We start from the raw sequence: 57,671 nt of genomic DNA on the forward strand, positions 1-57,671 counted from the left end.
AAATAGGAAATTGAGAAATAGATCTCAATTTCCTATTCAATTATTTAACTATCTCTTTTTCTTTCGGGAATAAAACTAGACAGGAAAATGGCAACAATTAATGCCAGACTGAAGTTTTCAGTAGTATCAACCTCTAAACCATTTTTCCATTGATATATAAAGGATATCAATAATATAAGTATAGCAATCCCCCCCGTATATCTTACTATTTCTCGCTTAGTTCCCGTTTCGTTTCGTTTCATATGTATCCCTCTTTCTTATTTATTAAGTAAGGTCTGCTGCATTGTATCTTCAGTGCCATCAATTTTTTTGTTCATATCATCTGAATTTGCTTAAATACTGTCTTTTTCATCCATTGTAAGACGTTTAAAGACATCATTATTTTCTTGAAATTAAATGATAACTTAATTTGTTCTTCTAACTCTCCATGTATATGCAATTTCTTTTGTAAGCCTAACTTACATTCTGTAGTTTGCTTCTTTTAATCTTTGGTACATAAATCGGATACTTTCGTTTCGATTTATCATATATCCGATAGCTAATGGCCCTAATGGTTCACCTATTCCTGCCTTCAAGTCTTGAATATTTATATCTTTTAAACGAACAAAATAATCATTATCAAAATCAATTGAATAAGTACCTCCTTACTGTTTGAATTTCTGTACTTAAAATATACATGTTCATTTATGTTAATAACAATTAGTAAAATTCCATTAAATTTTTAGCTAATTATCAATTGTTTTAAACTTGGTATTTTACTTATTTTGAAATATAGGAAAGTTGTACTCCCCTAACTAGATATTTGACGAAAGTAATGTACTTGAATGGAAGCGTTATAAACATATTAGTTTTACTGGCGTTAATTTCCTATTAGATCAATACATAAGAAAGCCCACTTAAGCGTAGCTTAAGTGGGGAGTTGACTGGATATTTTCAAGTACTTTGCTGACATTTTATAGGCACGATTATCATAAAAATAGTTTCCTAGTTCAGTAGCGAGTTCACGAACTAAAGGGTATTGCTTTTTTTCTAGGCCCATTTCAATAGCTTTTTGCATATTTTTCTCATATCCATGATTATCGCCCCTTAATTTGGATATTTTCCCCTTCAGTCCATATATTTCAACATATGCGTGTGGCATATCAGAAATTGATAACATTTCTAATGCATCATCCATCAGTTTATTAACAATTTTCCAGTCTTTAGATTCTATATAAATTTCTATTAAGTTTCTTACTGCGTATATTTTTTGAGCTTGATCTGGATAGAGATTGCTAGTCTGTAAACTTTTTTCATAGTATTTAATAGAATTGGTGTAATCTTTTAATCCTTGATATATTTTCCCATAATTATATGCAATCAAAGGTAAATACATGGGATTAGCACTAACCTCTGCTTTAATTTCTGCTTGTTTTAAAGATTCAAGAGCTTTCTCGGGTAGATTATCTTTTTGATATTGTAGTGCAATGATTATAAGAATGTTTATTACTTGATTTTCTACATTTAATTTTTCATACAATCTGTAGGCTTTTTTAGCATACAAACGACTAATCGTTTGATCTTTATAAAGACTTTGATTTGTTAGACTTAGATTATAATATATATCAGCGTGTAGCCTAGTTTCATCTAGACCAAGTAAACTCTCTGTCTGCATATAAATTTCATTTGCAGTCATATAGTCTTGTTTATTAGAAAAATAATAACCTCGAGCCATTAAATAATATATAAAGTCTTGAGTATACAGGGAGGCTACTTGATTTGGAAGTACTTGCGAAGCCTCATTTACAATCGTTGCTACATGTAATAAGTTATTATTTCGAGAATGGTAGTATATTAGAACACCATAGGCCTTTAATAATAAGAGAATAGAGTCTGTATCGCGAACATATAACTCTAAAGATGATAAGTCTTTAGAGTTTATAACATTATCATTTTTATACCTATTACATATTTCAAGAATCTTAGCTTCAATATCCTCATAATCTGCACCTACAAGAAAGTTGTAATCAATATCTAGATTTTTAGCGATTTTTTTTAAAACAGAATTTGAAGGTTTAATTTGTCCATTTTCAATTCTACTTAAATAAGTTATAGAACATACCCCTGATACTACTTCCCCTTGCGTGAATTCTTTATGTATACGTATTTGTCGAATCCGTTCACCAATGTTCATATCCCCATTCCTTTCTTCAAATAAACTGGTTTGATTATTTTAGAGCAATATAATAAGAATAACGCCTATATTATCTAGCATAATATGTGTATAGTTTTATGTTCAGAGAGAGAAATGTTGTTAATACTTATCTGGATGCATATCAAATTTGTATGCTCAATTTACTAATATCAGCTTTTCCACCTTCCACCCATATTACTACATTATACCAATAATCTGAGGCTCAAGCTTACAAATTCAACCTCAGGTAACCCCAAAATATAGAATAATATTTGTTTGTTTTATAGTTACTAAGAGCGGATATTAACTCATATATTGAACTAATTATCCCCTATTAATCATAGTACAGTTAATACCTCGCTAGTCTTCTACTTTCTCAAATAATAAAGCAAGCCCTATTCCGCCCCCTATTCCTAATGTCGTGATTCCATATTTTATACGCTCTCGTTTCGCCTGATAAAACAAACGTGTTACAAGCATAGCCCCAGATGCACCGTACGGATGGCCGAGTGCAATTGCACCACCATTTACATTTAATTTTTCATATGGAATTTGTAACTCCTTTGCACAAGCTACAACTTTTGAAGCAAATGCTTCATTTATTTCAAAATAATCGATGTCCTCTACTTTCATATTCCTTTCGTTTAGTAATTTGTTCACCGCAAATATTGGACCGGTCCCCGGAAGGTTGGGTTCCACTCCAACTACAGCACTACAAACGAAACGAAGAATAGGCTTGTATCCTAATTTTCGAGCTTGCCGCTCTTCCATTACAAGAACTGCACACGCCCCGTCGTTTACACCACATGAATTCCCTGCCGTTACTGTACCATTTTGTAGAAATGCGGGTTTAGTTCTTTTAATGATTCGTTCATAATTCATTTCTGGCTTTATAGACTCATCTAACAATCCATTAAAAGACAATATTTCATCATGTATATATCCTTTTTCTAACGCTTGCAGTGTTCGTTTGTAGCTGAGGCAAGCATACTCGTCTTGCATTTCTCTCGTGATGTTATAACGTTCTGCAACATATTCAGCCGCTACTCCCATATCAGGATCGCCTATTGTTTCTGGTGAAAATCGTGCTCTATTTTGAAAAGGTGACGTACTTGTACTCTCTACTCCTCCTGCAATATAACAATTACCTGCTCCGCCTTGAATAAAATGACATGCGGTGCGAATCGCTTCCAATCCGGCACCACATTGTCGGTCAATCGTTACACCCGGAATATGATGACTAAGCCCTGCTTCTAAAGCAGATAATCTCGCAACATTCCCTCCTGGCCCAACAACATTCCCTAATATGACATCGTCTATCGCTCTCTCCATTCCTTTACTTAAAAATGTAAGAAGCGGTGCTGCTAATTGCTGAACTTCATAGTCTTTTAACATCCCATTCTCCTTACCAATAGGTGTCCTTTTCGCTTCTACAATAACTGCTCTATTCATATATTTTCTCCTGATTTTCAATGATACTTTTTGCTTCCATACGAGCGATTTTTCCGCTATTTGTATACGGTATTTCATCTACAAAATGCCACTCTTTCGGTATTTTAAATGAGGATAATCGTTGTAAGCAAAAACTTTTTAATTGTTGCTTCGTAGCACTTCCTTTTACGATGGCGACAGGTTTTTCACCCCAGTAACTATCTTTCACACCAATTACAACTATTTCATCAACAGCTGGATGTTCATGTAATACACTTTCTATTTCTTCTGGGAAAATATTAATTCCTCCAAATAAAATCATATTCTTCTCTCTACCGACAATATAAATAAAGCCTTCTTCATCTTCATAACCTACATCTCGCACTGTCATCCAGCCATCTGCAGTCAACTCTGGAACTAAAACCCCATCTAATATGTATCCCATAAAAAACTGATCACTTTTCACATAAACAGTTCCTATCTCACCTTTCTGTACTTCTTCTCCTGCTTCATTACATATTCGCACTTGCACATTGTGGCAAGATTTCCCTACTGAATTTGGCCTTCTATTACTCTCTTCATCAACTAGCGCTGTTACAAAGCTTAACTCCGATGCACCGTAAAATTCGTATTTTTTCGCATTAGGGAATATACTCTTTATTTTTTCTTTCGCTTCAGCTTCCCATTTGGCTCCTGACGAAATAATTTTCATTTCATTTTCTATTACTCTGTTTTCTTTATATAAAGATTCAAGCATTGTAGGAACTGTATACATGACCGAAATACGTTCCGTTTCTAACTTATCCAGTACTTGATCTGGAATAAACTTTCTCATAATGTGTACCGTTTCTCCTACATATAATGCACTTATTGCACCATATAAAAAAAGAGAATGAACGAGCGTCCCAGCTATTAAAATAGAATCTTCTTCTTTCATATGAAAGTCATGTATATTACAATCGAAACTATGAACCCACGATTGTTGCGCACGTAAAAATGCTTTTGCCTTCCCAGTTGATCCTGACGTAAATCCCATATAAAAAGGAGCATGTTGTACATTTTCTACAGGATGATACGTAGGGAGATAGTCTCCTATCATTCTTTTCCATTCATCAATTTCAATTACCCTTTCTTCTTCATCCAATAGATCATTTAACTTATATTGCTCTGTCACAATCATATCCGGATTACTGATTGCTAGTCTTTCCTTTAGCTCATCCTTTTTCCATTTTATATCTAATGGCACACAAACCCATCCGGCCATAGCAGCACCAGCAAATAGTTGTAAAAACTCTATACTATTTTCTAATACAATCGCTATCGTTTTATTCTTTGACTCTTTTTCATTCAACCAATTTGCTACTTTACACACTGACTCAAACCACTCTTTATATGTTAAAACTCGATCATTTTCCTTTATTGCTATTTTATTAGCTTGTGAAGAGACATGCTGTTTATATTCTTTTGTAATCCCCATTTGAGACGTCCTTTCTTTACAAAATAACAAAAAGAAACACGTAATTAACGTGTTTCTTCTCTTTCTTATCCTGCATTTGTATATTTCCCACTCTTTAGAGCAGGCGTAATAATATGTTTCAATGAACGATGTAATTTCGTTACAAGAATTGCTGCTATAATCGCTTTTATACAATCACCTGGTAAAAATACGACACTTACTTTCATCGTTTCCCATACAGAAATATCCATTACGAAAGCTTGTACAATAATACCAAATACATAAACTACGAAAATACCACCAATTATATTAATACATAATACCTTTATTATAGAAACTTCACGTAAACGCTCAATTAAATAACCAATGACAAACGCTCCAACGATATAACCAAGTAAATATCCTGCACTTGGCCCAACAAATACACTAAGGCCACCGCGTCCACCAGCAAGTAATGGTGCTCCTACTCCTACAATAAGTAAGAAAATAAGCTGACTTAATGCACCTAGACGTGATCCTAACAACCCACCAGCAAGCATAACACCGAGTGATTGCAATGTAATTGGAACTGGTGTAATAGAAAGAGCAATTGGAGGTATTAACCCTAACACTCCCATAATAGAACTAAATAAAGCGACGAAAACTAAGTTTTTTGTATTCATATTTGCTTCTCCCATTTGTAAACTTAAAATTGTTTTTAGATAACATATCACAAAAATTATATTATCTTTCCGCCTTTCTTTTGTCAACCGTCAATTCATTTAAGTTTACAAATAAAAATTCACTTATTTCTCTCTATGCAAATGCTCAAGTTCTTTCCGAAGCGCTTGTTTTAAAAACTTCCCAACAGATGTTTTCGGTATTTCTTCCATAAATACAATATCGTCTGGTAACCACCACTTCGCAAACTGTGGTTTTAAAAACTCATATATTTCCTCTTTCGTAACTGTACTATTTTTCTTTTGAACGACGCAGGCAACAGGGCGCTCTTGCCACTGCGGATGAGGAACAGCAACGACAGCTGCTTCAAATATAGCATCATGTGCCATTAAAGCATTTTCAAGGTCTACTGAAGAAATCCACTCGCCTCCACTTTTAATCACATCTTTCGTACGGTCCACAATTTTCACGCAGCCTTCCTCGTCCACTGTGACAACATCACCAGTATATAACCACCCATCGCGAAAACCTTCGACAGTACGCTCATCGTTATAATAGCTTGCAGTGATCCACGGCGCTCGTAAACATAGTTCTCCCATCTCCGTACCATCCCACTTCACTTCACCATTTGTACCGACTACTTTCATCTCTACACCAGGGACAAGATACCCTTGCTTTGATCTAATTTCTAATTGCTCTTCATACGATAATTCTGTTTCATAACTTTTTAAACGTGCAAGTGTTACGAGTGGGCTTGTTTCGGTCATACCATATGCATGGATGAACGGAACATTATGTTTCTGTTCAAATGCTTTAATAACACTCTTCGGTGCAGCTGCACCACCACATAGTATTCTCGTCATACTAGATAAATCGTAACTATTATTTTCTAACTCTTGTAATACACCAAGCCAAATTGTCGGCACACCAGCAGCTAACGTCACTTTTTCAGCTTGAATCATTTCTAATAAAATTTTTGGCGTAAACATCGGTCCTGGAAGCACTTGTTTTGATCCAAACCAAGTAGCTGCGAAAGGTAGTCCCCAAGCATTCACATGGAACATCGGTACAATAGCCATCGCCGCATCACTTTCCGATAAAGCAGCTGTATCTGCTAAACCGAGTGCCATACAATGCAGTACAGTACTACGATGCGTATATACAACACCTTTTGGATTTCCTGTAGTCGCTGACGTATAACACATACCAGCAGGTGTATTTTCATCAATATCTTTTACAAATTGGAAATTTGGATCGCCTTCTTCTAATAGTTTTTCATAATGATATACAGGTTCTAGCGTAGTATTTGGAATTTCATCTTTATCAGTCATAATAATGTAAGCTTGTACAGTTGATAATTGTGATTGAATATTTTCAATGAGCGGTACGAGATCTTCATCAATAAGTAGAATTCGATCTTCTGCATGCTGAATAATGTATGAAATATGTTGAGGAGATAAACGAATATTAATTGTGTGCAAAACGGAAGCAATACCAGGAATAGCAAAATACGCTTCCACATGTCGATGATGATTCCACGCTAACGTTCCTATACGCTCGCCTTCTTTAATTCCTAATTTTTTTAACGCACTGGAAAGCCTTCTCGTTCTTTCACCTAACTGCTTATACGTTAATGTCGTAACTGTGTCATGTGTCCGTGAAACAATTTCTTTCTTCGAAAACAGTTTTTCTGCTCTTTCCATCATAGAACTAATTGTTAGCGGTACATTCATCATCATATTGGTTATATCCCCCTTTAAAGCGTTTTCATTTTTCGTTTATTATAACAGACTTCTACAAATAATCACGACATTTTTCTGTATTTTCTGAATTATTTCTTTGGAAATAATTCAGAAAATACTAAGAGAAGATATGCTAAAATTCCTTCTTACGATATATAAATACCGAAATAACAAAAGAAAAGATATATATGATAACGCCAAATATTGTATATAGAATGGAAGCATATAAAGATGAATTTAAATTTGATATTGGAAATTGTTCTATTAGATAGCCAATTACACTTTGTAATCCAAAATAAGTAACAAGTCCCCCGCATGCGCCTCCAATTGTAATAGCATCAGATTTTTCTGCTCCAAAAACATAGAGAAGTGGGTAGGCTATTGCTCCGGCATTAAGGATGATGAACGTCCCTAAAGAAACACTCTTAAATATCCCATCATCAATTGGTGTATCTGAAACGAAACTATGTATATAAAATATGCCATACGACAATAAAGTACCAATAATTACAACTAAAAAATAGAAAAGGTAATGACTTTGTACAATGTTATTTCTAGTAATCGGTAAAGTAAGTACATATTTTTCATAACCTGACTTACTCTCATATTTAATAACTTCAAGTGCAGGAATTGCAGCAAAAAAGATAATAAACGTAGCAATTAAACGGTACATTGAAGCATTACCAAAATAAAAAACGCATCCAGCTCCCAATATCGCTATTCCCATGAACATAAAGAAAGTTCGATACACTAGATAATAGTTTGTCAATAATAAACCTCTCATTTATTTTTCACTCCTCGTTAATAAGACACTTATTTCTTCTATCGAGATGGTTCTATGAGCAATACCACTTGGTAATTTATATATATCTGATACGAGTACATTGAAATATGAACCAAGTCTCCTTCTAGCCACAACTATATCTTTGTTAATTAAAGCTAATTGTTCTTCATCAACGTCTACAATGGAGTAACTTTTCAAAACTTTATCCTTTTCTTCGTTCAATAAAATTTCTCCATCTTTTATAATGATAAGATGGCTAGCTATTTTTTCTACATCACTCATAATATGAGAAGAAAGTAGTATACCACCATTACTTTTACTCACAAAACTTTTTAATTCCTCTAACACCTCTTCTCTAGATGAAGGATCGAGACCACCCGTCGCTTCATCTAGAATTAATAATTTTGCATTATGCGATAACGCAACAGCTATAGTTAGTTTCATGGACATTCCACGCGAGAATTTACCTACTTTCTCATTAGTAGGTAAAGAAAAAGTATGAACTAATCGATAAAAATTATCTTGATCCCAAGATTCAAACATCTTTTCAAAAACTTTGTTTAGTTGCTTTATCGTAAGATGAGCCGGTAGATTCATAGCATCAAATACGACTCCTATCTTTTCCTTAATCTTGGCATCTTTATTTATATTTTCTTCACCAAATATTTTTACTGTACCACTATCTTTAGAAATTAATTCTAGTACTGTTTTAAAGGTTGTTGATTTCCCTGCTCCATTGTCACCAATGAATCCAACAATTGATCCAGACGGCACATTGAAGGAAACATCTCTTAAAACAACTTTGTTTCCAAATGATTTACTTAAATTTTCAATTTCTAGAAGATTTGACATCATTACACTCCTATCTTAACTTTTCATAAAAGTATGTTTTCATTTATTAAAAATTATCCACTTTTTCTCTCACTTTCTTTTTCAGTTTAAAAATAAGACGATTACTATATTCTTTATTTTCTACTAAAATTCGATACGCCTCTAATACTCCTAACACACGAACAAAAAGATAAACTCCAATAGCAATAAGTACAACACAATAAGGGTGATACTGGACTAATTCTCCTGAAGTGATATGCTTTTTCTCAAATAAAAAAGGTAGCGCTCCTGCTGCTATAAAACAAAATCCAACAATCATTACTGCAGCATACTTTTTCTTAATAATCGCATATCTTTTTGTGAATTCTTTTAGAAAGTTTTGATCAAATAATAGTTCTTCCTTTTTCAATACATTGTATCGACTCTCTTCTATCGTTACAGGTACCATCATCGCTCCAATTCCAAGAACAGCAACAATAATGACAAGGAATGTCGACATTGTTGCATTTTCTTTAAATAATAAATACGGTATTGTAGATAAAATGAGTAAACTAAATCCTAGCGCTATATATTTAGAAATTTTTTGTCCATACGCTACATACCCTTCTGCCATTTCCTTGCTTACGTAATAACCATTTTCCTTTTCGTTACTTTGTTCAGCATTTTCTTTTAATAAGTAATCAAGAGATACTTCGAATACATTTCCAATCATTATTAATTTTTCAGTTTCAGGAAACCCTTGACCATTTTCCCATTTACTAACTGCTTGCCTTGTTGTGTTTAATTTCTCAGCTAATGCTTCTTGAGAAAGGCCCTTTTCCTTTCTTAATTTAAAAAGCTTTTCACCAAATCCCATATGTGTGTGTCCCCCTTTGTTTTCTTACCTAAATTGTATGTAAACATTGCCTTTATCTCTATCTTCCTGCGGTTGCACTTTGTCAACTTACGGTTGCGATTGTGTTATATAGCGGTTTTTCATACGATTTAGCTAGTTTTCTTCTACGATTATGACATTAATAAAACATTTCATTCCAATAACAAATTATAACAATTAAAGGTAATTATTGTTACAAAAAAATAAAAACTCCCTTATTCATTTAAAGGAGTTTTCGATATGAAATATTCCAAGAAGGGCTAATTTTCTTTCTCATATTAATTCACAATTTCTTCTATATATTTTTGTATGTTGTGCAACGATTAATAAGCATCCCACACAGTATATGTTGTCATCTCTTTATATAAGGCATATTCATATATATGTAAAATATTACTCCTATTAGCTTCTTTAATAAAAACACTTTTCAATAATCATAACGGCTTCTGCTTAAACTTTTCATAATGTCGTACTTTTAATAAAAGGACATTCCCGCAATCTGTACAAATATAAGCATCTACTGGTGAAGATGTGAACATCGTCTCCTTTTTCCGTATTTGTGCATAACCGACAAACTCCCCTTCTCCTATATTTTGAGAACCACAATGAGAGCATGTCTGCACGTCTTTCTGTTTCATGAGAGCACCACCTTTAATCTGTTTCTACTCCCTTCGACAGTTCACTTCCATTTCCCTTCCAAAAAACCTCTTATTCTCTTACATTTCAACAGGAATCTCAGAACAAACATCGTATATGTACTATGAAATATATTTATTGACGGGGGAATCTCATGAGTACAATTATGACAATCAATACCGCACAAGAAATTGAAAACGCAGAAATACATATGCTTTCTTCTAGATTAGCACTATTACAAGCAATGGACGGAAATCCAATGCAGGTACAAGTGAAAAAGTTCGGTAGTGCCACTGCCTTTTCATCAAAAGTAATTGCTGGTCCTGCTTTTAATACAGTAAAAGGCGTTACCTTTACAAATACAGATGAGATAGATGCGATTCTCTCTTATTATCAATCACTACAAATTCCTTGCCGTTTTGAAATTACACCAGCGCAAGGTACAGCTGAACTATTTCAATACTTATCTCAAAAAGGTTTTTATCAATCTAGCTTCCATACCGCTTTATATAGTACACCGCGAGAAGATCCGTCCCTTCTTCCTTCTAACATTTCAGTACGCAAACTAAAAGAAAATGAGTTTGATGTTTTTGCAGACATATATGTACGTGGATTTAACATGCCATCCTTTACAAAAGATGGCGTGCGCCAAAATAACGAAATTCTCCACAATAAACCAGGATGGCATTTTTTCATAGCTGAAGTTCAAAACATTCCTGCGGGCATTGGTGTCCTGTATATAAATAAGGGTGTCGCATCATTAGCTGCTTCTGCTACTTTGCCAGAATTTCAGCGTAAAGGTTGTCACACTGCATTAATTCAAAAACGAATTGAGACAGCTATTGAATCCAATTGTCATTTAATAGTCGGACAAGCAAGATTCGGTAGCAGCAGTCAAAATAATATGGAACGTGCCCATATGAAGATCGCTTATACAAAATCAATCTGGACCGCCAAAAACATATAATTAACATCCTTTCTCTTCTCATTACAACTTTATACACTTTATGACAATTCCTTTTCAACTCTATTAATCATTTGAATATTCAAACTAAATCTGTTACGCTATTGCTAGATACATCATTCAACTTGCAATATGAAAAGAGAATTCTAATCAAACTACAAGGAGGAGAAATGTATGACTAAACATGATCATGGTTTAAAAGAAAAAGTAGAAGGTGCTATTGATAAAGTAAAAGGCGAAGTAAAAGAAGTTGTCGGGAAAGTAACTGACAATAAGAAATTACAAGCTGAAGGAAAATGGGATAAGGTAAAAGGCACTGCTAAAGATACGGTTGGTAATGTGAAAGAAAAAGTACATGAATACAAAGAGCATAAAGAAAATAAATAAAAAAGAACAAAGATGTATGATTGTTTGCCCATAAAATCATTTTAAAACGACAAAAAGATGCCTGAAGGCATCTTTTTGTCTATAAACAACTCTTTTACATCTTACTTTGTGAAATTTGGTTTTAGGCCACCTGTATACGGTTCGTGCTCAACAAAGATTTTTATATCTTTTCCATTCGCATCTTTCCCCATTCTTGTATACGTAAATTTCTCTTTATTTAATTCTGTAAGTTCAAGAACTGCACCGTATTTATTATTTCCTAACGAAACGTGAGCTCTTATTTTATTACCATGTACAACATCAAAGAAACCGTAATCTCCACGACTTTCTCCTGTATTCACATTGAAAAACTCGTATTTATTTGTATTTTTATCGTATTTTGCTAGACTGATTAAGTTTGAGTTATATTTTGTTACATCATTACCTTGTTCGTCTAATACCACAGTTCCGTTCCATAGTGTACTAGATAAAATTTCATCTCCATCAACATCTTTAACTATTTTACCTGTCGAGCTTTCTAAATTTTTATCAGGCCACGTGAAAGAAAGTTCTTTTTCATGGTACGGAATATGTTCAACAAACACCTCTACATCGTTCCCTTTTACATCTTTCCCCATTCTTTTATATGTAAATTTCTCCTTATCTAATTGCGTTAATTCAACAACTGCTTGATAATTTTGCGTTTCAGAAATTAACACTCTTTTCTTTCCATCATTCGTTATAAAAAAGGTACCGCTATCATTACGACTCTCTCCTGTATTTGCATTAAAAAATTCATACCTTGCCGTTTTAGCATCATATTTTGCAAGCCCGATGAAATTTTGATTTTCTTTCGTTACATCATTATGATCTTTGTCATAGACTTTTGTCCCTTGCCAATTTGTTTCACCAAGTATGCTAGCTAGTAGTTGCCCTTTCGTTTGTTTAGTTTGATTAGTTTCTTGTATTGCATTATATAAAAATTGTGCGTACTGTTCACGCGTCACATCCATACTTGGAGCAAATTTCCCTCCTCCTACTCCTTTTGCAATATTATTTGTTTGAACAGCACTAATTGCATTTCTTGCCCATGAGTTCGTTGAAACGTCATTAAAAGTATGATCACTCTTTGCCTTTAAATGAAAAGCATTTGTAAGAACTTGTGCCATTTCTGCACGCGTTAAGGAAGCCTTCGGTCTAAAGTTCCCATGCTCGTCACCCTTAAAAACGCCCATTTCTGTTAAAGACAAAATCTCCTTTATATAACTTGTCGAATCTTCACTTACGTCTCCATATGGGTTCTGATAATTTTTGTCTTCTGCCAAATTAAAATAACGATATAGTAAAGCTGCAACTTGTTCGCGTGTCACGTTATCTCCAAAACCAAATCTTCCATCATCATAGCCGAAAATGATTTTCTCGTCTGTTAATTGCTGAATCGCCTCATATGCCCAGTGCCCCTTTGGAACATCTTTAAATACACCAGTATGATTCGTTTTTGGTGTAATCTCTTCTGCTTTCACCACTCCAGTCGTTTCACTTAATAGACTTCCACCTAAAACTGCTGATATGATACATGTTTTTAAAATTGTTTTATTCATAGCTTCCCAAACCCTTCCTTCATTTAACAAAGAATTACACCACTTTTCTTTCAAAAGAAGATTCTATGTGCGCAATTTATGTTATAAATTTTGATTACAGCTAATGGAATACAAAGTGTTACACATTCAAATTTCTTATTTATAGTATCAATAGCTGCTATATATAGGAATTATAAATAACAACTATAAATTGCCCATAAACAAATTATTAAAAAAAGATAAAATTAAGATAATATATTTTTAATCTCAACTTTTTTATAAAAAAACGTTCCTTTTGGCAAAAAAGATGGCTTGAAATTAAAAGTTCATTCTATTTTTTTGTTTATGTTATCATGATAAAAGAAAGAATATTTCGAAATAAAAAAACTTGAATTTGGGCAGAAATGAGGAAAAGAAATTGAATATTGAGCAACAATTATATGATGTGGTGAAACAGTTAATTGAACAAAGATATCCAAACGATTGGGGTGGAGCCGCAGCAATTCGTGTAGAAGATGGAACAATTTATACAAGCGTTGCTCCGGATGTAATAAATGCTTCAACTGAACTTTGTATGGAAACAGGTGCAATTTTAGAAGCTCATAAATTTCAAAAGAAAGTTACACATTCTATTTGTCTTGCGAGAGAAAATGAGCATTCTGAATTAAAGGTACTCTCGCCTTGTGGTGTATGCCAAGAACGTTTATTTTATTGGGGACCAGAAGTACAGTGTGCGATTACAAATGCTAAACAAGATATTATTTTTAAACCTTTAAAAGAGTTGCAACCATATCATTGGACAGAAGCATATCATGATGAAATGGCAAAAGAATGGAGTACGAGATAGAGGAATAAGTTTCATTATTTTCCTGATGACAATAAAAAAATGTCACGGCCTTTTCCAAATAAAACATCGGAAAAGGCCGTGACATAACACTTATTTTATAATTAGAGAAAGTTTACTTCCCTTCACTTTTTTCTAACACATACAAATCTTCTTCAATATTAGATAGTTTCTCTGTTACAAGCTTTCTAGCATCTCCAATTGCTTGATTGTATGCAAAAGGTCCTACTAATTTAATCATTTCTTCTATTAAACGTTCTGCTTGAAAACGCCCAATTTCATCTAAATCTTCTTCAACGAAAAATTGCTGAATTTGTGCTACAAGCTCTTCTTTTTTATCATTTGGTATTTTTATATTCATCATCATTTATTACTCCTCTATATGTAAGATAGTATGTTTCTTAACTCTACCATAGAAAAACGCTTTCCAGGACAACTTTTTGTAACGCCTTCTAGCTCCCTATGACCGAGTATATTTTCTTTCTTTATAGCAAACCGATTCATAAACATTTTACATAAAGAATATAATGCATTCATTTGTGCGGTAGTTGGATCATATTTATCAAAATTACCCGTCATACATATTCCAATTGTATCTCTATTATGATCTTTCGCATGTGCTCCAATATGTAAACCACGTCCTTCGACTACAGTTCCATCTTCTTCAATAAAATAATTGTAACCGATCCCGCTCCACCCTCTTACTTTTTGATGAAATTCATGTGTTTTATACACATCCCATCCATCTTCGGATGTATGGTGAATAATCAGTTTGTTTACTTTTTCTAAAGGAACTAATTCATCTTGAAATGCTAAATTTACACATTTAATTTCCATTTGAATATCCCCCTTAAAAATCAATCATCATAATTGTTTTATCATCTGGTCGTATTCTCTTTTCCCCTTCTAACTCTTCAATAATTGCTACATATTCATTTATACTATTCTTTCTTATATATGCAACAGTTTGTTCGAGTGGCCAATCTGGGTGGAATAATCCGTCTGAACAAATAAAAATCCCACTCACTTCATCTACATGTAATTCCCCATGCTGCAAATAATGAATTGCTTCTTTCATTCCATTCGCAACGGAATATCCCCCCTTCACATTTGCAAGATAACGATTGTATTTTAACTGTTCTCGCACATCTTGAAAAACATGTTCTTCTGGTACAGATAACCCTTTTTTACGATCTTCTTCTCTTTTCTTTTTTGCTCGTTTACTAATTCCTTCAACCGTATCTTTCGTTAATACTTGCATCGTTCCTTTTCGAAATATTGCGACAATCATACAGTCCCCTAACTGTGCGTATTCAATTTTCTCACCAACTATTTGGACTGCCGCGATACATGTGCACCACAAATGCTCTTTCTTTCTCGTATCTACTCCATATGCTAACATTTTTCTTTGCAATGCTTCATTTGCTTTTGCAACTGCAACTTGTAAACTATGATTTTCGCGGAATGAATTAAAATAACTTGCAAATAAATGTGAAGCGATGTATGCTCCATTATGTCCCTTTTCATCACGAAACGGGACAAGTGGTGTTGCACCGTCACATACACCATAAATCTTTTTTTCTTCATTACAAAAATAAGAATCCTCACATTCTTGCTTCAACGGGCTTTTCTGTTGATATGTTTTTATCTTCACAACTGTATCCCCTTTCAAATGGTAAAATACTCAAATTCTTTTGATTAATCTAATTTTCCGAAATAAACTGTTTTTACCCAAAACTTTCAATATCATATATAATCTTGAAATAATATGAATTTTTCAGTGAAGGACGGGAAAGAGATGGTCAGATTTCTTGGTGTTATTATTGGTTCTATTATTATTGCGATTGCCTTTAATCTTTTCCTTATCCCCCACAAAATTTTAAGTAGTGGAATTGGCGGAATTGCTATTATTTTAGGGATTGTAACTCCTGTAAACACAGGTATTATTAACTTTGTATTAAACTTACCTATCCTTATTTTAGGATACATAGGTCTTGGAAAAAAAGTCATTTTTAACACGATTGTCTCTGTTATTGTATTATCTGTTGCATTATACTATGTTCCAGTGAAAGTCGTAGCAACAGATCCACTTTTATCATCTATCTTTGGTGGTGTTATTGCCGGAGCTGGTATCGGTCTTGTTTTTAACTGTAATGGATCAACTGGTGGATTTGATATTATCGGTATGTTGTTATCTCGCAAAAGAGATATTAAACTTGGCGGATTCCTTATTGTTTTAAATGCAGTCGTTGTAATCATTGCAGGATTCTTCTTCACTTGGGATGTTGCTCTTACAAGCTTACTTTCGATTTATGTAACTGGTAAAGTTATTGATGCTATTCATACGAAACATCGGAAGGTTACACTTATGATTGTAACAAATGAAGCAGAAAAAATGAAAAAACAACTTCTTTCAACTGTTGTACGTGGCATTACATTACTTGATGGCGAAGGTGCTTATTCTAGCGAAAAGAAACGTGTACTTATGACAGTCGTTTCTCGTGAAGAATTAGCAAGTATGAAATTAACAATTTCTGAAATTGACCCTCATGCATTCGTTAACATTACAGAAACAGTTGAAGTATTAGGATTGTTTAGAAAAGGTTAAAAAACTAGGTGGATTTCCACCTAGTTTTTATTTTCCATAAATTCAATTCGATTTCCGAACGGATCTGACACATAAAATCGAATTACATCTGGTCGTGCATGATCATCTATTACTTCAATACCTTGCTTTATTAACTCTTGTTTAAATTCATCTATTTTTAAAACATAAAAAGCTGGATGCGCCTTTTTAGCTGGATTGAAGTTTTGCTCAACTCCGATATGAATCTCTTGATTTCCACACTTAAACCAGCACCCACCGCGCTTCTTTAATTCCTCTGGCTTTGGGATTTCCTCCATACCAATTTTATTACTATAAAACTCTCGCGCTTCTTCTTCACACCCTACAGGCGCAGCTACTTGTACATGATCGATCCCTTGAATATAAGTTCTCATTTTCTCTCCCCCTCTTCTACCCTAATGTTATAAGGAAAACCTACTCCTGTAACTTACAAATGATTTATAAAACAATATAAGCTCCCCTTATTACCACCCTATACGTACTTTTCCAAAATAAAGAAAACAAAATTTATTATATAACTTCCATTTTTTATAGAAATACACATTACATCTATATTATAGTTATGAATAGACAAATCTTTTTAGATGCTATTTGTACGGAGGAACTATTATGAGTCGTAAAAAATATTCATCAACTCAAAGAAAACGTCATCCGAACATTTCTAGACGTTTACGCAACCATATACAAGATCGTTCATTAGCAGAAATGTACGCATCTCTGTTCGAACACAACCCTGATGGTATTATTTCATTAAATTTAGAGGGAATTATTATACACACTAATCCTTCTGCTGAAAGAATACTAGGTTACACTTCTTCAGCATTAGAGCGAAAAAGCATTACCTCGATTTTAGAAGCTCATATTTCTGAGCAAGTATTACAAAATATAAAGAATACGGAAGCGGATAATCAACAAGAGTATATTTTATCTATTTATCATAAAGATGGATTCTTATTAGATGTCGTGACAAAACTAGTTCCTATTTTTGTCCAAAATCGTCTAACTGGCGTATATGCCATTATGAAGCCTCTTGAAAAATCAGAAAGAATTGAGAAAAAGCTGAAAGAAAGTGAGAAGAGATTACGCACATTAGTAAACTCCATGCCTGCGTTTGTTATATTTAAAGATCATGAAGGGCGCTGGCTTGTGGCAAATGACTACGCACTTTCTTGCTTCAATTTCCATCATGTACCTTACCACGGAAAAAAAGATAGTGAACTCATTCAATATAATGAAGCGTACCGAGAAGCTTTTTTACATTGTGAAGAAGTCGATGAATTAGCATGGCAACAAAGACAAATTCTTCATGGTGAAGAATTTATTATTCATAGAGATGATTTCGACCTAATCTTAAGTATATCGAAAGTTCCTCTCTATCACCCTGACGGCTCCCGTAAAGGTCTTATCGTAATGGGAAGAGATATTACTGAGCTAAAGGAAACGGAAAAGTTATTACGAAAATCTGAAAAGCTCGCAGTAGTCGGACAACTGACAGCTGGAATTGCTCATGAAATTCGAAATCCACTCACTTCTCTAAAAGGTTTTCTAACATTGCTACTCCCTGAAATAAATGAGGAGCAGAAGTGGTATATCGATGTTATGTTAAGTGAAATTTCACAGATGGAATCTATCACGAGTCAATTTATGGCGATGTCTAAACCACAAGTATTAGCAATCCAAACTTGTAACATACAAACTTTAATTGAAGAGGTAGTTACATTTATTTTACCAACCGCAATTATGCATAGCGTTCATATCATTATGGATCATTTTGATTACGTATATGACATTCAATGTGACGGTAACCAATTAAAACAAGTTTTTATAAATATATTAAAAAATGCGATTGAAGCAATGCCAAATGGCGGAAATATTTTCATCCAAACAAAACCATTAGAGGGTAATTTCATCTTAATACGGATCATCGATGAAGGTTGCGGTATCCCAGAAGATCGTATCTCCCGTTTAGGCGAACCTTTTTATAGTTTAAAAGAAAAAGGCACAGGGCTAGGATTAATGATGTGTTACAAAATAATTGAAGAACATCATGGTAAATTACACATTTCAAGTGAATTAAATAAAGGTACGGTCGTTGATATTCACCTACCACTTTCTTCACCTCACCTTGCAATCCAGTCTTAAATAATAAAAGAAGCATCTGCTAACGATTAGCAGATGCTTCTTTTATTATTTATACTTATAGAACTGTTTTTCCATACCATTCTTTTGCTTTTTCTACTTCACCCATCGTTAATTGATGTCCTCTATTTTCCCAATGCATTGTTACATTAGCGTTTGCATTTTCTAATAGTAGCTTCAATTCCTCTGACTCAGAAGATGAACAAATTGGATCATTTGTCCCAGCAGCAATAAACACGGATTTCCCAGCTAAATTAGGCAATTGTGTTCCTCTTCTAGGCACCATTGGGTGATGAAGCACAGCACCTTTTAACGCATTTTCGTAGTGGAATAATAAGCTTGCCGCAATGTTTGCTCCATTTGAATAACCGATAGCTACAATGTTATTTCTATCAAATTCATATGTTTTTGCAGCTTCGTCTAAAAACTCATTTAATTCCTTCGTACGGAAAATAAGATCCTCTTCATCAAAAATACCTTCTGCTAATCGACGGAAGAAACGTGGCATCCCATTCTCTAATACATTTCCACGGACACTTAATACTGAAGCTTCCGGATCCATTATTTCTGCAAGTGGTAATAAATCTAATTCATTACCTCCTGTACCATGAAGTAATAGCAATACTGGTTTTGACATATCTTTTCCTTTTTGAAAAACATGTTTCATCATAATCCTTTTCCCCTTTCAATCACTTTAATCTAAATTTCTCACTTCAAATGGTAAAAGCGTTTGTTCAATCTGTTTTCTATGTTTTTCATATTGTTCCGGTAACTTTAATTCCTCACCCATCGTCTCTAATGATTCATCATGAGCGAAACCAGGGGGATCTGTTGCAATTTCAAATAAAATTTCACCGTGTTCTCTAAAATAAATTGCGTTAAAATAATTTCGATCTTGTACAGGAGTTACGTGGTATCCAAAACGGGACACATGCTCTTTCCAGTCTAGCTGATCAGCATCGTCACTCGCTCTCCAAGCAATATGATGCACTGTACCAACACCCATTTGACCGCGTCCGATTGTCGATAATTTCAAATCAATAATATTGCCAATATTAGCAGAAGAACGGAATCGAACAAATTCACCCTCTTCTCCAATTTTCTCAAGACCCATGATATGTTCTAACAGTTCAGCAGTTTTTTGAGGCTGCGTTGATAAAAGAACTGCACCGCCAAATCCTTTAATTGCTACTTCTGGCGTAACTTCCCCAAAAGTCCAATTATTTAATTCGCCTTCTTCTCTTTCTACTAATTCTATATGCAAACCATGTGGATCATCAAATTCTAAGTACTGTTCTCCAAATCGAGTCATTTTTGTATACGAAATATCGAATTTTTCTAATCTATTTTCCCAAAACTCCATTGCCCCTTTTGGTACAACATAAGAAGTGATTCCTACTTGACCGTCACCAATAACTCCTTGACGAGCACCTGCCCATGGGAAAAACGTAATGATTGTTCCCGGTTTTCCCCCTTCATTACCAAAATAAAGATGGTACGTACCTGGATCATCAAAATTCACTGTTTGTTTCACTAAACGTAAACCTAACACACCAGCGTAAAAATCTACATTTTCTTGTGGATGCCCTACAATCGCTGTAATATGGTGGATGCCCATTGTTTTCTTTTCCATTTCTTCCACTCCTTTTTTATTCCATTATAAAAATTGCTTTACATTAAGATTCATTATTCATTTTGTCCATACTGCCTAGTAAAATCCGTCATGATAATTTTATCTCGAATTCGAGATATTAATCATAAAATTACATATTAACTTCCAGTTTATCAATTTATCTCAAATTCGAGATAATTATTAAAAAGTATTTAATCCATTTGAAATCTTTATTCAAAGTACAAATTAACTTGAACTCAAACTTATTATAAGCTACTTACTTTTAGTTGTCAACAAGTTCCTTATTTTCATTTAAAATGAAAAGAGAGTAAACGATGGTTATCGTTTACTCTCTTTTCTAATTATTTCGTTTCTTCTTCCAGCACTGCTTCCATCTCATTAAATTCACGATGAATTGCTTTAATTGGTTCTTTCGTTAATAAACTCACGACAATAACAGCTAATAAACTACAGAAGAATCCAGGTACCATTTCATACATAGTTGCTTTTAAACCTGGAATTTGTACCCAAGTAATAACAACTATCGCACCAACAATCATACCAGCAAGAACGCCCCATTTGTTCGTTCTCTTCCAATATAAACTTAATAAAATGGCAGGTCCGAATGCTGAACCAAATCCTGCCCAAGCATAACCGACGAGTGTTAAAATTGTATCACTTGGATGATACGCTAAAACAACTGCGATCATAGCTACTACTAAAACTGACAGTCTACCGATAAATACAAGTTCTTTATCACTTGCGTTACGACGGAAAAATGTTTTATAGAAATCTTCCGTTACTGCACTTGAAATAACAAGTAATTGCGAGGAAATACTACTCATAATCGAAGCCAAAATAGCTGATAATAAAAATCCAGTAATGTACGGATGGAATAAAATATTTGAGAATGTTACAAAGACCATTTCCGGATCTTGTAATGTCGCATTATTTTTAGCGTAATAAGCAATACCAACTAGACCAGTAAGCATTGCACCTATAATTGAAATCGTCATCCAACCGATACCGATTCTACGAGAAGTTTTCAAATCTTTAATAGAGGTAATTGCCATAAAGCGGACAATAATATGTGGTTGACCAAAATACCCAAGACCCCACGCTAAAAAGGAAATAATACCAAGAATTGTGGTCCCTTTAAACATATCTAAATGCGATGCATCAACTTGCTTAATCGTATTGAATGTTTCTGTTACACCACCGACATCTGTAAAAGCAACAATTGGTACTAATACGAGAGCAATAAACATAATACACCCTTGCACAAAGTCGGTCCAACTTACTGCTAAAAAACCACCGAATAGTGTATAAGCAACTACGACACCAACAGTTACAAATAAACCAATTTTATAATCAAGGTTAAAAGAATTTTCAAACAAACGTCCACCTGATACTAAACCAGCCGACGCATAAAATGTGAAAAATACTAAAATGACGATAGCGGAGACAAAACGAAGTATTTTCGTACGATCTTTAAATCGATTCTCTAAAAAGTCTGGAATCGTAATTGAATCATTAGCCACTTCTGTATACGTTCGCAAACGCGGGGCAAGAATTAAATAGTTTACATAAGCACCTATTAATAAACCTATCGCAATCCACACACTTGATAACCCTGTCGCATACATCGCACCAGGTAATCCCATTAGCATCCAACCACTCATGTCAGAAGCACCAGCTGATAAAGCTGTAACTGCTGGGCCGAGTCCCCTTCCGCCTAACATATAATCTGATAAATCGGATGTCTTCTTATAAGACCAATAACCGATATACAACATACCTGCCATATAAATAGCAAGCGAAACCATAATCTCAATCTTCACCAAATCTCTCCCTTAGTTACATAAGCCATTCAAAATTTCGAAAAATGACTTTTTCTATTTTCTTGTTTTCGCTTATGGTTCCCTACCTTAACAAACATTTTTTGTTCTTTCAAGTGAACAGGTGTTTTTTACTGCATGTGAAAACCTTCATAAACGCCTTTATCCCAGTGGATTACCCGGTTTTTAAAAGAAATTAAAGTAAAAATATTCAGAAAATAAAACACCTATTTTTTTAATAAAAATAAGCCATACAAATGTATGACTTTTAATCTATTAAACATAGCTTACTTCTATTTACTAGTAGGAAACAATTCTGAGAGAGGAACTATCCGCCCCATCTCATCTTTAAATACAATATGATCTCTCTTTAAATGACGTGGACTCTTTACTCCCGCTGCTGCTGCTAACGAAAACAAACTATATCTCATACTAATAATATAATTCATAACTCGCCATTTCTTCTCATACGGATCTAACGCTTTTTGATAGTGTGGATTCGTCGTGGCAACTCCAGATGGACATTGTCCGGAATTACATTGAAGCGCCATTATACAGCCACTTGCCATCATAAATCCTCGGGCTGAACTTACAGCATCTGCACCAATCGCTAAAGCAACCGCCACTTTATCTGGTGTGATTAATTTACCCGATGCAAATACTTTAAACTTGTTACGGACACCATAATGGTTTGCTGTATCGATAAATGTAAGTAATGCTGGAATAAGCGGTAGTCCCATACAATCTGCCATCGATTTATATGTTGCTCCTGACCCGCCTTCTGAACCGTCAATTGTAATAAAATCTGGATAGATATTTAATTCTTTCATAGTTTTAAATAAATCTTCCAACGGCTGCTGCTGTCCGATTACAATTTTCATACCGATTGGTTTACCGCCAGTTTCTTGCAAACGCTGAATAAAATAAAGTGTATCTGCTGCATTATTCAAAAATGAAAATCGATTTGGAGAATTAATCGTTTCTCCTACTCGTACATTCCGAACAGAAGCAATTTTCTCATTTACTTTTTGCCCCTCTAAATGACCACCACGTATTTTCGCACCTTGCCCAAATTTCAATTCAAATGCTTTAATATTACTTTCTTTCACTTTCTCCATAAATTTCTCCATTGAAAAATTCCCGTCCTCATCACGGTATCCAAATAGTCCTGGACCAATTTGCGCAACGATATTCGCCCCTGTATGTAAATGTTCTGGAATAACGCCACCTTCACCAGTATTAATCCACGATCCGCCTGCCATTTTCGCTCCAAAGCCGCTCGCTAAAATATAATTTTCGCCAATCGCACCGTAAGAAGTTGCTGATGCCCCAAACATGCCATACAGTTTCCACGGATATTTACGATTTTCGCCGACGATAATTGCATCGTCTTCTTCGTATAACCAAAGATTCGTTGTATCCGCTGTCAATTTTTCTCTCCGTGAAAATAATCCTTCTTTATGAATCACATACTTTTTCCCTTCACGTTCTTGCGTTACGTTCACACTTAATTCTTCTGTTAATACCGGAAACAACGTATTAGCAATATAATAACCAGATGCTTCAAAATCTCGTTTCGACCCAAAACCAAGTATTTCAGAGCGATACTTCGCTAAAAACATAACACTTTGAAAATCGTAACGTGAAAAAGGTTTTCCATCTGTATCGTGATCAAACCAATATTGTCGGAATTCCGGCCCTATCTTTTCCAGTAAGTAACGCATTCTTCCTAAGTATGGATGTAATTTTAAAATAGAATGATGCGTCCGTTTTTTTATAAAAAATGTGATAATAAAAAAGACGATTAAAAGCAACATTAATAATAGTAATATACTAATAATAACGAGTAGCGTTTCACTCATCTCGCTTCCCCCTATGAAATTCCATAATAAAAGGAGAACACTCCATGTGTTCTCCTTTTATCTTTATTCAAATTAATGTAGCAAGATGCTCTTTCGCGTCATATTCAACTAAACTTTCAGCATGTTTAATTCGATGAACAAAATCTGGATTAGCAATTAACGGTCTTCCGAATGCAGCTACGTCAATTGTTCCTTCTTGCAACGCTTCTTCAGCTTCTTTCGGATTCAAATTACCAACCCCAACAATCGTACCATCCCAATATTTTCTTACTAATTGATGAAAATTCTTTCCGTCAGCAATCACTTGCGTATAATTCATCGTTGAAGGATGAATCATCGTTAATCCAACTTCTTTAAACATATTTACAAATGTTTCAATTGCCAGCTCAGGGTTTTCCCACATATAAGTAGGATTATCCCCTTTAAAAGCAGAGAAACGAAGAAGTGTTTTATCAGCTCCAACTGCTTCTATTACAGCCTCAGTTACTTCTTTCATAAACGTTAATCTTTGCTTTAAGTCACCGCCATATTTATCAGTACGCTTATTTGCAAACTCATAAGTAAATTGATCAATTAAATATCCGTGTGCACCGTGAATTTCTACCCCATCAAACCCAGCTTTGATCGAGTTTTTCGCAGCTTGTGCGTATTGACTGATAACTTCTTGTATTTCTTGTAACGTCATTGCTTCTGGTGTATCAAATGGTTTACGAAAACGCGGAACATTCCCTTCTGCAGCGATTGCAGAAGGCGCTTGCGGCATTTGCCCACCAATTATTTCGTGATGACTCATACGTCCAACATGCCATATTTGAGCAATAATTGTCCCGCCTTCTTTATGTACTGCCTCTGTAACAGGTTTCCATGAATCAATTTGTTCTTGCGTATAAATTCCTGGTACTCCTGGGTTTCCTTTTGCTCTTGCGCTAATAACGATTCCTTCTGTAATAATTAATCCAACTCCGTCAGCAGCACGCTTTCTATAGTACTCCACTACATCAGCACCAACTACTCCAGTTTCATTGTCTGCAAAGCATCTCGTCATCGGTGCCATTGCTATGCGATTACGAAGAGACCAAGCTCCGACTTGAATCTGATCAAACAACTTCGTTTCTTCAATATTTTCAAAAGATCCCCAAGCGTTTACATTTGTTCCTTCATAAATACTTGCCGCTTTCTTGTTCGAACTTGTCATGTTTCTTCCCCCTAAAAAAATTCTTACTACAATCGCATCATACTTACTTTTAGATAGTAACGTCAATTTATACGCTTTAACCAGAGGTTATTCGAATATTAAACAAATGGGATGCTATAAATAAAAAAGGTTTCCTGAGTAGGAAACCTTTTTTATTTACCATATGTGAATGTCAATTTATCTCTTTTATATAAAGGATATACACATATAAGAAAATCCCTTAACAATAGAAGTGAGAGCGGTTCAATATTCTTATGAAAATAATAACTTATATATACCTAAAACAATGAAAGCCCTACCACTCTTTCATCCTTACGGCTCCTCGTCCGTGCCAGTGTGAATCAGGATTGCAAAAATCAAGTAATTATTTTATCGAAGTATTTAATTAAACTTCGAATATTCGTAAAAGAAATTTAAAAAATAAAAATGGATTTGATTGTAGTAATAACAAAAGAGGTTAATGCTCTAAAAGTGGTTTGAAAGAGTTGAATGTCTTTGAAATGATTAATTCTCTATAATTATACTCCCAAAAAATTCAAGATCTTTTTTGGGATGCCATATATTATTTGTAATGAACCTTAACAAAAGCTTTTTATTTGATTTTCTGTGATACCTTCAATTAATCCCAGTTCACTAATCAAAAATTCATGTGCGTTATCTAACATTTTCTTTTCGCTTGCATTAAGTGCCTTTTCTTTCTGTATACGCATTAAATCACGCACAACCTCAGCACCTTCTTGCATTTTACCTGTTTTTATTTTATCAGTATTCACTTTGTACCTTTGTTTCCACGTAAGTAATCTATCTGATTCTCCATGCTGAAAAATATCTATTATGTGTATTAATGCCGTGATATCTGTAACTGGTCGTATATTTGAATTCAATATTTTCCCTTCTGGAATCATTATTTCCATATTACTAGCCGACATTTTTATAACATAATACTGTTGTTTTTTTCCTGCGATTTCCTTCTCTTCTATGGCTTTAATTATACCTGCTCCTTGCATTGGATAAACAATGTTATCGCCAATTTGAAACAAATAATCCACCTCCATATATGGTAACCTTCTCAAGGTTAACACAAATTTAGTTTTTTAGCAAAATTTTTATTTTATCATAAAATTATTTTACACGTCAATACTTCAAAAGCAAGAAATTAAATTCACACAATACACTATAAAAAAACGCAATTTTATTAACGGCTCCACACACATTCATTCTCTTTTAACATAAAAACACATCACTACATTTGAGTAGTAATGTGTTTTTGATAAGGCATACATAAAAATCTACTTTTCCGTCTATATACTAACCTGCTTACTAACTGTCTCCCTCGCCAAAAGAAAACTCATAATCACTTGCGCAGCTACTCGGCTCGTCATATCTCTGAAATCAAGGGTTGGATCAATTTCTACAATATCCATCCCTTGAACGAGAGGTTCTTTACCAAGAAATTCAATCGCATCCAGTAAAGTCGCACTATCCATTCCGCCAGGACCAATCGCTGGACAACCTGGCGCAAATGCTTGATCTAGTACATCCATATCAAGAGAAATATAAATAGAAGTCACGCCTTGCTTTCTTAATACTTCGATACTTTCCGTCATAATATCTTTTATTTCTCGCTCTCGTACATCTTTCATTGTATACACTGTCACGCCATGTTCTTTTGCATATTCATGGTACGCTCGTGCATTTGAAAAATTACGAATACCGATTTGAACGAGTTGTTTTCCTGTAATAACACCATTTTCTAGTAAACTACGGAACGGTGTACCATTTGACGGACCACCATCTTCTAAATTGCGCAAATCATGATGGGCATCAAATTGAATAATACCGACCTTCCCTTTACTATTTGCAAATCCTGTTATACTCGGAAAACTAATCGAGTGATCCCCACCAAGAACGATTGGTATCATGTTCGGATTTACTTTCGTTACATGACCAACTGTTTTCGCAATTCGGTTATGACTTTCTTTTATATCCGTCACATGCATCGTAATATCGCCGCAATCATATAAGACACTTTCTTTCATATCATGTTCTTCTGTAATTGCGTACGTGCTATATGCATCTAACATCGTACGAATTGTTTTTGGAGCAAAACTTGCTCCTGAATGACTAATAGACGGTTTAGAAAGGGGTGCTCCAATTAAGGCCGCACCGAATATTTCCACGCCTTCCTCCCAATCTTTAATCATTTCACTCCATTTTGTCACTTCACGATCGATAAACTTGGCATTTTTCTTTAAATAGTGGCCGTGCTCCACGATTGTTCACCTCTTGTATATGCGATATTACCATTCTTCCATACTGTATTTACATGACTTACGCCGTAATGATACGGTACGTAAGCATAATTGTAAGCATCCCATAGCACTAGATCTGCCTTGCGACCTACTCTAATTTTCCCAGCTACGTCACCACGATTAATTGCGTAAGAAGAGTTAACTGTTACGGCATTCCAAACTTCTTCTGGTGTCATTTTCAACTTCAGCATTGCGATGCTCATAATAAGCTGAATGTTTTCCGTTGGACAGCTGCCTGGGTTAAAGTCTGTAGCTAAAGCTACCGCAACACCTTCATCGATCATTTTACGACCGCGAGCAAAGCTTTCTTTATTTAAATAGAAAGTTGTTCCTGGTAATAAAGTGGCTACTGTATTAGAGTTTGCAAGCATTTCAATTCCTTTATCAGAAGCACCAACTAAATGGTCCGCTGATGCTGCACCAATTTCAGCTGCCGCTTCCGCACCACCAAGAGGATCAATTTCATCCGCATGAATTTTCACATCAAAGCCAAGCTCTTTCGCTTTTAATAAAAACTCTTTTGACTCTTCAACAGAGAACACGCCTGTTTCGCAGAAAATATCAACAAATTCAGCTAATTGCTTCTCTTTCATTTCTGGCAGTAAGTCTAACATCCATTGTAAAAATTCTTTCGATCTACCTTTATACTCTTTCGGAACTGCATGAGCACCTAAAAATGTAGAAACTAAATCGATTGGATGCTCTTTTTGTAATTGTGCAGTTGCCTCTAATTGTTTCCATTCTGTCTCATCATCTAATCCGTAACCACTCTTCGCTTCTACAGTTGTAACTCCGAAAGATAGCATACGGTCTAAATGGAATTTCGCTTTTTGAACGAGTTCTTCTTTCGACGCCTGTTTCGTTGCATTTACCGTCGAAAGAATACCTCCGCCTTGTTCTAAAATTTCTAAGTACGGAACTCCTTGTAATTTTAGCGCGATTTCATTTTCACGAGATCCACCAAATACAAGATGAGTATGCGGGTCAACAAGGCCAGGAGAAACCATTTTCCCGCCGCAATCAATAACCTCTTTCGCTTGTAACCCTTTTGCTTCTTCCGCTGTTCCAACGAAAGTGATCACACCATTTTCAATTCCAACCGCACCGTTTTCGATAACAGGAAGCGTGTTCATCGCTTCCCGTCTTAACAAGCCATCTTCTTGATCCATTGTTAGTAATTGACCGATATTGATTAGTAAAGTGTCCAGCATGTTTTCTCCTCCTTATTTCATCATTGGAATGTTAACGCCTTTTTCTTTCGCAGTTTCCACAGCTAAGTCATATCCTGCATCCACGTGACGAACAACACCCATACCAGGGTCAGAAGTTAATACGCGCTCAATACGTTTTGCCGCTGCTTCTGTTCCATCTGCAACGATAACCATTCCAGCGTGAAGTGAATAACCCATACCAACGCCGCCACCGTGGTGAACAGATACCCAGCTTGCACCGTTTACACTGTTAATTAATGCATTCAAAATTGGCCAGTCAGCTACTGCATCACTACCATCTTTCATCGCTTCTGTTTCACGGTTTGGAGATGCTACTGATCCGCAATCTAAATGGTCACGGCCGATAACGATTGGTGCTGATAATTCACCATTTGCAACCATTTCATTAATGATGCGACCAAATTTCGCACGCTCACCGTAACCAAGCCAACAAATACGTGACGGAAGACCTTGGAACTCAACTTGCTGACGAGCCATACGGATCCAGTTACATAAATGCTCATTATCAGCAAACTCACGTAAAATTACTTCGTCTGTTTTATAAATATCTTCTGGGTCACCAGAAAGTGCTACCCAGCGGAATGGTCCTTTTCCTTCGCAGAATAATGGACGGATAAATGCTGGAACGAATCCTGGGAAATCGAATGCATTTTTCAAACCTTCATCAAAAGCAACTTGGCGAATGTTATTTCCGTAATCAAATGTAATTGCGCCTTTTGCTTGCATAGCAAGCATGGCTTCTACATGTTTTGTCATGCTTTCTTTTGATAATTGTACGTAGCGCTCCGGATCTTCTTCACGAAGTTTTGCTGCTTCTTCTAATGTGTAACCTACTGGAATATAACCGTTTAATGGATCATGAGCAGATGTTTGATCTGTAACTAAATCTGGCGTAATATTACGCTTCACTAGCTCTGGTAAAATCTCTGCCGCATTTCCTAATAAACCAATAGAAATCGGTTCTTTCTTCTCTTTATACTCGTTCGCAACCGTTAATGCTTCTTCTAATGATTCTGTATACATATCACAGTATCTCTTTTCAATACGGCGATCGATACTGCGCTTATCAACATCAATAGCGATAACAACACCGCCATTCATCGTTACAGCAAGAGGTTGTGCACCGCCCATACCACCTAAACCAGCAGTAAGTGTTAATGTACCTTTTAATGAACCACCGAAATGTTGACGTGCCGCTTCACCAAACGTTTCATATGTCCCTTGTAAAATACCTTGTGTTCCAATGTAAATCCAGCTACCTGCTGTCATTTGTCCATACATCATAAGACCTTTTTTCTCTAGTTCACGGAAGTGATCCCAGTTCGCCCACTTCGGTACTAAGTTTGAGTTCGCTAAAAGAACGCGAGGTGCATCTTCATGTGATTTAAAGATTGCAACTGGTTTTCCTGATTGAACAAGTAATGTTTCATCGCTTTCTAACGTTTTTAATGAATCTACAATTGCATTGTAGCTTTCCCAGTTACGAGCTGCACGGCCGATTCCACCATATACAACTAATTCTTCTGGCTTTTCAGCAACTTCCGGATCTAAATTGTTCATTAACATACGAAGTGCAGCTTCTTGCACCCACCCTTTCGTTTGTAACTCAGTACCTCTTGGCGCGCGAATTGTTTGTTTAACTTTTTCCATTTCAATCTCTCCCTTTTCTCATTTTATAGTGCTGCGTTTACATCTAATCTTTCTTTTATCGAATAATTCGTTTTTAACCAATACGCAATATTTTCAATATCCGTTGAGAATATACGGTCATTAGTAATAGAAGGTACTTGTTGACGACCTTGATGATAGAAGCTCTTCGTCACTGTACTCATGTTTTCAATACCGCGATATTCTGCTGCTTGCATCGCACAAATCATCTCAATTGAAAGAACACGTCTTACATTTTGAATAATTTGATGTGCATGGCGTGAAGCAATTGTTCCCATACTTACGTGATCTTCTTGGTTAGCTGATGACGGGATTGAATCAACACTCGCCGGATGTGCTAACGTTTTATTTTCAGAAACTAGTGACGCTGCAGCATATTGCATAATCATTGCACCAGACTGAAGTCCTGGTTCTGGACTTAAAAATGGTGGTAAATCGTTTAACTGTGGATTTACTAAGCGTTCAATACGGCGCTCTGAAATATTTGCAAGTTCTGCCATTCCAACTTTTAAGAAGTCCATCGCAAATGCAATTGGTTGACCGTGGAAATTACCACCTGAAATTACTTTTTCTCCGCCATCAAAAATAAGTGGATTATCTGTCGCGGCATTCATTTCAATTTCTAATTTTTCTTTCACATAATTTAAAACTTGCCAAGAAGCACCGTGTACTTGCGGAATACAGCGAAGTGAATAGGCATCCTGCACACGTAGTTCTCCTTGTTTCGTTGTTAATTTACTATCATGAAGGATGTCACGAATTCTGCTTGCTACTTCCACTTGCTCTTTATAACCACGTGCTTTATGAACATTTTCATCAAATGCATCAATAATGCCTTGTAAACCTTCAATTGTCATAGATGCAATTAATTCAGCTTGATAAGCCGTTGCTTCTGCTTCTATATAAGAAAGAACTCCTTGCGCTGTCATCGCCTGCGTACCATTAATTAACGCCAGACCTTCTTTCGCTTCAAGTTCAATTGGCTCAAGACCTTCTTCTGTAAGAGCGACCATTGCATGAACGCGTTTTCCTTTATAGAACACTTCACCTTCGCCTAATAATACGAGCGCAAGATGAGATAAAGGTGCTAAATCGCCACTCGCACCAAGTGAGCCTTGTTGTGGAACAACTGGGTGAATTTTACGATTTACAAACTCAAGAAGCATATTTACAACGAGCGGTCTAACACCAGATACTCCTTTAAGCATCGTGTTTGCTCGTAAAATTAACATACCGCGTGATACTTCTTCAGGGAATGGCTCGCCTATCCCACATGCATGTGACTGAATTAAATTATGTTGAAGTGCCTTTACATCATCTTTTTGAATTAGCACATCACTAAACTTTCCAAATCCAGTTGTAATACCGTAAACAACTTTTCCGTCCTCTACAATTTTCTCAACTACTTCACGGCACTCCGCCACCTTTTGCATACTAGTTGGACAAGCTGTTACACCTTCTCCTTCAAGTAACAACCTCTTCATTTCTTCAATTGTCAATGTGTGTCCTGTTAACGTAATCATTGTTTTTCCTCCTTAAAAAGGCAAAAGGGGACCTTATCTTTTTTAAGACAGACTTCTGTCCTAAAAAAGTAAGGCCCCCTTCTAACTAATAGACTATGGGCAAATCATATGTGATTAATTCCTAAACCAATCGCCTCATGCTCAGATCCTTTTACAGGTGCACCAATCGTTCCATATAATGCAACAGCAACCCATTCGCCCTCTTTCTTTCCGTCGTATGGTGTACCGCGCACAATCGCAAAGCGAAGTCCTACTGTACGAAGAACGTCTGCTAACTGAATTTGACCTCTCGTCACTCCGTACAAAGCTTCCATAATTGCGTGATAAAGTGCATGTGTTTCTCTGTAAACGTCTGTTTCAATAACTTGGTTGCTCTTAGCCGCTGTTTCCATTGCTGCGACAACCTTTTGCGAATTCATCGAACCCACTTTCCCCGTACAATACTTCCAACCTTTTGGGATAGATAATACAGGGCTTTCATTCTCATCCGCAAGTGCCAACAGCATGGCCATACGACCAATTCGATGTGTTCCTTGAAGAAGCATGTGACTCTCTCATTTCTTTTAATTATTTGAATATTTCTTAATTTAAGAATATATGAAAACGGTTAAATCGTCAATAGTTTAAACTCACATTCAAACAATTTTTTCATCCCCTCCATTTGTGTACACAAATGATTTACACAAATTTTTCAGGCGTGTTATAGTCTCACTAACCGATACAAAGGGGAGAGATTTCAGTGATAAAGCGAAAAAATATTCATTTTCGAATTGAAGAAAAATTACTTGAAAGGTTTGAAGCTGCACTCCATTACGAAGGCTTAAAGAAAACCGACGTATTAACACACGCAATTCAGCAATTTTGCACGAAGGTGGAATGCGAAAAGATGAATGATGTAAAACGCCAGTACAATGTAAGCAACCATTTACAAATACGTATTGATACGCATAAACATTACGAAGAAAAACAAGTGAATTTAGATGAAGTCGTCATGGATCATTTACAACTTCAAGGAGACGAGAAAATATTAGAGGTTGGGTGCGCTAACGGAAAATTTCTTTCCTTTTTGCAAGCGAATGGCCATAAAGGTCAATTAACAGGTTTTGATCAATCAGAAGCCATGCTCTCTGAAGCCACTAAAACAAATACTTTAATTGAATGGAGACTAGGTGACGCTGAAAAACTTCCTTTTGAAGCCAATTGCTACGACTGGATCGTCGCAAGACATATGTTATATCATATGAAAGATGTTGAAAAAACTATCCAAGGGTTCCATAAAGTAATACGTCCTGGTGGCTCACTTTTAGCTACTACAAATTCTGACATTACATTATCTCGTATAGTTGAAATGTGTAATCGCATGTTAGACGCATTTGATTTACCGAAAACAACATCTTCAGTCACGCCATTTTGTTTGGAAAATGGTAAAGAGATATTACAGTCTGTTTTTTCAACTGTTGAAGAAGCAGTTATTCATAATGCTCTCGTTTTTCATCATGCTACTCCAATTGTAAACTATATTTCTAGCATGTTTCCGTCGCTAAATATACCTGATAATACACATCTTCACGCCGAAATGAAGGAATGGCTAAAAGAAGAAGTAGAAAATGAATTGGCAATTCATAACGGTATATGGCGCGATCCGAAAACGTTAGCCATTTATCGATGTCAAAAAGAAAAAAGCTAGCATTAGCTAGCTTTTATACATTCCCAGGCAAAAGCTCCTCCATCATCACATTCCCCTTACCACTGTAAAAATTTATATTGTGTTCGTTCGCTATCCCAAAATAAGAGGCAATCGCTATTCCAAATGGTACAAATGCATGCCCCTGCGCTGTAATAATGTTTGAATGTTCCACAACTTCTTCATACACAAAATTTTCTACTGGAAAACAATCTAATTTTCTATAATCCATAGTTACTGTATACGAGTTTTCTTTGAATAAGCCTGCTTTTGCTAACGCATACGGTCCAGCACAAATAGCAGCTACTAATTTTTCTTGTTCGTGAAACTGACGGATGACTGAAAAGAGTCCTTCTGCATCCTTCATATGTATCGCGTCTCCGCCGGGAATAATAATCCCCTCATATTCTTCTACACGTACTTCACTTAATTCTATATGCGGTTGCACTTGCAAACCTGTTTCACTTATAATCAATTCTTTCGTTAAACTCGCTGTAATAATTTCATATTTATTTTTCAACAATGCCGTTGCTACCGTAATTTCAAACTCCGCAAATGTTGGATAAACGAATAATAGTATTTTTTTCATAGCCCTCTCCCCTTTAACCACTTCATAAAATATACCCCTAATGCGTCTACTGCTAATCTATTCGTGTCCACATAAGTTACAGGAAATTGTTTATACCAGTCTTTTTCAGTTTCTACTAATTTAAATTGCTCCTCAAATGTACTTCTGTTTCTTGTTCTATCATTATTTTTTCTATTATATAAATTACTTTCCGATACATCCAAATAAAAAATAGCATCCGAACGACATTCTCTTAATTTATATAATTCATCTTTTAATTCAGTTTCTATATCCCACTCTTTTCCTAAAGTTGTAGGATAAAAGATTGTATAAAATTCAATATCTTCTGGTCCACGATCAAAAATTACGACTGAACCTTTCGCATTTTGAAACTCTTTTATTTTAGCTTCTATAAACATTTTTTGATTTGCTATAAACCCTTCTTTTGAATTCATATCCAAATTTAATTGTTTTCGCTTTTCTACAATTGGGTATGGATTTTCATATATCACCGATAACCCATGTAGCTCTAAGCTTTTAGCTAAGGTGGTTTTTCCACTTGCCATCGGTCCTTGAAGTGAAATTACATATGCCATGCCGCTCATTCCCTTACATTTTAGTATACCTATAATATGCGGAATTTTGAAAACTATCAACAAAATATATATCATCTTGTTTCTTATTCTTATCTAACTTATAATAAAAAAATAGAGATTATGACGGACGCATTAATAATGTAAGCTTGGAAATCCAAGCTTACATTATTTTTTGCTTTCCCTTTTCAAATAAAAAGAGTATACTAGATTAGAACGTATGTTCTTAATGATTACATACAGTAAGGAGATAAGACAATGGTATACGATACAAAAGCAATTTCTTGGAACGAGTCTTTAAAACAACTTCAACGCCGCTATACAAACAAACAAGTTGACCGAAAAGAATTTGAGGATATTGAACTGATGGAATTCTTCCGCGATAACGACTACATTTCTTTACCTACACATATAAGCGGCTTATCAACAGCACGTTTTACTTCTTACTCTATTTTCACAACTGAAGATAAAGATCGTAAAGTTGGCACATTAATCATTGAATATGTAGAAGATGATAATAATAATTTATGTGTGGAACAACTATACTTTGTTTAAATGATAACGCTTGGTCAAAATGACCAAGCGTTCTTGCTTTCTATGAATCTCACTGTTTATAATATAAATAAAAGAAAACCGCAATCATTAAGGGGGGATACTCTTGCTCGAAGGATGGTTCAGTTGGTTTATTGTACTGTGGACTGTTATTTTATTAGGACTTATGTCTATCGGTGGATACTTTATGTTCAGAAAATTTTTAAAACGACTACCAAAAGAAGATGGTATGTCCATTTTAGATTGGGAAGAGCACTATATCAATAAAACGAGGCATTTATGGGATGACGAACAAAAACAACTGTTAGAAGAGCTCGTAAGTCCTGTTCCAGAGCTATTTCGCGATGTTGCTAAATCAAAAATTGCTGGCAAAATCGGTGAACTAGCCTTACAAGAAAAAGCCTCTCAAATTACACAAGATTTAATTATTAAAGGGTATATTATTGCTACACCGAAGCGTGATCATAAATTTTTAGTAAAAAAACTACAAGAAAAAAAGATTGATTATTCTCATTATCAATCTTTACTAACAAAATCCCCCTCATAAAAAAGATTGCTAGATTATAGCAATCTTTTTTAACTTACAGTTACTGATTTTGTAGCAGTTAAACGTGCCTCCGCTAAATCTATTTGTAAACCGACAGCACCAGCGTAAATATAATCAAATGTATTTGGGATATTCACGGTAGTAGAAGTAGATCCAGCTGTTAACACGCCATTTGCAGGCACATTTGTCACATCAAATTCCGCACGACGGTTAGTCGCAGAAGTACCAATTGGCATATTTCTATCCCCAAAACTTCCGATTGTATTTAAATTTCCTAAATAATTATTTACCTGTGAAGCAAAAAAGTTGTTTATTACATTATTTGGCCCCGAAAGCCCCGTACCATTTAAATTAAAATTGTCACCTGTTGCATCTGTATCACCATTAATCGCCATTGTAAATACACGAGCATTAACTGGTGCTACAGCTGGCGTGATAAAATTTGAAATCGTTGCTGTCTCACCCAATGTAGAAATGAGTAAACCAGTATATAAACTAACATTCCTAATAGGATATGAATTATCGCGATATACAACAACCAATGCCCATCCTACGCCTGTCCCTTGCGTCGGAGGATTTGCCGTGGGAACCCTTTCTACAAAATAATCCCCCGCTGCTCGATTTAAAAGCCCTTGTAGAATATTTGTTACATTTGCAGCACGTGTATAAATGGTACCTTGAAATGTTCCGCTTGATCTCGTCTCTCCCCATGCAGGAACACTCGTAATTGTATGAGTGACCCCATCCGGTGTTTGTAAAGTAGGTATATTGTTATTTACCACCGTTTCTGTCACAGTTGCACTCAATGTTCCTTGCCATACTAGCATTGCAAAGTCTACAGTTGCTGTTGCTGGTACATCTGTTACTGAAGGATTAAGTCTTGCCCAAGAACCATTTAATGTCCAATCATTTGTCGTTCCCGCAAAAGTTAATGGATCTACCGAAGAAGGAACTCCTGCAAAACTTAAATTTGTATCTCTTGTTATTAATGCATTGTATTGATACGCCGTCGCTGTTGTAATACCACGCATGCCAACTGTATTCCCTGTGTGTACCATAAATAAAGAGTCCGTTTTCGTATATGTTTGTACAAAAGCCAACAATTCCACTCCCCTTCCATATAAGATAAATATTTATTCGCTATTTCATTTAATGCAAACAAGTAAAAAAAGTTCCATTTGTATATGCACAGACTAATTTGGGCAAAAAAAAAGCCTTTACCTATTCCTATTCATTTAAATTTGAATAGGATGCAATGACGAGCTCATTTTATACTAATATTTACACATAGTATTGTTTCTAGATTATTAAATAATGCTATTTGTAAATATTCCATGCCTTGACCGGATTTAAATTTATACAGAAAGGACGAATCTAATGGCAATAGCAACAATAGGAAGTCGTTTAACCTATACAATTGTTGTCCAAAATACCGGAACACTTCCTGCCCAAAATGTTACATTTACAGACCCCACACCCGCTGGCACTACTTTCGTTCCAAACAGCGTTACAGTTGATGGCGTTGCAACAGCTGGAAATCCTGCTACTGGTATTCCCATTAGCAACATTCCTGCTGGCGGCTCTGTTACAATTACCTTTCAAGTAGATGTTACAAGTGTCCCTACCCCACCAGTTGCAAGTAACGTAGCATCATTTGGATACGAATTTCAACCTGCACCTAACGCACCCACTATCACACGTACGACAACAAGCAATATTGTTAATACAGATATTTTCACAGCTAATGTCGCATTAACAAAAGCAGTAGATAAAACAATTGCTACTATCGGTGATACGATTACGTATACAATTACGGCCACAAATCAAGCCACATTAGCTGCTAATAATGTTATCATTACAGACGCGCCTCCTGCCGGCACATCGTTCGTACCGGGTAGCGTTACAGTTAATGGTACTTCTACTACAGATAATCCTGCTACTGGAATAAATGTAGGAACGATTGCTGCAAACGGGAATGCTACAATTACGTTTCAAGTTCAAGTTAATACTCTCCCTACACCAAACCCTATTCCAAATAGTGCAACTTCAAGCTTTCAATATAATCCACCAAACCAACCACCAATTAACAGAAACTCTACAAGTAATATAGTTGAAACACAAATTAATGCTACTATCATAAATCCAACTAAAAGTGCAAACCAACAAATTGTGAATATTGGTGACATCATTACGTATACGATTACTGTTCCAAATAACGGTAATATTTCAGCGACAAATGTTTCCATCACCGACCCTATCCCTACTGGCACTACTTTTATTCCAAACAGTGTTACAGTTAATGGAACGGCACAATCTGGCGTAACTCCAACAAATATTCCGCTAGGTACAATTCCTGCTGGTCAAACTACAACTGTCACATTTCAAGTCCAAGTCACTTCCCTCCCAGCTAACGGAACGATTACTAACGAAGCAAATGTAACATTTACGTCGCAACCGAATCTGGCTGAACCCTCAACAACCACTACGATAACACCACCTCCAACAACTACTTCTGTACGAACTGCAATTGTAAATCCAACAAAAACTGCTAGTCCACAAATTGCTGATATCGGTGATATTATTACGTATACGATTATTGTACCAAATACAGGAAACATCGCTGCAACGAACGTTATTGTAACTGATCCAATTCCAAGTAGCACTACATTTATTCCGAATAGCGTCACAATTAACGGTACTTCACAACCTGGCGTAAACCCTTCTGGTGGTATACAAATTGGAACAATCGCAGCTGGTAATACTGTCACTGTCACTTTCCAAGTTCAAGTTACCTCTCTCCCAGAGAATGGCCTAATCCGAAATATCGGAACCACAACATTTACGTATCAACCAGATCCTACAAAACCAGCTATTACAACAACAAACCCTACACCACCTACTACTACTCCTGTTAACACCGCTATTACAAACCCTGTTAAAACGGCGGATAAAACTACTGTTGATATTGGTGATGTTATTACGTATACGATTACTTTCACTAATGATGGTACGATCCCTGCTACAAATGTAGTTTTTACTGATACCATTCCTACTGGTACAACATTCATTCCGAATAGCGTAATCTTAAATAATGTACCGGTTCCAAATTCAAATCCCGCACTAGGAATCCCGGTTGGAACAATTAATCCCGGTGAAACCAAAACACTATCTTTCCAAGTTCTTGTTACACAAATTCCAGCTGGCGGTGTTATTGCAAACGAAGCTTCAACGACATATACGTACCAGCCAGATCCAACAAGACCGCCGGTTACCACAACCGAACCGACAGCACCTACTACAGTCTCTGTTAATACCGCTACAGTTAACCCTACAAAATCTGCTGATCGTACTTTCGTTGATATTGGTGATGTTATTACGTATACAATTAGTTTACAAAATAACGGCACTGTTCCCTCAACAAATATTGTACTAACAGATCCAATTCCAAACGGTACAACATTTATTCCAAATAGCGTCACGATTGATGGTGTCTCACAACCTAACAGTAATCCTGAAAACGGTATATCGATTGGTACTTTAAATCCAAATCAAGCAAAAACAATTACATTCCAAGTTCAAGTTACAAGTGTCCCGCCAAATGGAATTATAGAAAACCAAGGCAGTGTATCATTTAATTATATTGTTAATCCAAATGAGCCTCCTGTTACAACAACTACCCCAACTCCTAAAACAGAAACTCAAGTTGGGACCGTTATTACAGCGCCTACAAAATCTGCCGACAAACAAGTTGCTGATTTAGGAGATACGATTACCTACACGGTCACATTTACAAATAACGGGACCGTTCCGGCTACAAATGTAGTCGTTACAGACCCTACACCTAACGGAACTATTTTCGTTCCAAATAGTGTTACAATCGATGGCATTACAACGCCAGGAGCAGCCCCATCACTTGGTATACCACTTGGTACCATTTCTGTCGGAGAAACGAAAACAATCACGTATCAAGTTGTCGTTACAAACTTACCACCTGATGGAATAATTAGAAACCAAGCATCCTTCACTTACCAATATCAACCGAACCCAAGTGAGCCTCCTGTCACAACAACTACCACCACTCCAAGTGTAAACATTCCAATTAATAATCCTAATCCAACGACTACAAAATCTGCTGATCGACAAGTTGTTGATATAGGGGATACGATTACTTTTACTGTAACATTCCAAAATAGAGGGACCGTCCCCGCTACAAATGTTATTATAAAAGATGCACTTCCATCTGGTGTTTCTTTCGTTCCAGGTAGCGTTGTCGTAAATGGCACATCACAACTTGGAGAAAACCCTGAAATTGGTATACCCGTCGGCACTGTAAATCCCGGTCAAAGTATTACAGTTACGTTCCAAGGTGTAGTAAATAGTATCCCGCCCGGAGGAGTTATTAGAAATCAAGCAAATGTTACATTCACATACGAGCCAAATCCAAATGAACCTCCCGTTACGACAACTATTACAACTCCTGAAACAGAAACAGCAGTTAATACCGCTACACTAAATCCAAAAAAAACAGCAGATCGCTCCTTCGTTGCATTAAATGATGTCATTACCTATACTCTCTCATTTCAAAACACCGGTACTGTTCCTGCTACGAATATAACAGTAATAGATTCTATCCCTGCCGGTACTGTATTTATTCCAGATAGTGTTACGATTAATGGGATTCCTCAAGCAGGAACAAATCCATCATCAGGAATTTCACTTGGAACTTTAGCGCCATCCGAACGCGCAACGATTACTTTCCAAGTACGAGTAATAAACATCCCTGCTAGCGGCGAAATCCGAAATCAAGGTAGTGCAACATTTAATTATCAACCGGATCCAAATTTACCTCCAGTCACAAAAACAGAAACAACTCCTGAAACAACGACTCCTATCCAAACTGTAGTCATAAGTCCAACAAAAACAGCAAACCTTACGTTTGCAGAAATTGGCGATATTGTAACTTATACTGTCACATTTACAAACCAAGGAACTATACCTGCTACTGGTGTAATAATTACAGATTCTTTACCACCGGGTACAACTTTTATTACGAATAGTGTTACTGTAAACAATGTCGCTCAACCCGGCGTAAGTCCAGTCACAGGAATTCCTGTTGGAACAGTTAATCCCGGCGAGACAGTTACTGTTACATTCCAGATTCAAATAAACGCTATTCCTCCTAATGGAAAAATAGAAAATACAGCAAGTGTTACCTACACTTCTCAGCCTAATCCTAGCGAACCTCCTATTACAACAACAGAAACGACTCCTACCGTAACTTTACCTGTTCGTACCGCTAACCCGAACCCGCAAAAAACAGTGGATCGTGAGTTTGCAAGTATTGGTGATACGCTCACTTATACAATCACCCTTCAAAATACTGGTAATATACCTGCAACTAATGTCATTATTACAGATTCTATCCCTACTGGAACTACATTTATCCCTGGTAGCGTTACGATTAATGGCATTCCACAACCTAATTTGACCCCTGAAACAGGAATCCCAGTTGGCACATTAAACCCTAGACAAGTAGTGACTGTTACTTTAGAAGTACAAATAACAGCTTTACCACCAAATGGCATTATCTCAAATGAAGCAAATGTCACTTACACATCTCAACCAGATCCGACACTCCCGCCTATTACAACAACCACACCGACTCCAATCGCAGAAACAATTGTACAAAATGCAGAATTAGAGTCAACAAAAACAGTAGATTTGCCAATCGCTAACATTGGCGATGCACTCACTTATACAATTACCCTTGAAAACACTGGAAATATTCCTATGACAAATGTATCTGTCATTGATCAACCACCAGTAGGCACACAATTTATTGTAGATTCTGTTACAGTAAATGGCCTTTCACAACCAGGTGTTGATCCAAGCATTGGGATACTCATTGGTACAATACAACCAAATCAAATAATAACCATTACGTTCCAAGTAACGATTACGAATATACCGCCTAACGGGGTTGTTACAAATGTTGGTTCAATCAACTTTACATCTCAGCCTAATCCAAATGAACCTCCTATTACAGAAACAGAGACAACACCACCAGTTAATACTGAAATCATTAATAGTATTATTAATCCATCGAAAACGGCTGATCGAAACAACGTTGATATAGACGATATCATTACGTACACCGTTACATTCCAAAACTTACAAACTGTTCAACTAACAAATATCATTTTTACAGATTCGATTCCAGTTGGTACGACTTTCATTCCAAATAGTGTAACAATTAATGGTATCCCAACTAGTGATGTTGATCCAGCTCTTGGCATTCCTCTTGGCACATTAAATCCTAGTCAATCAGTTGTTGTAACTTTTCAAGTTCGCGTTGTTTCCATACCACCTAACGGAATTATTATAAATGAAGCTACTATCACCTACACATTCCAACCTAATCCTGGAGAACCTCCAGTAACAGTGACTACTCCAACGCCTCCTACTACTACCAATGTCAACACGGCAACAACAAACCCTACAAAATCCGCTGATAAAGTATTTGCTTTATTAGGTGACACAATCACCTATACAATCTCCTTACAAAATACAGGAACTGTCCCTGCAACAAATGTACTTGTAACCGATCCTATTCCAGCTGGTACTACTTTCATTCCGAATAGTGTTACGATAAACGGCGTCACGCAACCAGGTATCGTTCCTAGTTCCGGAATTCTTATCGGTACATTAGAACCTAACACTTCAGCCGTCGTAACTTTCCAAGTTCAAGTAACTTCGATACCACCGACAGGTTTTATTGAAAATGAAGGGATCGTTTCATTCCAATATCAGCCAGACCCTACTAGACCACCTGTATCTGTTACTACACCTACACCTACTACAAAGACGCAAGTAAGTGAAGTTACTATTAATCCTAACAAACAAGCTAACCCTCAAGTTATTAATCTCGGTGATACTGTCACATATACAATTACGTTCCAAAATGTCGGAAATATTAATGCGACAGATGTTATTATTACAGACCCTACTCCACCTGGTACTACTTTCATTCCGAACAGCGTTACGATTAATGGCGTCACGCAACCTGGAACAAATCCAAATAATGGTGTCAACGTTGGGACTGTAACTCCAGGACAAATTGTTACATTAACTTATCAAGTTACTGTAACTGAACTCCCACCAGACGGTATTATTAAAAACACTGCAACTGTCACTTACACATTCCAGCCAAACCCTAGCGAACCCCCTATTACTATTACAGATCCTACTCCAACTGTTGAAGTATCCGTTATTACACCTACACCTAACCCAAATAAACTAGCCGACAAACAAATTGTAGATATAAATGAAATCATAACGTATACTGTAACCTTCCAAAATCGCGGATCAGTCCCTGCAACTTCCGTTATCATTACTGATCCGTTAGCAAATGGGTTAACGTTTCTTCCAGGTACTGTTGTAATAAATGGCATTTCAGATCTTGGAGCAAATCCTGTTGTAGGTATACCTGTTGGAACAGTCAATCCAAACGATACAATTACTGTTCAATTCCAAGCAAGAGTAACAAGTGTACCACCTGGTGGTATCATTCGAAATCAAGCAACTGTTACTTTCACATATGAACCAGGTCCTGGTGAACCTCCTATTACAATTACAGACCCTACTCCAATTAACACAACGAATGTAACTACAGCTATATTAAATCCGAAAAAAACAGCCACGCCGGAAACAGTTACTTTAGGTGATATCATTACGTATACGATTTCTCTCCAAAATACAGGTACCATTCCTGCTAATCATATACTTGTAACTGATACAATTCCTATCGGTACTTCGTTCATCCAAAATAGTGTAACAATTAACAACGTGCCGCAACCAACCGCAAATCCATCAGCAGGCATCCCAATTTCAACACTTGCTCCTTCTGAATCAGCAACGATTTCTTTCCGTGTCCTAGTTACTTCAATTCCACCAAGCGGAGAGATCCAAAACCAAGGTAACGTTTCATTCCAATACCAACCAGATGCTACTAAACCACCGGTATCCGTTACTACGCCTACACCTACTACAATTACTCCTGTAAACGTTGGGACTATTAACCCGATAAAAACCGCTGATAAATCCATCGTTTCAGTAGGTGATACGATTACATTTACTATCACATTCCAAAATGAAGGTACGATTCCTGTCACTGACATTTCTGTTACAGACTCACTTCCTGTCGGCACATCATTCGTTCCAAATAGTGTCACAATTAATAACATTCCCGTTCCAAACGCAAATCCATCCACAGGCATTCCAGTCGGAACTCTTAATCCAACAGAATCCGTAACTATTTCATTCAAAGTACAGGTTATTACACTTCCAGCTAATAGAATGATTACAAATATCGCATCCATTACGTATACTTCTCAACCCGACCCTACTAGACCACCTATCACAACAACGACTACAACACCACCAATTACGATAGAAGTAAACCCTAATGAGCCAAACACATTTATTAAGACCGCAAATGTAAATAGCGCCAATCTCGGTGATTTCATCACATATACACTTACCTTTACTAACAATGGCACCATTCCAGCAAATAATGTACTCATTACCGACCCACTTCCTCCTGAAGTTACTTTCTATCCAAATTCAGTAACAGTAAATGGAGTAGCACGTCCCGGAACTAACCCAACTATTGGTATTCTTATCAGCACTGTTAATCCAAGCGAATCTGTTGTTGTCCGTTTTATCGTTCAAGTAACAGCAGAGCCACGAAATGGTCTCATTCGAAATACCGCCCGCATTCGCTATACACTCAGACCAGATCCTACTCAACCACCGATTTCCGTTGATGAGACTTCAGAGCCAAACATTATTCCATTTATCGGTCCGTTCGTCTCACCAAATTTAAATTGCTTTTTTAATGGTACACGTTTTATACGCCGTGGCTGGGATAGAAGGTGTTAACAATATAAAATAAAAAGACAGCGTCAAAAAACGCTGTCTTTTTATTTTATACATATACAGTTTTTAAGTTAGTTTCATATCTTTTTCATTATAAAAACCATCTTCTTTTTCCATTTCCTTTTGTAATTTCGTAAAGGAACGGTACATAGCAATTCTCCATGAAACAATCATCGCGAACGCCAGTAAGAAGAACATGCCACTAAGTTGTCCTAAATCAAGAGATTGACTTAAGTATGTTTTAAATACAATTCGCACGACAAGTAATCCAATTAATATAAAAACAAAGGCTTTGGAACGCTTCAAATAAATCTCTTGTCCTCTAATTTCAAATTTAGATGTTTTAATAAGAAAAATAGAGAAAAACAAACCTACACCAATCGCTTCTAACATCTCTGCTGGAGTTAATCGAAATTCAGGAAAAACATACATCAATGCTCCCGTACTCATAAAAAATGGTGGAAGTATAATTTTTTTCAATGTTGCAGGTTTCTTAGCTGCTTTTAAACGAATAAACATCGCACCAACAGCCATACAAACAGCAACGATACTGGATAAAACAACTATGTTCATATTTTCTCATCCTTTTTTGTGGCTATATGCAAAATATACTTTCATTATATGCTTTTCCGTTAGTATTTCCAACATTTTCACAGAATAATACTAAAAACCCTTAAAACCACCAAATAAACTTGAGAAATATACGATAATTTTCGTCATCCAGTTAAAGTATAAGAAAATACCCATGATAATCATAACGTATCCCCCGATTTTCATGAACTTCATACTATTTCTTTTAATCCAAGACATTTTCGTAATAAAGAATGATAGTACGAAGAATGGGATAGCGAATCCAAGTATATATGCGATCATATAAATCATCGCAGACTCTGGGTTCGTTGCTGCTAATCCAATGACAGACACTAAAATAGGCCCAGTACAAGGAGTCCATCCTGCGGCAAACGCCAATCCAATTAATACTGATCCAAAATAACCACTCGGACGATTTTTAAACGTAAATTTACGATCTTGCATTAAAAACTTCGGCTTAAACACACCGACAATAATTAAACCGAACACGATGATAAATATACCACCTAACTGTCTAATTAAATCTTTATAATTTGTAAAGATGCCTCCAATAAAACTTGTACCAAATCCAATTGCAATAAATATAATTGAAAATCCAAGTAAGAAAAACGCTGTATGTATCATACTTCTTTTGCGAAGCATTGCATTTTCTTCTTTCAACTCAGAAACCGACATACCTGTTATGTACGATAAAAATGCCGGATAAAGCGGTAAGCAACATGGGGAAATAAATGATAAAAACCCAGCACCAAACGCTAAAAAAATACTAATATCTTGCATTATTCCACTCCTCTCCTTACATATTGTAGCAAAAACATATAAAAATACTATGAACAATTCGTGAAATCACTTTTCCAACGTGATAATAAGAAAAACTACCCTTTCACACTTTTTCTGAAAAAACGTTTTCATTTCCTTCTATTTATATAGAAAAATCTCAATTACACTACAAAACCTCTCTAATGTTATTAACATAACAAAGGTAATATAGTTTCTCAAATGATTAGCATGTTATTCGTACGTTTATATACATATTGATTAAAAAATATTTTTTTCAAATGCTGTCTTTATACAATACAAACTTGATTTTACAATACTTCTATTATTACTAATTTCAAGATTATGCATAAATATCATACTTTTATTATTATTCTATAAAATGTCACACTTTTCTTTTATTTGACCCTTCATTTTTAATTTTGTATACTTCCCTCTAGTTATATATGTCCGTTACGGAACAATTTCATATAGATGGGAGGAATATTTCATGCTTCGTTATTCTCTTTTAGTTTTATTAGGAGCGTGTAGTTATGGGATTTTAGCTATTTTCGTTAAACTTGCATATGCAGAAGGATTTTCACTTGGAGAGGTAATTGGCAGCCAATATTTGTTCGGTTGGATTATTTTGCTTGCTATTACACTTCTATTTTCGAGACATCGTGTTCCATTAAAACAAGCATTAATTTTATTCGTTGCAGGTACATCTGCAAGTTTCACTGGAATTTTTTATTATGCTTCATTAAAAACTGTACCAGCATCTATCGCAATTATACTTTTATTCCAATTCGTTTGGGTCGGAATTATTATTGAAGCAGTCGCAACAAAAACTTTACCTTCAAGAGAAAAAGTTATTTCTGTTATTTTCTTACTTGCAGGTACATTTTTATCAAGTGGTTTACTAGAAAAATCAGCAGGTGATTTCGATACGACTGGAATCATATTAGGTTTATTATCTGCTGTTACATTTGCAACATACATTTTCGTGAGCGGGAAAGTTGCTGTTGAAGTACCTTCATTACCACGTGGTGTTCTTTTAATGGCTGGTGCTTTAACTTTAGTAATGATCGTATTCCCTCCAACATTTATTTTTAACGGTGCAATTTCTGAAGGACTTTGGAAATACGGTTTAGGTTTAGGAACATTCAGTATCGTCATTCCTTCTATCGCCTTTACAATTGGTATTCCAAAGATTGGTTCTGGCTTAGCGACTATTCTTGGCGCTGCGGAACTACCAGTTACAACAATTATGTCTGTATTCGTTTTAAAAGAAGCTGTACTATCTTCACAATGGTTCGGTGTATCACTTATTTTAATCGGGATTGCAATCCCGCAAATTGCTTATGCAATGCGTGGACGTTACCGTAAACATCATACACACAAAAAATTGGCAGCATAAACGAGAGGGGATTTTCATTTGAGAATCCTCTCTTTTAATATTGTATACTTAATGTAAATACTTTATTTAAGAAAGAAGGCATTATAAGTGGCAGCAAATCTAGAGCAATTAACTGAGACGCTAATTTCTATTCGTCGAAATTTACATGAGCATCCAGAACTATCATACGAAGAATTTGAAACGACGAAAGCTATAAAGAATTGGTTGGAAGAGAAAAACATTACGATTATAAATTCTAATTTAGAAACGGGCGTTATTGCTGAAATTTCGGGGAATCGTAACGGACCGCTTATAGCAATCCGTGCTGATATTGATGCCCTTCCTATTCAGGAAGAAACAAATTTATCCTACGCTTCAAAAATCCATGGAAAAATGCACGCTTGTGGGCATGATTTTCATACAGCTGCTATTATAGGTGCAGCTTATTTATTAAAAGAAAGGGAACCTTCCCTAAATGGAACTGTTCGCTTTATATTCCAGCCGGCTGAAGAGAGTAGTGATGGCGCTTGCAAAGTTATTGAAGCTGGGCATTTACATGGCGTACAAGCTATTTTCGGTATGCATAACAAACCTGATTTACCAGTAGGTACAATCGGTATTAAAGATGGTCCACTTATGGCCGGAGTTGATCGATTTGAAATTAAAATTCACGGAGTTGGTACACATGCAGCTGTACCAGATGCTGGGGTAGACCCTATTGTCGCATCTTCTCAAATTGTGATGGCACTCCAAACAATTGTAAGCCGAAATATAAGTTCTTCACATAATGCCGTCGTTAGTGTCACAAACATCCACTCAGGAAATACGTGGAACGTTATTCCTGAAAAAGCAATATTAGAAGGTACTGTTCGTACTTTCCAAGCTGAAACACGCGAAAAAATTCCAGCCTTAATGGAACGTATCATTAAGGGCGTTTCTGATGCACTAGGTGTAAAAACAGAATTCCATTTTCATTCAGGTCCTCCTGCCGTCCATAATGATGAAAGTCTTACTCATTTATGTACACAAACTGCACAGGAAATGTCACTAGACGTGATTACCCCTACTCCTTCCATGGCTGGCGAAGATTTCTCTTTTTATCAACAACACATACCAGGATCATTCGTCTTTATGGGAACAAGTGGTACACATGAATGGCATCATCCAAGCTTTACAGTAGATGAGCGAGCATTACCTATAAGTGCAGAATACTTCGCTTTGCTAGCTGAAAGGGCACTTAAACAATTTGCATAAAAAAGGAGCCGTTAAGACATATTTAACGGCTCCTTTTTTATGTTAAATCACGTTTTAAAAATACTGTATAGGAAATGATTAAAAATACAAATAAATACAGTAATAACATACATGATGCAAACGGGAACGTTACTCCATCAATAAAGCTTCCATTCTTTGCAATACTATATAAATCTGTGTTTGCTGGCAATAAATATTTCGCCCAATCATATCTAGTTGCTGCTAGTAATGCGATGTTTCCTGATAAAGCAAGAAATAGTGAAATACCAATCGCGCCTCCGCTAGATCTTGTTAGCACAGAAATCATAAACGCAAACGCTGCGTACACAATCGTCGGCAACCACGATAAAATATAATACTTACTAGCTTCTACAAAAATATTTTGTTTTATAATATTTCCATCTTGGAAAATAAACTCGCTCCATGCAGGCTGCTGGAATTTATAAATAACCAGTCCACATAAAATGGAGAAAATCATATTAAATATAAACAATAATGCTGCAAATATGACAATTGCTAAAAACTTAGCTGTCAAAATTTTAAAGCGACTCGCTGGTCGTATTGTTAAAAATTTATATGTTCCCCAGCTATATTCATTCGCAAAAATTGTACTTGCATACACGAGGATAAACGGAAGTAATATTGGAAATACGATAAAGCCTGTATCTCTCATGAAAGAAAGTGGAGAACTACTTGCCGGTGCTGTATCTGTATCTAAATGCTTCATCTTGAGCTGATATTCCTTTACAAGCTCATCCCCAGATCGTTCCGCTAAAATTGCTTCTTTTTCCATGCCTAGCTTTTTCTCAATTTCTACAGTTCGTTCTGTATAATCAGCTTTCCATCCTTTTGTTTCCGGCTCCAAATACTTTACAGTAACCCATCCTAATCCGATTATTAATACTGCAATAACTGCAAATGGAATAATCGTTCGCTTTCGCTTAAATATTTTATACAATTCGTTATACACTAAATTAAACAATATCTTTTCCCCCTGTTAATTCTAAAAATTGCTCTTCTAACGTTTTTCTTTCTTCATATACACGATACACTTGAATGTTTTTCTCAAGCAATGTACGAATAACATTTGGGATTTCTTCATCTTTTACATGAATAAGTAAATCATTACCTTTTATTAAAACATCTTGGTCTAACATTTCTGCCGCTTTATTCGCATCATCTACGCGTATACGGATTGTCTCCATCTCTTCACTTTGATTATGCTGAATATTTTGCGTCGCGACATATTCTCCGTGCTGAATAATGATAACTCTATCACACATTAATTCAACTTCTGAAAGTAAGTGACTAGATACAAGAACAGCTTTTCCTTGTTCATGTGCAATTTTCTTTATGTACATTCTCATTTCATGTATTCCACTAGGATCTAATCCATTCGTTGGTTCATCTAATATCAATACATCAGGATCGTGAATAAGCGCTTGAGCAATTCCTAATCGTTGTCTCATACCGAGTGAATATGCTTTTACTTTGCGATCAATGACTTGTCCCATACCTAGCAGTTTCACTACTTCATCGATACGTTCTTCTGTCACGTTACCATTCATGCGTCCGAAATATGTTAAATTCTCATAGCCACTCAAAAACGGATAAAATTCCGGTGTCTCAATTACCGCTCCAATTTTCGAGGCAGTACTTTCAAATTGCTGTTTTACAGATTGACCATCAATCCAAACTTCGCCCTCTGTCATACGAATCATGCCGACCATCATTCTCATTAAAGTCGTTTTTCCAGCACCATTTGGTCCAAGCAAACCAACTACTTCACCTTTTTTAACTTCGAAACTAATATTTTCTACAAGTGTCTTTGAACCGATTCGCTTCGTTAACCGCTCAACCTTTACAATCGATTGTTCATTTGTCATGCTATACAACCTTTCCTTCCCATTCTTTGTCAGGTCTTTACACTGTAACATGATTATTTTTATGTGTAAAATGGAAAAAGGCATGATTTCTCATGCCTTTTCTTTAAACTGAAATGAATTTTCATCTTGTAAACTTTGAACAAATCGAATACATTGCACCATCGATAATAGAAGGATAACAATCATAATTATACTCACTACTACTATTGCATATATTGTAATCGGTGCACTATTTATCCCTTGTATTCCTGTTATTTTCATAAAGATAATCGTAAATAATTTTAAAAATAACATCCCATTAACTAATCCAAAAACAAACGCTGCTCCATAAATAAATAATTGCTCCTGACATAATAAACATAGTACATCATTTCTCTTCCTATTCTCTGCTACATAAGATTTAATTTCTTCTTTCCTCGCTTGCAAAAGAGAATAAGTCATTTTATATGTAATAAACGTACATATGAAAATGACTACGATAAACAACGTGTAAAAACACATTTGAAATAAAAGTGTAGTCCCTAATTCCCCAGCAACTACTTCATTAAATTGTAGCGATATCATAAAAAACAAAATCATAATACTCATAGCAATCCACATAAATTGCTTCATCCTTTTGGTAGCAAATGTTCTTATATTTTTTCTCGCTAACCGACATAAAGACATAAAATTCTTCCCCTACCTTATTACATACGCATTCTATACTACTAGTGTATAAAAATATGACATTTTAAACATCGCACTACAATCGGAATTTTCTCTAAGTCTTTAGTCCTAGAAAACAAAAATGAACATGTTTATCTCTTTCGTATAGAACTAAAAAAAGAACACTAAAGCGGAAATGCAATTACATTTCCGCTTTAGTGTTTAACGAGGTGTATTTTTCAATAACTTAATTAATCTCATCCTCAACTTCTATTCTTTTCTTCTCTCTTGCAATTTTTAAAAACTCTAAAAGCTCTGGATTGCTATTCATTTTTTTGTAAGCGACTGACATTTCTGCAACAAAATTAGAATCATATAGCTCTTTATATACAACTTCCGTTTTATATAATTTATTTGCCGATACGGGTATGACTGTAATTCCAATCCCTGCTGCTACAAGTCCCATAACTGTTTGATATTCCGTTGCTTCTTGCACAATACGCGGGCTAAATCCAACTTCTCTACAAAGGGATAAAATTGTATCATACAAAGCTGGCCATACTGGTCTCGTAATAAATACAAACGGTTCATCCCGTAAATCTTCTATATGTATTTCATCTTTCTCTGCAAGTGGATGAGCCTTCGGTAAACATAAAGTACAAGATAGTTTTTGAATTGGCTCTAATTCTAATAATTGTGTCGGGATTGGTGGACGCAAAAATCCAATATCAATACGATTATCATGAAGTGCATGCACTTGATCCGGAGTAGATAATTCATGTAATGCAACAGATACCCTCGGAAATTTCTTTCTATACTCCCTTACGATAGATGGTAAAATATCATATATCGCCGCACCTACAAAACCAATTGAAAGTGAGCCCACTTCTCCCCTTTGGGCACTTTGTGCAATTTCTACAGCTTTTTCAATTTGTTCAAACGCTTTTTTTACTTCTTTCAAAAACATTTCTCCAGCTTCTGTTAATTCAACCTTTCTCTTCGTTCTTGAAAATAACATAACTCCCATTTCTTTTTCTAATTGCTGAATTTGTTGACTAAGCGGTGGTTGTGTCATTTGTAAACGAGCAGCTGCTCGTCCAAAGTGTAACTCCTCTGCCACTACAACAAAATATTGCAAATGCCGTAATTCCATTTTGGACACCCTTTTCCATTTCAATTAATACGTCTAATATATTAATAACATATAATTTATATATTAGACAAATTTTTTGAATGAACGTATAGTAGAAATTGTTAATTCTTTTTTACAATTTTTATGTAAAAAAAGAAAGAGGTGGTTACTGTATGAAATGGTGGAAATTAAGCGGACAAATTTTACTATTATTTTGTTTCGCTTGGACAGGTGAATGGATTGCAAAACAGGCACACCTCCCAGTTCCAGGAAGTATTATCGGTATTTTTTTATTATTAATCTCGTTAAAATTTAACCTAGTGAAAAAAGAGTGGATACAAGACGGTGCAGACTTTTTATTAAAAGAACTTATTTTATTTTTCATTCCTTCTGCAGTCGCTGTCATACGCTACAAAGATACACTATCACAATATGGAATCGATCTCATTTTAATTATTATGATTAGTACACTTTGTGTCACTCTCGTTACAGGACTCTTAACAGAATTGCTACTAAAGCGGAAAGGATCCGTGCAATGATCGGCTTTCTTTGTTTACTATTAACACTATTCACATATTGGATATCGAAGAAAATGTATCAACGCTGGAATTGGAGCTTACTTTCTCCTCTTCTCGTATGTCCTATTATTTTAATCGCGTTATTACTCGGACTAGACACATCTTATGAAACGTATGAAACTGGAGGCCACTGGTTAACAGAATTATTAAAACCTGCAACAGTTGCTTTTGCATGGCCAATCTATAAATACTTTGATTTACTTAAGAAACATGGAATGGCTATTTTACTTAATGTCATTGTCGGTTCGTTTCTATCAGTTATTACTTCAGCACTACTAGCAAATTATTTTCAAATTGATTCATCGTTAGAACATAGTTTAGCACCTCATATTGTAACGACGCCAATTGCAATGGCCATTTCAGAAATGATTGGTGGTATGTCACAATTAACAGCAGTATTTGTTGTTTTAACTGCGTTAACAGGAGCATTGCTCGGACCTTCTCTCATTCGTATATGCCGTATTAAAACAGCAATTGCAAAAGGTATTATGTTAGGAACGAGCGCAAATGGAACCGGTACATCAAAAGCATTCGAAATCGGTCCTGTAGAAGGAACGATTGCAAGTTTATCTATGCTTTTAACTGCAGGAGCTAGTTTAGTTATCGTTCCGCTTTTCTTATCGTGGATACATTGAAAAAGCAAGTGTTTACACACTCGCTTTTTTATTTATGTATTTGTTTAAAATCTCATAATCCTCCGGGAAAGATAACGTTAATTCCTTCATTTCATCTATCCTCTTCCAAGCAATTTCATGTATTAACTCATCAGGATCTTGGATTTTCATACTACCGCCTATTTTTTTTACGACATAATAATGAACGTATACAGGAACCCCATATGTAATTCCTTCTTTTTCGTATATTTTACTTACAACTTCCACATTGTAACCTGTTTCTTCCCAAACTTCTCGGATACAACATTCCTCTAGTGTTTCTCCTTTTTCAAGTCCTCCACTTGGGACGGACCACCTTTTTTCTTCACCCTTTTGTCCTTGCAATACCATTAAAACCTCATTTCTTTCATTTACACATACTGCTGCACAACCTATCCATCTTTCCATATACATCCCTCCCCTACTACTATTCGTCTCCTTTTTTATTTTCTCCTTGAAAAAAGAGGAAAAAAGGAAAACAATGACGAAAATTTACATCAACTTCATAGGCAGTTCCTTCTTAGAAATTAAAAACGGAAGGATGAAAGCATGATTTTTAAATATGTTGTGGAATGTGTCTTTTGTGAAGAAAATCGACAACCTCGCCAAGCTATCGTCACAGTTCCTGCTACCACTCAGCTACTAGCCATTGCAAAAGTGCGTGCAGAATGTAAACGTCGTTTCGGAAAAGCTTTATTATTACAAACTGAAATTAAAGAAGAAATAGTTTTTGAACAAAAAGAAAGCTGACCATAAATTGGTCAGCTTTCATATCCGATCATATTTTCACATGAAGATTAGGGGCATCCTCTTTAAGGATCGGGATTTTCCCATTATGTACGTTCCATAATGGTCATCGAACAATATATTTCTATACAATTCAATATTGAATAGAATAGGGCAAAACTTGTTCGCATTTTTAGAAAAGGGATAGGGATAGGGATATAATTCAAGTAGTACTTCGAATACTCGAACTTTACACTCATTATATTAAAGCAAATCCTTTTATATGGGAAATATGAATTACTTACATAATTCATTCGTAAAACATATTAGTTTGCTATATTATTTTTATCCCATTAATAACATACATCCAGCGAAAACTGGTGTCATAATCATTGAAAACTTCAAAAGCATACGTGGTGCATAATTTGTAAACTTCGCACCGATATAAGCTCCTAACATCGTCCCAATTAATACTTGCAATAATAATATATAATCTAGATACCCTTCTGAACTATATCCTAACCCACCCCCAATCGCAATGGGCAATATAACAAGCATTGTTGTTCCTACAGATTGCTGAATCGTCAATCCTAATAGAACCATTAATCCAAGTTGAATAAATGGTGCAGAACCAATCCCAAATGAACCAGCCATCATTCCAGTGACTAATCCAAGACATATACATTTCATTATGTTCTCTTTCGAAAAATCTTTAATCTCTGCTAAAAGTAACTCTTCCCTATTTTGAAACTTAATTAATTTAATAAACATAAAAATTGCAGATAAAAATAACATCCCAGCTGTAAACCAATGAAGAAGATGTCCTGGTATAAGTGAACCAATTTTTGAACCGATATAAGAACCAAGCGCTCCACATCCCCCAACAATCCCGCCTATAGTAAGTACTACATTTCCTTCACGATAATGACTTATAACCCCAGATAATGTCGTAAATGCCATAGCAGTTAAAGACGTTGCAAGTGCAACGTGAATAGGAATATGGAATACTAAAGTGAGTATCGCGATAATAAACCCGGCTCCCCCAGCTCCAACAAACCCTAATAAAATCCCCATTACTAACATCGTTATAATAATTGCCACATACTCTCCCTCCAGTAAGGCAATTATCCACCATATTCTTTCTTCTACACAAATAAAAAGCATCCATCTAGGATACTTTTTATTTCAATACTATGTACTTAATCTTGATTAATCAAAATAACCGCGGGGCCAGCGACTACTACTCCAGCTACTTCGATTTTTTCAAATTCCTTTACTGTAATAGATATAACGCCTTCTCTTTCCATCAATTCTTTACTCAGGACATCAGTCGGTATAGCTTTCACCGTCTTACCTCCTTTTCATTTATACAATATGCAAAAAACACCTTAACGCATCTATATATATGCATCACCTCCGCTTTCATTCCTTATTCCCTTCAAAACCCTTCTCTCCCTTCCGTAACGTATTGAAAAATAAAAAAAGCACTCGCAATCGCGAATGCTTTTTCATTATTTACTTTCTATTACTTTTAACATTCTATTAATAAATGCTGCCGATTCTCCACGCGTTGCAGAACCTTTCGGCATAAATTCATTATTATCATTTCCTTTTACAATACCTAATCCATAAACACGTTGTACAGCTTGTTTATCATATGCTAAATCTTGATCTGAAAATGGTAACGAGACTAAGTTACCTTTAATTTTTTTATATTGCAGTGCACGGTCAATCATGATAACAGCTTCATCTCGTTTAATCGTATCGTTTGGAGCAAATATACCATTTCCTCTACCACTTATTATCCCAGCACTTGCTGCACGATTAATACCATCTATTAGCGATGGATGTGCTGTATTTAAGTCATTAAAATTCGATGATCCTTCAGGTAGCTGCAATGATCTTGATATTAAATTTGCAAATTCACCACGTGTCACAAGGCGCTCTGGCCAATAAGAACCTTTTCCATCTCCAACCATAATACCGCGCTTATCTAATTCACGAATGTCTGCTTCATACCAACCACCCGTTATATCATCTTTATGGTTCGCATCATAATAAACTTTTGTTCCTTGTAAGAATGGTTCCCAACCATTGTTTTTAATCATAATGGCTGGACAATTTTTACCGCTCCAAAATTGATGCTTCTTCACATTTTCTAAAGGGATATTTAATTCCCCCATTAAATAAGCTGCTAGTTTACGAGCATTTTCAACAGCTTTATTATAATCACCATCTTCGTTTACAGCAATTTCAATCGCAATTGACTCTCGATTCCCAGTTCCTTCTGCTCCATCTCCTGCATGCCAAGCATTTTCGTTTAATGGCAGGTGTTGATAAATCTCTTTATCGTCTACTGTAAAGTGCCAAGAGGCTGAACGATCTTCCGTTCCCGTTGCTTGGTTATATAAATATATCGCATGGTTTCTAGCATTTGCCCCAACACTATAATTATCGGTCTCATGAATCGTAATATACTTCGGGTTCATCGCATAACCTGGACGAATATTTTCATTTCCTTTTGGTACAATCATTTCTTTTAAAGGTACACCATAAATATCCGTTGTTTTCTCTTCTATTGGCGCTGCATACATAGCTGCTGCACGTTTTGTACGTATTGGTGCTGCATCTTGTAAAAGTGAAGCTTTTGTTCCTTCAAATTTTGCTGAAGGTGAATGAATCCATTTTATCTCATTATTTATTTTTACTTGGAACCATTCTCCCGCCTGTCCAATTGCTTGAATAGTTTGCGGCTCCAGTACATTTTCTTCTTTGTATGAAGTAAATGGTTCAGAGTAAGTAGAGCTTTCTTCATTAATAAC

53 protein-coding genes and 3 pseudogenes (1 of these 56 running past the window's edge) are annotated in these 57,671 nt (G+C 35.7%); 14 read left to right on the forward strand and 42 right to left on the reverse strand.

Translation table 11 applies throughout. The annotated features are described in order from the left end of the window. Positions 1 to 44 precede the first annotated feature (44 nt). From ACTFNE_RS11415 to ACTFNE_RS11470, 12 genes and pseudogenes are all read right to left on the reverse strand, one after another. A complete protein-coding gene (locus tag ACTFNE_RS11415) occupies positions 45 to 242 on the reverse strand; it encodes a hypothetical protein (protein ID WP_270704978.1) in 198 nt (65 codons plus the stop codon). Between the two features lie 71 nt (positions 243 to 313). Beyond that, positions 314 to 641: pseudogene (locus tag ACTFNE_RS11420) on the reverse strand (hypothetical protein); the annotation flags it as partial. A gap of 266 nt (positions 642 to 907) precedes the next feature. Then, positions 908 to 2,173, reverse strand: a complete 1,266-nt coding sequence (locus tag ACTFNE_RS11425; protein ID WP_088023433.1) for a helix-turn-helix domain-containing protein — start codon at positions 2,171 to 2,173, stop codon at positions 908 to 910. 360 nt (positions 2,174 to 2,533) lie between these two features. Further along, a complete protein-coding gene (locus ACTFNE_RS11430) occupies positions 2,534 to 3,625 on the reverse strand; it encodes an acetyl-CoA C-acyltransferase (RefSeq protein ID WP_270704976.1) in 1,092 nt (363 codons plus the stop codon). Further along, positions 3,618 to 5,081, reverse strand: a complete 1,464-nt coding sequence (locus ACTFNE_RS11435; protein WP_270704975.1) for an acyl-CoA synthetase — start codon at positions 5,079 to 5,081, stop codon at positions 3,618 to 3,620. The genes ACTFNE_RS11430 and ACTFNE_RS11435 overlap by 8 nt, the downstream gene beginning before the upstream one ends. A gap of 65 nt (positions 5,082 to 5,146) precedes the next feature. Continuing rightward, a complete protein-coding gene (locus tag ACTFNE_RS11440; protein WP_270704974.1) occupies positions 5,147 to 5,722 on the reverse strand; it encodes a biotin transporter BioY in 576 nt (191 codons plus the stop codon). Positions 5,723 to 5,845: 123 nt separating this feature from the next. After that, the gene (locus ACTFNE_RS11445) at positions 5,846 to 7,459 is read right to left on the reverse strand and encodes a long-chain fatty acid--CoA ligase (protein ID WP_270704973.1); all 1,614 of its coding nucleotides are present in this window, start codon (positions 7,457 to 7,459) and stop codon (positions 5,846 to 5,848) included. Between the two features lie 136 nt (positions 7,460 to 7,595). Continuing rightward, positions 7,596 to 8,246 (reverse strand): ABC-2 transporter permease, encoded by a 651-nt coding sequence (locus ACTFNE_RS11450; protein ID WP_046198967.1) that lies wholly within the window; start codon positions 8,244 to 8,246, stop codon positions 7,596 to 7,598. After that, positions 8,247 to 9,098, reverse strand: a complete 852-nt coding sequence (locus ACTFNE_RS11455; RefSeq protein WP_000067330.1) for an ABC transporter ATP-binding protein — start codon at positions 9,096 to 9,098, stop codon at positions 8,247 to 8,249. A 46-nt stretch (positions 9,099 to 9,144) separates the two neighbouring features. Continuing rightward, the gene (locus ACTFNE_RS11460) at positions 9,145 to 9,933 is read right to left on the reverse strand and encodes a helix-turn-helix domain-containing protein (RefSeq protein ID WP_270704971.1); all 789 of its coding nucleotides are present in this window, start codon (positions 9,931 to 9,933) and stop codon (positions 9,145 to 9,147) included. A 344-nt stretch (positions 9,934 to 10,277) separates the two neighbouring features. Next, positions 10,278 to 10,382 (reverse strand): annotated as a pseudogene (locus tag ACTFNE_RS11465) (GNAT family N-acetyltransferase); the annotation flags it as partial. A gap of 3 nt (positions 10,383 to 10,385) precedes the next feature. Continuing rightward, the gene (locus ACTFNE_RS11470; RefSeq protein WP_046198969.1) at positions 10,386 to 10,589 is read right to left on the reverse strand and encodes a hypothetical protein; all 204 of its coding nucleotides are present in this window, start codon (positions 10,587 to 10,589) and stop codon (positions 10,386 to 10,388) included. Between the two features lie 152 nt (positions 10,590 to 10,741). On the opposite strand from ACTFNE_RS11470, the gene ACTFNE_RS11475 reads away from it, so the two are divergent. Both ACTFNE_RS11475 and ACTFNE_RS11480 read left to right on the forward strand, forming a co-directional pair. After that, positions 10,742 to 11,554, forward strand: coding sequence for a GNAT family N-acetyltransferase (locus ACTFNE_RS11475; RefSeq protein WP_000104265.1), 813 nt, complete (start codon positions 10,742 to 10,744; stop codon positions 11,552 to 11,554). A 171-nt stretch (positions 11,555 to 11,725) separates the two neighbouring features. After that, positions 11,726 to 11,938 carry a CsbD family protein gene (locus ACTFNE_RS11480; RefSeq protein ID WP_000160409.1) on the forward strand — a complete coding sequence of 71 codons (213 nt, stop codon included), beginning with the start codon at positions 11,726 to 11,728 and terminating at the stop codon, positions 11,936 to 11,938. Positions 11,939 to 12,039: 101 nt separating this feature from the next. On the opposite strand, the gene ACTFNE_RS11485 is transcribed toward ACTFNE_RS11480, so the two are convergent. Beyond that, a complete protein-coding gene (locus ACTFNE_RS11485; RefSeq protein WP_270704970.1) occupies positions 12,040 to 13,518 on the reverse strand; it encodes a DUF4822 domain-containing protein in 1,479 nt (492 codons plus the stop codon). A gap of 397 nt (positions 13,519 to 13,915) precedes the next feature. Between ACTFNE_RS11485 and ACTFNE_RS11490 the strand changes: the two genes are divergently transcribed. Beyond that, positions 13,916 to 14,344 (forward strand): cytidine deaminase, encoded by a 429-nt coding sequence (locus tag ACTFNE_RS11490; RefSeq protein WP_017560432.1) that lies wholly within the window; start codon positions 13,916 to 13,918, stop codon positions 14,342 to 14,344. Between the two features lie 112 nt (positions 14,345 to 14,456). On the opposite strand, the gene ACTFNE_RS11495 is transcribed toward ACTFNE_RS11490, so the two are convergent. Genes ACTFNE_RS11495 through ACTFNE_RS11505 form a run of 3 tightly spaced genes read right to left on the reverse strand, consistent with a single transcriptional unit; the run spans position 14,457 to position 16,013 of the window. Beyond that, positions 14,457 to 14,708, reverse strand: coding sequence for a DUF2164 domain-containing protein (locus tag ACTFNE_RS11495; RefSeq protein ID WP_001983516.1), 252 nt, complete (start codon positions 14,706 to 14,708; stop codon positions 14,457 to 14,459). A gap of 11 nt (positions 14,709 to 14,719) precedes the next feature. Beyond that, entirely contained in the window at positions 14,720 to 15,178 is a 459-nt protein-coding gene (locus ACTFNE_RS11500; protein ID WP_000402952.1) for a peptidoglycan recognition protein family protein, read from the reverse strand. A gap of 13 nt (positions 15,179 to 15,191) precedes the next feature. Continuing rightward, positions 15,192 to 16,013, reverse strand: a complete 822-nt coding sequence (locus tag ACTFNE_RS11505; RefSeq protein ID WP_046198971.1) for a protein phosphatase 2C domain-containing protein — start codon at positions 16,011 to 16,013, stop codon at positions 15,192 to 15,194. Positions 16,014 to 16,139: 126 nt separating this feature from the next. Here ACTFNE_RS11505 and ACTFNE_RS11510 point away from each other — a divergent pair, with 126 nt between their 5' ends. Beyond that, entirely contained in the window at positions 16,140 to 16,949 is an 810-nt protein-coding gene (locus ACTFNE_RS11510) for a YitT family protein (protein WP_000251338.1), read from the forward strand. 20 nt (positions 16,950 to 16,969) lie between these two features. On the opposite strand, the gene ACTFNE_RS11515 is transcribed toward ACTFNE_RS11510, so the two are convergent. Further along, a complete protein-coding gene (locus ACTFNE_RS11515) occupies positions 16,970 to 17,341 on the reverse strand; it encodes a VOC family protein (RefSeq protein WP_270704969.1) in 372 nt (123 codons plus the stop codon). A gap of 235 nt (positions 17,342 to 17,576) precedes the next feature. Here ACTFNE_RS11515 and ACTFNE_RS11520 point away from each other — a divergent pair, with 235 nt between their 5' ends. Continuing rightward, positions 17,577 to 19,109 (forward strand): BA3702 family sensor histidine kinase, encoded by a 1,533-nt coding sequence (locus ACTFNE_RS11520; RefSeq protein WP_270704968.1) that lies wholly within the window; start codon positions 17,577 to 17,579, stop codon positions 19,107 to 19,109. A gap of 55 nt (positions 19,110 to 19,164) precedes the next feature. Here ACTFNE_RS11520 and ACTFNE_RS11525 read toward each other — a convergent pair whose 3' ends face one another. The 11 genes from ACTFNE_RS11525 to hutP form a co-directional block, all read right to left on the reverse strand. Then, entirely contained in the window at positions 19,165 to 19,776 is a 612-nt protein-coding gene (locus tag ACTFNE_RS11525; RefSeq protein WP_270704967.1) for an alpha/beta hydrolase, read from the reverse strand. A gap of 24 nt (positions 19,777 to 19,800) precedes the next feature. Beyond that, positions 19,801 to 20,739 (reverse strand): ring-cleaving dioxygenase, encoded by a 939-nt coding sequence (locus ACTFNE_RS11530; RefSeq protein WP_073540755.1) that lies wholly within the window; start codon positions 20,737 to 20,739, stop codon positions 19,801 to 19,803. Between the two features lie 341 nt (positions 20,740 to 21,080). Continuing rightward, entirely contained in the window at positions 21,081 to 22,559 is a 1,479-nt protein-coding gene (gene putP, locus ACTFNE_RS11535; RefSeq protein WP_270704966.1) for a sodium/proline symporter PutP, read from the reverse strand. A gap of 290 nt (positions 22,560 to 22,849) precedes the next feature. Further along, positions 22,850 to 24,418, reverse strand: coding sequence for an FMN-binding glutamate synthase family protein (locus ACTFNE_RS11540; protein WP_270704965.1), 1,569 nt, complete (start codon positions 24,416 to 24,418; stop codon positions 22,850 to 22,852). A 67-nt stretch (positions 24,419 to 24,485) separates the two neighbouring features. Further along, complete coding sequence (locus ACTFNE_RS11545) at positions 24,486 to 25,613, reverse strand: alkene reductase (protein WP_270704964.1); 1,128 nt, start codon at positions 25,611 to 25,613, stop codon at positions 24,486 to 24,488. Positions 25,614 to 26,191: 578 nt separating this feature from the next. After that, positions 26,192 to 26,653, reverse strand: a complete 462-nt coding sequence (locus ACTFNE_RS11550) for a CarD family transcriptional regulator (protein ID WP_000486324.1) — start codon at positions 26,651 to 26,653, stop codon at positions 26,192 to 26,194. A gap of 261 nt (positions 26,654 to 26,914) precedes the next feature. Next, positions 26,915 to 27,886, reverse strand: a complete 972-nt coding sequence (gene hutG / locus ACTFNE_RS11555; protein WP_270704963.1) for a formimidoylglutamase — start codon at positions 27,884 to 27,886, stop codon at positions 26,915 to 26,917. After that, positions 27,865 to 29,136 carry an imidazolonepropionase gene (gene hutI / locus ACTFNE_RS11560; RefSeq protein WP_000887529.1) on the reverse strand — a complete coding sequence of 424 codons (1,272 nt, stop codon included), beginning with the start codon at positions 29,134 to 29,136 and terminating at the stop codon, positions 27,865 to 27,867. Before hutI ends, hutG begins: the two co-directional genes overlap by 22 nt. A 12-nt stretch (positions 29,137 to 29,148) precedes the next feature. Beyond that, a complete protein-coding gene (hutU, locus tag ACTFNE_RS11565; protein WP_000416706.1) occupies positions 29,149 to 30,807 on the reverse strand; it encodes a urocanate hydratase in 1,659 nt (552 codons plus the stop codon). A 23-nt stretch (positions 30,808 to 30,830) separates the two neighbouring features. Next, complete coding sequence (gene hutH / locus ACTFNE_RS11570) at positions 30,831 to 32,348, reverse strand: histidine ammonia-lyase (protein ID WP_000631850.1); 1,518 nt, start codon at positions 32,346 to 32,348, stop codon at positions 30,831 to 30,833. Between the two features lie 104 nt (positions 32,349 to 32,452). After that, positions 32,453 to 32,893 carry a hut operon transcriptional regulator HutP gene (gene hutP / locus ACTFNE_RS11575; protein WP_000926516.1) on the reverse strand — a complete coding sequence of 147 codons (441 nt, stop codon included), beginning with the start codon at positions 32,891 to 32,893 and terminating at the stop codon, positions 32,453 to 32,455. Positions 32,894 to 33,087: 194 nt separating this feature from the next. Between hutP and ACTFNE_RS11580 the strand changes: the two genes are divergently transcribed. Beyond that, positions 33,088 to 34,035, forward strand: a complete 948-nt coding sequence (locus tag ACTFNE_RS11580; RefSeq protein ID WP_046198974.1) for a class I SAM-dependent methyltransferase — start codon at positions 33,088 to 33,090, stop codon at positions 34,033 to 34,035. Between the two features lie 13 nt (positions 34,036 to 34,048). On the opposite strand, the gene ACTFNE_RS11585 is transcribed toward ACTFNE_RS11580, so the two are convergent. Both ACTFNE_RS11585 and ACTFNE_RS11590 read right to left on the reverse strand, forming a co-directional pair. Then, positions 34,049 to 34,621, reverse strand: a complete 573-nt coding sequence (locus ACTFNE_RS11585) for a DJ-1/PfpI family protein (protein ID WP_101218277.1) — start codon at positions 34,619 to 34,621, stop codon at positions 34,049 to 34,051. After that, complete coding sequence (locus ACTFNE_RS11590) at positions 34,618 to 35,196, reverse strand: AAA family ATPase (protein WP_046198976.1); 579 nt, start codon at positions 35,194 to 35,196, stop codon at positions 34,618 to 34,620. The genes ACTFNE_RS11585 and ACTFNE_RS11590 overlap by 4 nt, the downstream gene beginning before the upstream one ends. A gap of 255 nt (positions 35,197 to 35,451) precedes the next feature. On the opposite strand from ACTFNE_RS11590, the gene ACTFNE_RS11595 reads away from it, so the two are divergent. Beyond that, positions 35,452 to 35,748, forward strand: coding sequence for a hypothetical protein (locus tag ACTFNE_RS11595; protein ID WP_000262403.1), 297 nt, complete (start codon positions 35,452 to 35,454; stop codon positions 35,746 to 35,748). Between the two features lie 103 nt (positions 35,749 to 35,851). Continuing rightward, on the forward strand, positions 35,852 to 36,292 hold the full coding sequence (locus ACTFNE_RS11600) for a DUF2621 domain-containing protein (protein WP_046198977.1): 441 nt from the start codon (positions 35,852 to 35,854) through the stop codon (positions 36,290 to 36,292). Positions 36,293 to 36,321: 29 nt separating this feature from the next. Here ACTFNE_RS11600 and ACTFNE_RS11605 read toward each other — a convergent pair whose 3' ends face one another. Next, positions 36,322 to 37,392 carry a hypothetical protein gene (locus tag ACTFNE_RS11605; protein ID WP_270704962.1) on the reverse strand — a complete coding sequence of 357 codons (1,071 nt, stop codon included), beginning with the start codon at positions 37,390 to 37,392 and terminating at the stop codon, positions 36,322 to 36,324. A gap of 277 nt (positions 37,393 to 37,669) precedes the next feature. Here ACTFNE_RS11605 and ACTFNE_RS11610 point away from each other — a divergent pair, with 277 nt between their 5' ends. Continuing rightward, positions 37,670 to 45,232: a DUF7507 domain-containing protein gene (locus tag ACTFNE_RS11610; RefSeq protein ID WP_439998016.1), complete on the forward strand. Its 7,563-nt coding sequence runs from the start codon at positions 37,670 to 37,672 to the stop codon at positions 45,230 to 45,232. Between the two features lie 63 nt (positions 45,233 to 45,295). On the opposite strand, the gene ACTFNE_RS11615 is transcribed toward ACTFNE_RS11610, so the two are convergent. The 3 genes and pseudogenes from ACTFNE_RS11615 to ACTFNE_RS11625 all read right to left on the reverse strand — a co-directional run bounded on the left by ACTFNE_RS11615 (position 45,296) and on the right by ACTFNE_RS11625 (position 46,761). Further along, positions 45,296 to 45,802, reverse strand: coding sequence for a CcdC family protein (locus tag ACTFNE_RS11615; RefSeq protein WP_001028639.1), 507 nt, complete (start codon positions 45,800 to 45,802; stop codon positions 45,296 to 45,298). A gap of 90 nt (positions 45,803 to 45,892) precedes the next feature. Next, positions 45,893 to 46,600, reverse strand: coding sequence for a cytochrome c-type biogenesis protein CcdA (gene ccdA / locus ACTFNE_RS11620; RefSeq protein ID WP_001152682.1), 708 nt, complete (start codon positions 46,598 to 46,600; stop codon positions 45,893 to 45,895). Between the two features lie 16 nt (positions 46,601 to 46,616). Then, a pseudogene (locus ACTFNE_RS11625) lies at positions 46,617 to 46,761 on the reverse strand (peptidase T). Between the two features lie 326 nt (positions 46,762 to 47,087). On the opposite strand from ACTFNE_RS11625, the gene ACTFNE_RS11630 reads away from it, so the two are divergent. Beyond that, positions 47,088 to 47,996, forward strand: coding sequence for an EamA family transporter (locus ACTFNE_RS11630; protein WP_000947030.1), 909 nt, complete (start codon positions 47,088 to 47,090; stop codon positions 47,994 to 47,996). An 87-nt stretch (positions 47,997 to 48,083) separates the two neighbouring features. Continuing rightward, entirely contained in the window at positions 48,084 to 49,229 is a 1,146-nt protein-coding gene (locus tag ACTFNE_RS11635; RefSeq protein WP_270706001.1) for a M20 peptidase aminoacylase family protein, read from the forward strand. Between the two features lie 37 nt (positions 49,230 to 49,266). Here the strand turns inward: ACTFNE_RS11635 and ACTFNE_RS11640 are convergent, their stop codons facing one another. From ACTFNE_RS11640 to alsR, 4 genes are all read right to left on the reverse strand, one after another. Further along, positions 49,267 to 50,211 (reverse strand): ABC transporter permease, encoded by a 945-nt coding sequence (locus ACTFNE_RS11640; RefSeq protein WP_046198981.1) that lies wholly within the window; start codon positions 50,209 to 50,211, stop codon positions 49,267 to 49,269. Next, entirely contained in the window at positions 50,204 to 51,115 is a 912-nt protein-coding gene (locus ACTFNE_RS11645) for an ABC transporter ATP-binding protein (RefSeq protein WP_000180642.1), read from the reverse strand. Before ACTFNE_RS11645 ends, ACTFNE_RS11640 begins: the two co-directional genes overlap by 8 nt. 90 nt (positions 51,116 to 51,205) lie before the next feature. Then, the gene (locus ACTFNE_RS11650; protein WP_000050622.1) at positions 51,206 to 51,781 is read right to left on the reverse strand and encodes an FtsX-like permease family protein; all 576 of its coding nucleotides are present in this window, start codon (positions 51,779 to 51,781) and stop codon (positions 51,206 to 51,208) included. A 226-nt stretch (positions 51,782 to 52,007) separates the two neighbouring features. Beyond that, positions 52,008 to 52,913 (reverse strand): acetoin biosynthesis transcriptional regulator AlsR, encoded by a 906-nt coding sequence (alsR, locus tag ACTFNE_RS11655; protein WP_000423226.1) that lies wholly within the window; start codon positions 52,911 to 52,913, stop codon positions 52,008 to 52,010. A 152-nt stretch (positions 52,914 to 53,065) separates the two neighbouring features. On the opposite strand from alsR, the gene ACTFNE_RS11660 reads away from it, so the two are divergent. After that, the gene (locus tag ACTFNE_RS11660; RefSeq protein WP_000872364.1) at positions 53,066 to 53,431 is read left to right on the forward strand and encodes a CidA/LrgA family holin-like protein; all 366 of its coding nucleotides are present in this window, start codon (positions 53,066 to 53,068) and stop codon (positions 53,429 to 53,431) included. After that, positions 53,428 to 54,105, forward strand: coding sequence for an LrgB family protein (locus tag ACTFNE_RS11665; protein WP_000578958.1), 678 nt, complete (start codon positions 53,428 to 53,430; stop codon positions 54,103 to 54,105). Before ACTFNE_RS11660 ends, ACTFNE_RS11665 begins: the two co-directional genes overlap by 4 nt. Positions 54,106 to 54,117: 12 nt before the next feature. On the opposite strand, the gene ACTFNE_RS11670 is transcribed toward ACTFNE_RS11665, so the two are convergent. Continuing rightward, entirely contained in the window at positions 54,118 to 54,531 is a 414-nt protein-coding gene (locus tag ACTFNE_RS11670; RefSeq protein ID WP_000442971.1) for an NUDIX hydrolase, read from the reverse strand. Between the two features lie 141 nt (positions 54,532 to 54,672). Here ACTFNE_RS11670 and ACTFNE_RS11675 point away from each other — a divergent pair, with 141 nt between their 5' ends. After that, complete coding sequence (locus ACTFNE_RS11675) at positions 54,673 to 54,873, forward strand: DUF3903 domain-containing protein (RefSeq protein ID WP_046198982.1); 201 nt, start codon at positions 54,673 to 54,675, stop codon at positions 54,871 to 54,873. 321 nt (positions 54,874 to 55,194) lie between these two features. Here the strand turns inward: ACTFNE_RS11675 and ACTFNE_RS11680 are convergent, their stop codons facing one another. The 3 genes from ACTFNE_RS11680 to ACTFNE_RS11690 all read right to left on the reverse strand — a co-directional run. Continuing rightward, on the reverse strand, positions 55,195 to 55,950 hold the full coding sequence (locus ACTFNE_RS11680) for a sulfite exporter TauE/SafE family protein (protein ID WP_000974648.1): 756 nt from the start codon (positions 55,948 to 55,950) through the stop codon (positions 55,195 to 55,197). A gap of 98 nt (positions 55,951 to 56,048) precedes the next feature. Continuing rightward, positions 56,049 to 56,195: a BC1881 family protein gene (locus ACTFNE_RS11685; RefSeq protein WP_000644411.1), complete on the reverse strand. Its 147-nt coding sequence runs from the start codon at positions 56,193 to 56,195 to the stop codon at positions 56,049 to 56,051. A 165-nt stretch (positions 56,196 to 56,360) separates the two neighbouring features. Next, on the reverse strand, positions 56,361 to 57,671 hold the 3' portion of the coding sequence (locus ACTFNE_RS11690; protein WP_046199011.1) for an S-layer homology domain-containing protein. It continues 417 nt past the right edge of the window; the window shows 1,311 of its 1,728 coding nt (coding positions 418-1,728); its start codon lies beyond the right edge, outside the window — the gene reads right to left on this strand; it ends in the stop codon at positions 56,361 to 56,363.

Origin of the sequence: Bacillus cereus group sp. MYBKT111-2 (assembly GCF_051915205.1) — a bacterium.
Lineage (GTDB): Bacteria > Bacillota > Bacilli > Bacillales > Bacillaceae_G > Bacillus_A > Bacillus_A paranthracis.

Excerpts from the sequence above, each read along its gene's own strand:
- ACTFNE_RS11415 (WP_270704978.1), bottom strand. The coding sequence starts at position 242 with ATGAAACGAAACGAAACGGGAACTAAGCGAGAAATAGTAAGATATACG.
- ACTFNE_RS11425 (WP_088023433.1), bottom strand. The coding sequence starts at position 2,173 with ATGAACATTGGTGAACGGATTCGACAAATACGTATACATAAAGAATTC.
- ACTFNE_RS11430 (WP_270704976.1), bottom strand. The coding sequence starts at position 3,625 with ATGAATAGAGCAGTTATTGTAGAAGCGAAAAGGACACCTATTGGTAAG.
- ACTFNE_RS11435 (WP_270704975.1), bottom strand. The coding sequence starts at position 5,081 with ATGGGGATTACAAAAGAATATAAACAGCATGTCTCTTCACAAGCTAAT.
- ACTFNE_RS11440 (WP_270704974.1), bottom strand. The coding sequence starts at position 5,722 with ATGAATACAAAAAACTTAGTTTTCGTCGCTTTATTTAGTTCTATTATG.
- ACTFNE_RS11445 (WP_270704973.1), bottom strand. The coding sequence starts at position 7,459 with ATGATGATGAATGTACCGCTAACAATTAGTTCTATGATGGAAAGAGCA.
- ACTFNE_RS11450 (WP_046198967.1), bottom strand. The coding sequence starts at position 8,246 with ATGAGAGGTTTATTATTGACAAACTATTATCTAGTGTATCGAACTTTC.
- ACTFNE_RS11455 (WP_000067330.1), bottom strand. The coding sequence starts at position 9,098 with ATGTCAAATCTTCTAGAAATTGAAAATTTAAGTAAATCATTTGGAAAC.
- ACTFNE_RS11460 (WP_270704971.1), bottom strand. The coding sequence starts at position 9,933 with ATGGGATTTGGTGAAAAGCTTTTTAAATTAAGAAAGGAAAAGGGCCTT.
- ACTFNE_RS11470 (WP_046198969.1), bottom strand. The coding sequence starts at position 10,589 with ATGAAACAGAAAGACGTGCAGACATGCTCTCATTGTGGTTCTCAAAAT.
- ACTFNE_RS11475 (WP_000104265.1), top strand. The coding sequence starts at position 10,742 with ATGAGTACAATTATGACAATCAATACCGCACAAGAAATTGAAAACGCA.
- ACTFNE_RS11480 (WP_000160409.1), top strand. The coding sequence starts at position 11,726 with ATGACTAAACATGATCATGGTTTAAAAGAAAAAGTAGAAGGTGCTATT.
- ACTFNE_RS11485 (WP_270704970.1), bottom strand. The coding sequence starts at position 13,518 with ATGAATAAAACAATTTTAAAAACATGTATCATATCAGCAGTTTTAGGT.
- ACTFNE_RS11495 (WP_001983516.1), bottom strand. The coding sequence starts at position 14,708 with ATGATGATGAATATAAAAATACCAAATGATAAAAAAGAAGAGCTTGTA.
- ACTFNE_RS11500 (WP_000402952.1), bottom strand. The coding sequence starts at position 15,178 with ATGGAAATTAAATGTGTAAATTTAGCATTTCAAGATGAATTAGTTCCT.
- ACTFNE_RS11510 (WP_000251338.1), top strand. The coding sequence starts at position 16,140 with ATGGTCAGATTTCTTGGTGTTATTATTGGTTCTATTATTATTGCGATT.
- ACTFNE_RS11515 (WP_270704969.1), bottom strand. The coding sequence starts at position 17,341 with ATGAGAACTTATATTCAAGGGATCGATCATGTACAAGTAGCTGCGCCT.
- ACTFNE_RS11520 (WP_270704968.1), top strand. The coding sequence starts at position 17,577 with ATGAGTCGTAAAAAATATTCATCAACTCAAAGAAAACGTCATCCGAAC.
- ACTFNE_RS11525 (WP_270704967.1), bottom strand. The coding sequence starts at position 19,776 with ATGATGAAACATGTTTTTCAAAAAGGAAAAGATATGTCAAAACCAGTA.
- ACTFNE_RS11530 (WP_073540755.1), bottom strand. The coding sequence starts at position 20,739 with ATGGAAAAGAAAACAATGGGCATCCACCATATTACAGCGATTGTAGGG.
- ACTFNE_RS11540 (WP_270704965.1), bottom strand. The coding sequence starts at position 24,418 with ATGAGTGAAACGCTACTCGTTATTATTAGTATATTACTATTATTAATG.
- ACTFNE_RS11545 (WP_270704964.1), bottom strand. The coding sequence starts at position 25,613 with ATGACAAGTTCGAACAAGAAAGCGGCAAGTATTTATGAAGGAACAAAT.
- hutI (WP_000887529.1), bottom strand. The coding sequence starts at position 29,136 with ATGCTGGACACTTTACTAATCAATATCGGTCAATTACTAACAATGGAT.
- hutU (WP_000416706.1), bottom strand. The coding sequence starts at position 30,807 with ATGGAAAAAGTTAAACAAACAATTCGCGCGCCAAGAGGTACTGAGTTA.
- hutH (WP_000631850.1), bottom strand. The coding sequence starts at position 32,348 with ATGATTACGTTAACAGGACACACATTGACAATTGAAGAAATGAAGAGG.
- hutP (WP_000926516.1), bottom strand. The coding sequence starts at position 32,893 with ATGCTTCTTCAAGGAACACATCGAATTGGTCGTATGGCCATGCTGTTG.
- ACTFNE_RS11585 (WP_101218277.1), bottom strand. The coding sequence starts at position 34,621 with ATGAAAAAAATACTATTATTCGTTTATCCAACATTTGCGGAGTTTGAA.
- ACTFNE_RS11590 (WP_046198976.1), bottom strand. The coding sequence starts at position 35,196 with ATGGCATATGTAATTTCACTTCAAGGACCGATGGCAAGTGGAAAAACC.
- ACTFNE_RS11595 (WP_000262403.1), top strand. The coding sequence starts at position 35,452 with ATGGTATACGATACAAAAGCAATTTCTTGGAACGAGTCTTTAAAACAA.
- ACTFNE_RS11610 (WP_439998016.1), top strand. The coding sequence starts at position 37,670 with ATGGCAATAGCAACAATAGGAAGTCGTTTAACCTATACAATTGTTGTC.
- ACTFNE_RS11615 (WP_001028639.1), bottom strand. The coding sequence starts at position 45,802 with ATGAACATAGTTGTTTTATCCAGTATCGTTGCTGTTTGTATGGCTGTT.
- ccdA (WP_001152682.1), bottom strand. The coding sequence starts at position 46,600 with ATGCAAGATATTAGTATTTTTTTAGCGTTTGGTGCTGGGTTTTTATCA.
- ACTFNE_RS11630 (WP_000947030.1), top strand. The coding sequence starts at position 47,088 with ATGCTTCGTTATTCTCTTTTAGTTTTATTAGGAGCGTGTAGTTATGGG.
- ACTFNE_RS11645 (WP_000180642.1), bottom strand. The coding sequence starts at position 51,115 with ATGACAAATGAACAATCGATTGTAAAGGTTGAGCGGTTAACGAAGCGA.
- ACTFNE_RS11650 (WP_000050622.1), bottom strand. The coding sequence starts at position 51,781 with ATGTCTTTATGTCGGTTAGCGAGAAAAAATATAAGAACATTTGCTACC.
- alsR (WP_000423226.1), bottom strand. The coding sequence starts at position 52,913 with ATGGAATTACGGCATTTGCAATATTTTGTTGTAGTGGCAGAGGAGTTA.
- ACTFNE_RS11660 (WP_000872364.1), top strand. The coding sequence starts at position 53,066 with ATGAAATGGTGGAAATTAAGCGGACAAATTTTACTATTATTTTGTTTC.
- ACTFNE_RS11665 (WP_000578958.1), top strand. The coding sequence starts at position 53,428 with ATGATCGGCTTTCTTTGTTTACTATTAACACTATTCACATATTGGATA.
- ACTFNE_RS11670 (WP_000442971.1), bottom strand. The coding sequence starts at position 54,531 with ATGGAAAGATGGATAGGTTGTGCAGCAGTATGTGTAAATGAAAGAAAT.
- ACTFNE_RS11675 (WP_046198982.1), top strand. The coding sequence starts at position 54,673 with ATGATTTTTAAATATGTTGTGGAATGTGTCTTTTGTGAAGAAAATCGA.